The sequence below is a fragment of the Lysobacter korlensis genome, assembly GCF_042434515.1.
In genome coordinates, this window is record NZ_JBHLTG010000003.1 from 112,027 (window position 1) to 169,697 (window position 57,671).

Sequence of the window (57,671 nt, forward strand, 5' to 3'; positions counted from 1 at the left end):
CCGCGGCTTCGTCGACGGCGTTCTCGCCGAGCTCGGCCGGCGCGCAGACGATCGTGACGCGCGAGGAGATCGAGGTGCTGCCCTCGGTGCGCCGCTCGCTCGAGGACTACGTCCGCCTCGACCCGCGCATCGTGCAGGTCGACAAGGAGCGCGGCGGCATCGCCGCGGCCGGCCAGAACAGCCGTTACAACAACATCCGCATCGACGGCGTGCCGACGAATGACAACTTCGGTCTCAACGACTCCGGTGTCCCGGCGCTGAACCAGCCGATCGTCATCGACTGGATCCAGGAGTTCAATATCGGCGTCTCGAACTACGACGTCACCCAGGGTGACTTCGTCGGCGCAAACATCAACGCGGTGACCAAGTCGGGCACGAATGAGTTCCACGGCTCGGTCTATGGGATCTACCGCGACGACGACATGATTGGCGAGTGGGTCGGCGACGGCAAGCGCGTTGCGCCGTTCTCGCAGGAGACCACGTGGGGCGCCTATCTCGGCGGCCCGTTGATCCGCGACCGCCTGTTCTTCTTCGCGGGTTACGAGAAGTTCGAGCGCGAAGCCCCAGCGTCCGACACCGGCATCCTCGGTTCCGGTGCAGCAAACGAGCTGCGCATCACGCAAGCTCAGATCGATCAGGTCGCGGCGACGGCGCGCAACTTCGGCGCTACCGACATCGGTTCGTTCGATCCGGTGAGCATTTTCACGAACCAAGATGAAAAGTGGATCGCGAAGATCGACTGGAACATCACCGACACCCATCGCGCCGCCTTCCGCTACAACAAAACCGAAGGCTCCGTGCTACGCCTGAACAACAGCCTCACTACGTTGCAGGCGAGCAGCAATTGGTTCACGGACAACATCAGCTTCGAGAACTGGGCGGCAATGCTGTACAGCGACTGGAGCGAGAACTTCTCGACCGAGGCGAACGTCTCGTACTCCGAATACCGCTCGCTCCCGCAGTCATTCTCCGACATCCCGCAGGTCTCCATCACCGCGCGCGGCCTGTCGGCGACCGGCAGCGACGCGACGATCCTGTTCGGTGAAGAGCGTTCGCGCCAGTCGAACCAGCTCGAGGTGGACACCTGGACCGCTTTCGTCGCCGGTACGTTCTATGCAGGTGACCACGAGCTCAAGTTCGGGCTCGACCACGAGACATCGGACGTGTTCAACCTGTTCCTTCAGGACACGGCCGGCAGCTACGAGTTCCGCAATATCGGAACGGGCGCGACGCAGACGTCGGGCCTGACCAACTTCACTGACGGCCGGTATACGCGTTACCTCTTTCAGCGCGCTCGTTCGGGCAACAACCTCGATGCCGCTGCGCAGTTCGACGTGGGCAACGTCGGTCTGTTCGTGCAGGACACCTGGACCGTCACCGATCAGCTGACGCTGATGTTCGGCCTGCGCGCCGACGAGACTTCGGTGGGCGGCGTCCCAGCTGAAAACGCCCGCTTCCGCGCCGACTATGGCTTCGACAACCGTGTCACGCCGGACGGTGAATGGACGATCCAGCCGCGCGTCGGCTTCAACTTCACCTCCGGCGACGAGCTGCGCACCCAGGTCCGCGGTGGCGTTGGTCTGTTCCTCGGTTCCGCCCCGGGTGTCTGGCTGTCGAACAGCTTCTCGAACCCGGGCGTGCTCGTGAATTCGTATGACATCCGTGCGAACAACGGCCTGCTTCTGGCCCCGGGCGCCCTCGCGCCAGGTGCGCCACTCGTGCCGGCTGCGGCAGTTCCCTCGCAGCTCGTCAACGCAATGGATGGTGACTTCCAACAGCCGACGATCTGGAAGGGCAACCTCGCGATCGAGCAGGAGCTGCCGTGGTGGAACCTCGTTGCAGGCGCTGAGCTGCTGCTCTCGCAGACAGACCGCGGCGTCCACTATGTGAACTATGCGGTCGGCAACCCGGTCGGTGTCCTGCCGGACGGTCGTATCCATTACTGGTCCACCACGGCAAACACGAACGGTCGCATCCGCGCGAATTGCCTCCTCGTGAATCCGGCGGTCCCGTTCAATCCGGCCAGCAACCCGTGCCGTTACACGAATGCGATCGTGTTGACGAACACGAGCAAGGGCAGCGCGCAGAACTTCACCGTCTCGCTTGAAAAGCCGTGGAGCAATGGCTGGTACGCCAAGCTCGCCTATACGCAGGGCCATTCCGAAGAGGTTAGCCCGGGCACGTCGTCGGTAGCACTCTCGAATTGGCAGAACCGTCCGGTGTTCAACCAGAACGAAGACGAGGCCAACCGCTCGAACTATGAGATCGCGGACCGCATAACGCTCGCGCTGAGCAAGCGCTGGAACCTCTTCAGTGAGAAAGCTCCATTCCGCGCGTCGATGTTCTACGAGGGTCGCTACGGTCGTCCGTTCAGCTACGTGTTCGGTAACGACGCGAACGGCGACGGCAGCTTCGGTAACGACGTGTTCTATGTTCCGGCCAGCCCGGGCAACGTTGCGTTCACGGCCAACTCGACCGGGGCTGACCGGGAGGCGTTCTTCAACTACCTCGCCAGCAACCCGGATCTGGTGTCGCGCCGCGGGACCGCGACCTCGCGTAACCAGGGTACGAGCTCGTGGCGCAATGTCGTGGACGTGCGCTTTACCCAGGATATTCCGCTCGGGTTTGGGGAGGCGAGGGCGCAGGTGTTCCTCGACATCGAGAACTTCGGCAACCTGCTCAACCGCGAGTGGGGCCAGGTGCAGGAAGCAGGCTTCCCGTACACGCTGTCGGTGGCCGACTATGCAGGCGTGACGGCGGATGGCCGCTACGTCTTCGACGTCAGCCGCTATGTGAACGAGACGACGGGCGCGGTCAGCCTGCCGTCGCTGCCGTACCGCAACTTCGAGTCGCGTTGGGCGGCCCAGATCGGCGTCCGTATCGACTTCTAATTGCTTGGCATCATGCGTCTATTGAACGGCCGGGGCGAAAGCCTCGGCCGTTTTCTTTTGTGCACACGGCTGCGCTAGAGTCGGAAGACTCAGACGAACAAGCCAGTACGAGAATGACCGCAACGATTGAATCCCGACTCCCCACCGTCAACGCCCGCATCTATCCGCGTGGCGGACTGGACGTGCTCTCGCGCACTGAGGTCGCGCGCCTGCGCGATGCGTCAGCCGGCGGTATGCACGAACTCCTGCGACGCTGCGCGCTCGCGGTGCTGACCAGCGGCAGCGCATCGGACGACCCGCGCGCGGCGCGTGAGCTCTATCCCAATTTCGACATTCAGGTGCTGCAACATGACCGCGGGCTGCTGATCGACCTGGTCGAAGCGCCGGCAATGGCGTTCGTTGATGGCGAGATCATCCGTGGTGTCGCCGAGCTGCTGTTCGCGGTGGTCCGCGATCTCGCGTACACGGCGATCGAGGTGGTCGACGAGACCTGCCTGCCGGACCTTGAGCCGAGCGCTGCGATTACCGACGCCGTCTTCGGCCTGCTGCGCAACGCGCGCATCCTTCAGCCGAGCGAGCCGAATCTCGTTGTCTGCTGGGGCGGGCACTCGATCAACCGCGACGAGTACATGTACACGAAGGAGGTCGGCTATGAGCTCGGCCTGCGTGGGCTGGACATCTGCACCGGCTGCGGCCCGGGTGCGATGAAGGGCCCGATGAAGGGCGCGACGATCGCACATGCGAAGCAGCGCAAGCGCAGCATGCGCTACATCGGCATCACCGAGCCGGGCATCATCGCCGCCGAATCGCCGAACCCGATCGTCAACCATCTCGTGATCATGCCGGACATCGAAAAGCGCCTTGAGGCGTTTGTCCGCATCAGCCACGGCATCATCGTGTTTCCGGGCGGCGTCGGCACCGCCGAGGAAATCCTGTACCTGCTGGGCCTGCTGCTGCAGGAAGAGAACAAGGATCTGCCGTTCCCGCTGATCCTGACCGGTCCGACCGCATCGGCACCGTACTTCGAGCAGATCGACCGGTTCCTGCGCCTGACGCTGGGCGAAGCCGCGACGTCGCGCTACGAGATCATCGTGGGCGACCCGGCCGCCGTGGCGCGCCGCATGACTGCCGGCATCCGCAAGGTGCGCGAGCACCGGATCGTCCAGAAGGATTCGTTCTACTTCAACTGGTCGGTGAAGATCCCGCTGGCGTTCCAACAGCCCTTCATTCCGACCCACGAGGCGATGGCGGCCCTCGATCTGCATCACGGGCGCCCGCCGCATGAACTGGCGGCCGACCTGCGCCGTGCGTTCTCGGGCATCGTCGCGGGCAACGTCAAGGAAGACGGCATCCGCCGTATCGAGGAGTTCGGCCCGTTCCTGATCCATGGCGATCCGGACATGATGGAGTCACTAGATGCGCTGCTGCGCGCGTTCGTCGAGCAGCACCGCATGAAGATCGCGGGCGACTACCGGCCCTGCTATCGCGTCGTTACCGATCGCACGCTAGACGCGGCGGCGCCGGTCGCTTGACACCAGATCGCGTGGCAGCCGCACCGTTGCCACCCAATGTTCCCCCTGACGACCGGTCTGGACGCTACCGCGTCCGCCGGTCAGTGCCTCGATGCGGGCCTGCGAGGCGTTCAAGCCGACCTGGTGACTGACGGGCTGCTTCTGGTCCGACAACACCAGCGGGTTGCTGATTCGGACGACCACGTGCTCCGCCGTGGTTGTCAGCGTGATCTCGACGCGACCGCCATGAGACACGCGCTCAACACCGTGCCGGATCGCGTTCTCGACCAGCGGCTGGATCGAGAGAGACGGCACCTGCACATTCGGAATCGTCGCCGGCAGTTGCCATTCCACGCGCAGCCGCTCGCCGAAGCGCAGCGATTCGATTTCGAGGTACCGGCGCACGAGTGACAATTCCTCCTCCAGCGAAATCTCGCGCGGGCCGGCGAGTGCGGCGCGGAAGAGGTCTGCGAGGTCGAGCAGCAGGCGCTCCGCTTCTTCCGGCCGCTGGTGAACCAACGCCGCCCCCGTGTTGAGCGTGTTGAATAGGAAGTGCGGCCGAATACGCGCTTGGAGCGACTCTAGTTCGGCTTGCTTCGCGCGCACGGCGAGTTGGCGGGCTGTCCAATGGTTTCGGAACGCCGCAATGCCGAGGACACTAACGGCCGCAGCGATGCCGAGAAGGCGAAGTAAAACCGGTAGCAGTCTTTCGTTCGCGACCGGCCAGATACCCTGCATCAGTAGCCATGCCATCGTTCCGACTAGCCCGGTCGAGATGAACAGCAAAAACACCGCAAGGTATGCAACCTGGTGCGCCGGACGCACCGCGAGAACTCTACGGCCTAGGTACAGCCCGCCCAACGTTAGGCCGGCAATCCATTGAATGACCAGTAGCGAGAGCCCGAAGTAGATGAACCGGTTCGCGTTGATGCCGGGAGCCAGAGCTAACGCCGCCGCAATGGCGCAGCCAGTCACGGCAATCCACATGATCGCGGTCGGCCGCCATAGCGCGTCCAAGGGATACGCAGGCGAGGGACTATCACGTCGCACGCGACGGAGCCTTCGCGTCACAGTCCTAGCCCCGTGAGCGGGCCACACCGCGACCGCTGTAACGACCTGCGACAAGGCTTGCAAAAGCTCGGCCCGGAAACGCGGCGGTCGATCCAGTTCCGGTTGGCACGTCCGAATGGAGTCAGTTGCAGGACGCCGTAGCCCAGGACGGCTTGCCGGCCGCCTTGGTTAGAGTGAGGACGCCGCACCGATCGCCAGCTTGCGCAGAGCCTGTTCGCGGAGTCGCCGTAATCACGTAGTTGGTTGCCGTCGCCGTCGCCGCTGGAACGTCCAGCTGGTAAAACGGCGAAGCAGCCGCTGAGGGCGCGGCGGGATACACCCCAGAACCGCAGGGCGCCGGGGCGCACGGAGCATAGGACGGGTTCTCCGCGCGCCAACGCTCCAAGCCGAGCTGCATTTCTCCCACGAAGCGTGCTGCCTCGGAGCGCCTCCCCTTCCTGACGTACTCGTTATATGACGGAAGGGCGATGGCCGCCAAGATCGCAATGACGGCTACTGTGATCATGAGCTCAATAAGGGTGAAGCCGCGCTGCTTCTTCATGTCGGTCCCAGGAATCGACTGTGGCAAGGATGGTAGCACCAGCTTCCGGGCGTTCTAGTCGGGCTTCGCGGCGCTTGTCGCCTGAAAGCGGCCGCCCGTCCGTAATCCGTTGTCTAGACCTGGCAGTAAACCTAAAGTCCGCGCATTACAGGAGCGGGGCATCGCGTGAACACCTCTCTACGACCCGGCGCGACCGGTTTCACTCTGATCGAGCTTATGGTCACGATTTCTGTGCTCGCAATTCTCGCCGCCATCGCGGGGCCCTCGTTCAGGGATTTTTTCGACAGGTATCGATTGCGCGGAGCAGCAAACGAAGTGATCAGCATGGTGTCGCTAGCGCGCGCCGAGGCCGTTAAAAGTGGTCGTAGTGTTCGTGTTGACTTCGGCGGCACTACCTCTGCGTGGTGCGTAGCCGCGTCGCCCGCGGTCGCGCCGAGTGCTGGCGCCCCCATCGGCGCCGCCGCCGACTGCGACTGTGCGAGCAACACCTGCAATGCGATGGGCGACGGCCAGGTGCTGGCGGTCGCGGCGAGCGGCCATCCGGGCGTGACTGCGACAGCAACGACGGTAGCGGCAAACTTCAGTTTCGACAGCCGTCTGGGGCTGGTCGTCCCGCTCGCGAATCACGCGGCGACCTTCAACTCGCCTACCGGGAAATACGCGCTTCAGGTGGCGGTAAACCCGCTTGGCCAAGCGAGCCTGTGCACGCCCAGCAATAAGCCGCAGATCCCGGGAGTCGTGTCTTGCTGAGCCACAGGAGCAACGGCATGCGCCGCAACGCGGGCTTCACGCTCATCGAAATGATGGTTGCGATGGCTATCGGACTGATTGTCATCGGCGCGGTCACAGGCCTCGTGCTGTCGATCATCCGCTCCAACAATGAGACCATCCAAGCGACTCGGCTCACGCAGGAATTGCGAGCCACCGCAGCGGTCATAATGGGTGACATCAAGCGCGCCGGCGGAGTAGTCGACCCGCTGACAGCGGCGACGGCGAACGCCGGTAAACCGCTGAATCCCTTCGCGACGATTTCGTCAACCGCAGGTTGCCTTCGATACGCGTACGCAAACGGCGCGGGGGGTGAATTCCACGCGATAAGCGTGCGGGACGGAGCCGTATTCCTGGATGCCGCCCCAACAGCTGCGGACGCAACCTGTGACGGCGGTACGCGCTTGAGTTCGTCCTTTGTCACGATTAACACGCTGACGTTTGCGCGCACCGGTCGTCGGATCGAAGTTGTGATGCAAGGCTCGCTCACAAGCCATCCGACGATTCGTAGGACCTTTTCCCAAATGGTCTTCGTCCGCTCTGTGGCTGGAAGCTAACGAACCGAGATATGTACACAATGACCATAAGTCCGAAAGCCGCGACGCAGCGTGGCGCAGCGCTGCTCGTGGGTGTGCTGCTGTTACTTCTCGCCAGTGTGATCACACTTCTTGCCCTGCGGGTTGGCGCGTTCGAAGCACGAAGCACTGGCAACGACATCCGAGCCAAACTCGTTAACGAGGTGGCGGAAGCAGGGCTTGCGCAGGGTTTCGAGTACCTCATGCGTCAACAGCCGGCGTTGATGGAGGACGATACCGCGTGGGTCGCTTGCGGCGCGACGGAGGTCGCGTTTCCATGCGGCGCAGTGACAGCGCAAACGTATGACCACGACGCCGATCCGGCGACCCCAGCGGTGTCGCGGCGCTCGACGATGTACCGCTTGGCCAACTCAGGGCACGCCGATGCGAATTTTCCCGATGAAATGAACGGGGCGATGCTCACACTGCCAAACAAGCTCACAGTCGCAGGCGCGGTCGGGTTTCCAGTGGCGTACGGCGTGGCTCCCGTTCTTTGTTACGTCGCCAACCGCAAGCTTGGAGAAAGCGCCAGCAGTCCGATCCGGTGCACCACGGGACCGGACGTCGCATCGTCCCGCCGAATCGCCACATTCGTGAGCGTCGCGCAAATGCCGGGTGAATCGGCTCGAACAACGCTGACGCAGACCGTCGGGCGATTCGCGCTTGTCGACAATCCGATCGGCAAACCACCGATTATTTCGTCGGGCTCGGTCAACGTCACGGGCGGGCTGCAGGTAGTTACGAACCCGAACGGCGGAGGCAATGGCGTTCCGGTTTCGGTGTGGACGCGAAAGAACGTCGACAAAACAGGCACACCTAACACTTGCTACGCGGACGAGTTCTTCCGCTATGGCGCGAAAAACAATGCGCCTCCGACGCTGCTCGGCAATACGATCGTGTGCGACACCTGCCAGTGCACAAACGACAGGACACTCTCATTCGATAAGTCCGGTAATGCCATTGATGAGGGCATGGACATTCTTGATGTCGAGGGTACTTCTGCCGACCGGGGGGTCGGGACGAACTACAACGTGCGGAGCGATGCGTTGTCATACCCGGTCTGCGAGTTTCCGCCCGACGTTTTCGCCCATATTTTTGGAGTTGCCGCCTGGGAAGATATGGATGCGGACTGCTTTGCAGAAAAGAAGGTCATGGCCCAGTTCATCAACCCCAACACGGGTGTTGAGGTGACGATTGGCGCAGATGAAGCATTTCTATACGCGAACGCCGCTGCCATCGTTAACCCAACCGCGGCAGGACTGCCTCTGCGCGCCCCAGAGCAAGTTCCATCGGCTGCGTATCCTTCATCCACGCTCTCCGGGCTGATCTGGTGCCAGTCGAATTGCGATATCGGATCCAATACCCAACTGGGCACGCCGACACAGCCCGTGATCGTCGTTATTGACGGCACGGCTCGAATTCAGGGGCGCGTGTTCGGTATGGTCTTTATCCGTAGCCTGACCGGCGGAACGCTGACGCCGGCGGCGGGCTACACGATGACGTCGGCAGAGGTAGCCACCGGCGGCGGCGCGACACTCGACATGAACGCGGGTGCAGTTGTGTACGGGGCGCTGGTGGTGCATGGAAAGGTAGACAAGGCCAACGGCACAGCCGCCGTCGTGTTCGACGGGAAGGTCCTCGGTGCTCTTGGCGACAACCCCAACAACAATCGCTACGCCACGCTCCCCGGGGCGTGGAATGACAGCGTCTCGTACTGAGCCGGAGATTGGCGATGAAACGTAGTATCCGTTCGCGCAGGTCTTCTTCGGGCTTCGGCCTGATCGAGGTGATGATTGCCGTCGTTGTGCTGGCAACTGGCCTGCTCGCGCTCGCTGCCCTTCAGGGCAGTCTCGCGCGAGCCTCCGGTGAGGCAAAGACGCGCGGGCGGGTTGCGGCGCTGCTCACGACGCGGATGGAGCAGCTGCGGGCCAATCAGTACGCGAGTGCGGCCACCATTGCGGCGGACGGCTGCGGTACGGATCTCGGTGCGGGCGTGGACTGGGTGCCGGCGAGTTTCTGCACCGAGGCTGGGTTAGGATCGGTCACGACGACTCAGCAGGTCACACTTTTCTCCAGCGCGCTGGGTGCCTCCTCGTTCACGGCGAATCGCGTCCCGGTAATTGCGGGTGAGCCCGAATTCAAGCGCGTGACGTTGACCGCGACATGGACTGACGCTTCGGGGGAGTCGCACACGCTCGCAATGACCTCCGAATTGAGTGCGCTTGCACTCCGCGACGCGTTGCTGCCGCCGCCACCCAGCTCGGGAACGCCGACTGGCAAGGCTCTAGTGCGCACCGACAGCCCGGTCACCGCTGGCGTGGTTCCCATTGCGACAGGTGGGGACAACGCGACTGCGGCGTCCAATCCACGCCCCGAGATCATCGGTGCCAGGAACAATCAGGCGGTCGTCGGCACGAAGTTTGAGGTAATCACGTATCAGGGGCTTACGGGCGCGGCCGTTATCCAGCGGCGCGTCGAGACGCAGGCGATCAAGTGCTCGTGCAAGTATGGCGCAGGGGGCTCGAATCTGCCTGCGATCTACCAGACCGCGCAATGGCCGGCGATCTGGACCGGCGAGCGCTACGACGTCTTTGCGCCTCGGACGCCTGCGGATGCGCCGGGCGAGTCGCTTGCCTCGGGTCCGGTCGCCAATGCCGAGCAGAGCGACCTGTGCCAGGAATGCTGCCGCGATCACCATGACACTGCGGCGACGGACGTTCCCAAGTTCGATCCCGAGCGTGCTCGAATTGGTCAGGCACACAGCCACTACAGTGTCGGTAATCAGGGTGCGCTGGTTGTGGTTCCCAATACGCAGACGTCGGAGTACGTCGAAGCTTGCCGGCTAATTCGCGTCGACGGCTTCTGGCGTACGGCTGCGGATATGTATTCACGCCACACGGGCTTGCTCGCCACCGAGACGGTGGGTGGAACACCTGCCAAGACGGGTGTGCCCAGCGCGACCTCGGCGTCTGCCTATCAGGTATTCGTAAAGGATTACCTGTCGGGTTATAACGGCACGGTAGCGACCGCTCCGGGCAATGCTGATGCCCTTTTTGCCGAGGCGGCGCGACAGCTGAACGAGCCAGCGTCGATCTCCATCGCACGGCCGAGTCCGAAAGATGAGCGATACCTGCACGCGCGGGGCCTCTATGTCGACTATCTGGAAAAGGCGGCACGAGCCAAGATCGCGGCAGCACGGAGCAAGTGTCCGGAGGGGACACCGGTGACGGAGTGCGTGCTTCCCTTCCTGCCTTTCACGACAATCAACGTAACCGAGCTTGGATCCTGGGAGCCGCAAGCAGCTGACACGACAGTGTCCAGTGACTCGATCGAGGTGTCGTCCGGTAGCAGTCTGATATTCGTTCCCGAGCAGCCGACGCGCGGCCGGACGAATGCAGTCGCAAGTGCCGTTAATGGCGCCGTAGGATTCGCGGCTATTGAAATCAGCCCATCCAACGCAGGCATTGCGGTTTACTCCGGCGTAGACCCGGACGACGAAGTGGTCAGTTCCGACCGTCAGGAATTCGTTGTAAGCGCTCCGGCGACGCCCGTTGTCGGCAAGCCCTTCACGGTTCAGTTGAACGGCACCACCACGGCTCTGTTGCAGATCACGGACGACAACACAACAAATGATCCAGCCGTCGGCTGGTCCGTGCCTTCGGCGCCGGCGCCTAGTGCCGGTAACTGCGGCGCGACGATCAAGACGACGAACCCCCGCAAGGATACGAACCCCAACCCCTATGTATGTAACACGACGTCACCGCTGGGAGTTGCGGGAACCGTGCTTGTCAGCAATTACGGGCGTGAGTACACGGTCTCAACAACATTGTCTTCGTCAATCTGTACGTTCAATGGCGTAGCCCAGCCCGCGACCGGCACTGTCGCTGTGCCGACATTCGCCAACCTCAGGGTCAGTAGCGCGACCGTCAATGGGGTCGCCGGGTCGTTCCCGGCAGCAGGCACTCCTTCTGCCAAGCGGTCGGAGTCGACCGAGGTTAGCTTTGCGTCGATACCGGCTAATGCGCAGGTGGTGATCGGGTTCACCCTGGAGAGCACGCTCTCTGCCCAGATCGCCGCGTGTACAACGAACAACGCGGGTAATGCGATCACGGTGACGGCGTGGACCAAGCCATGGGACGCGCCCTGACGAAGCAGTGGGTGGTTGACGGTTTCGAGGCGGGGCCGCATCATATGCGGCGCCGCCCGAATAGCTCAGCCGGTTAGAGCACTTGACTGTTAATCAGGGGGTCGTTGGTTCGAGTCCAACTTCGGGCGCCAGTTTTGACAGAAGGCCTGCCATTCGGCAGGCCTTCTTGTTTAGGCCCCGCTTCGCGCTGAGGAGCCCGGTGCCGGGTGCTGGTTCGGCGCCGTCGAAGTGGCTGGTCTAGCGCCAAAATCGGTGCGCGGTTACTCAGGCCCTCGGTCGCCCCGAAATGGCTCGCGGAGCCGGTTTGCCTGTAGCAGACTAGGCCTCGCAAGCGGCCGCGGATAATGCGGTCGCGGGCGCCGCCCGGATTCGCCCTGCGTTGGACATGACCAGAGCAGTCGCTTCGATCGCGCGGTCGGCATGGCAGAATGTGAACGTGACGTTCGAGCCAGCGTTGCCGCCGTTCGGCTGGAAAACGATGCGGCGCCGGCCCGATGTCGAGCGCAGTCTGATTCCACCTTCAAGTGCCGCTTCGCTGTGAACGACTTTCTCGGTTGTCTCACGAGTGCGATTGCCGTCCGTGTCGACGAACGCGATCCACCCCGACGTCCAGTCCCACGTGTCGGCGCATCCTCCGGTCGGGCTGGAAGGGCAGGCCACGACCTCCACGCCGGCGAGAGCCGAGTATCTGACGCTGTCCAGCACCGTCGAAGTCAGTGCAGCCCGGGCGGCGCTGGCTCGACCCTTGGCCATTGCGGCGTTCCAGGCGGGAAGCGCGATCGTTAGCAGCACTGCGCTCACTGCAAGCACCGCCAGCAGTTCGAGCAGCGTGAAACCCTTTTGTGAGTTCATGTAGTGCCCCGTTCCAGAAGGCGCTAATGCTCGACTGAGCGCTCGCTAATCGGCATCGGCCCGGCCGCCATCGCCGGGTAGGAAAATGCCGCATGCGACCCTATGTTGGACGCAGGCAATGATCCGGACCCGCCCATGGCGCCTCCCACACCAACACCAGCCCCGTCGCCCGGTCGGGAGCTTCCGGCCTCGGGAGCGGCCGGTCGTTTCCACCTCGTCTCCCCGTACTCGCCCGCCGGCGACCAGCCGCCGGCGATCGAGCGCCTGGTCAGCGGATTCGAGAACGGCCTGGCGCACCAGACGCTGCTGGGTGTCACCGGGTCGGGCAAGACCTACACGATCGCGAACGTGATCCAGCAGGTGCAGAAGCCCACGCTGGTGATGGCGCCGAACAAGACGCTCGCGGCGCAGCTCTACGGCGAGTTCAAGGGCTTCTTCCCGAACAATGCAGTCGAGTACTTCGTCAGCTACTACGACTACTACCAGCCCGAGGCGTACGTGCCGTCGAGCGACACGTTCATCGAGAAGGACAGCTCGGTGAACGATCACATCGAGCAGATGCGACTGTCGGCGACGAAGGCGCTGCTTGAGCGGCGCGACTGCATCATCGTCTGCACGGTATCGGCGATCTACGGCCTCGGTGATCCGAACGAATACCATCGCATGGTGATGCACATGGTGCGCGGCGAGCGCATCGACCAGCGCGAGCTGATCCGCCGGCTGACAGAGATGCAGTATTCGCGAAACGACACGGAACTGCGGCGGGGCACGTATCGCGTCCGCGGCGAAGTCATCGACGTGCATCCGGCCGAGAGCGACGCCGAGGCGCTGCGGATCGAGCTGTTCGATGGCGAGATCGAGCAGCTTTCGGCATTCGATCCCCTGACGGGCGAGGTGTTGCGCAAGCTGCCGCGCTATACGGTGTATCCGAAGTCGCATTACGTGAGCACGCGCCGCACGGTGCTCGAGGCGGTCGAGACCATCAAGGTCGAGCTGCGCGAGCGGCTGGAGCAGCTGTATGCGCAGAACAAGCTGGTCGAGGCGCAGCGGCTCCAGCAGCGCACGCAGTTCGACCTGGAGATGCTGGCCGAGGTGGGCTTCTGCAACGGTGTGGAGAACTACTCGCGTCACCTGACCGGGCAGATGCCCGGCGAGCCGCCGCCGTGCCTGTTCGATTACCTGCCGCCGGATGCGCTGCTGGTCTGCGACGAGTCGCACGTGACCGTTCCGCAGGTCGGCGCGATGTTCAAGGGCGACCGTTCCCGCAAGGAAACGCTGGTGGAGTTCGGTTTCCGCCTGCCGTCGGCGCTCGACAACCGGCCGCTGCGCTTCGAGGAATGGGAGGCCCGTTCGCCGCGTGCGATTTTCGTTTCCGCGACGCCAAGCAAGTACGAACTCGAAAAGTCGCAGGGCGAAGTCGTTGAACTCGTGGTCCGGCCGACGGGCCTGATCGATCCGGAGGTCGAGATTCGACCGGTCGCGACGCAGGTCGACGACGTGCTCGGCGAAATCAACCAGCGCGTCGCGATGGGCGACCGCGTGCTGATCACGACGCTGACCAAGCGCATGGCCGAGAACCTCACCGAATACCTCGGCGAGCACGGCATCAAGGTGCGTTACCTGCACTCGGACATCGACACGGTCGAGCGCGTGGAAATCATCCGCGACCTGCGGCTGGGCAAGTTCGACGTACTGGTCGGCATCAACCTGCTGCGCGAGGGCCTGGACATGCCGGAGGTGTCGCTGGTGGCGATCCTCGATGCGGACAAGGAGGGCTTCCTGCGCTCGACCGGCTCGCTGATCCAGACGATCGGACGCGCGGCGCGCAACGTGCGCGGCAAGGCGATCCTGTACGCGGATTCAGTGACGCGCTCGATGCAGGCTGCGCTGGATGAAACAGGCAGGCGCCGGCAGAAGCAGATCGAATACAACACCGAGCACGGCATCACGCCGGTCTCGACCGTGCGCAAGCTGGTCGATGTGTTCGAAGGCGCGCGCGCCGACCCCGAGGCGATGAAGGGGAAGGGGAAGGGCAAGGGACGCCGCGTGGCCGAGCCGGAGACCGACTACGCGTCGATGACGCCGGGGCAGGTGGCCGCGCAGATCAAGGCGCTCGAGCAGAAGATGTACCAGCACGCACGCGATCTGGAGTTCGAGAAGGCGGCGGCCGTTCGGGATCAGCTGCGCAAGCTCAAGGAGGCCGGGCTGGTCAGTTGAGTGTGATCGGGGCGGCTCATGCTGTCCGTTGGCCCAGCGGGGCGGGTCGCGGCGGCATTGCCGCTGTGGCCGCGTCGAGTTTGGTTTGCGGGTCCGCGGGCAGCAGTCCGACGAGATGCAAAACCAGTTGCCGCGACCGGATCGGCGGGCTACACTGCGCGCCCCTCGCCGGGGAGTTCAGCGGCGAATGGGCGGTTAGCTCAGCGGTAGAGCACTACCTTGACATGGTAGGGGTCACAGGTTCGAACCCTGTACCGCCCACCACTTTCTCGATCCGGCATGTCAGGCCTGTACCGGACCGAACAAAGCGACATGAAAGCCGCCTCAAGCGAGGCGGCTTTTTTTTGGCCGCGCTCCGGTGACGCCGTCGAGGTGTATCACGACGTGAGATTGCGATTTCCTAGAGTCGGGCCGCCGTTGCACCGGGGACGTTCCGCTAGCATCGAAGCCGTCGGCGCGGTCTCAGGTCGCCGTGATCGGGAAGGGTGTGTTGGAAGAGTCGAGTCCAGGGCTGGTGGTGTATCGGGCGAGCCGCCTGGAGGCGCTGCTCGATCCGCTCGCGCACCTGCTTGAAACCCAACGGCCCGAGCATCCGCTCGCACCGCAGACCGTCATCGCGGCCCATCCGGGCATGAAGCACTGGCTGGTCGGCGCGTTGGCGCGCCGCCGCGGGCTGGGCGGCATTGTTGCGAACCTCGACATCGTGCTGCCCAGTACGTGGCTGGACACGCTGGCGGCGCAGGTCCTCGGCGAGCGTGCCGTCGCACTCCAGCCGTACCGACGCGAGCACCTTCGCTGGCGCATCCATGAGCTGTTGGACGGCCTCGGCTCGGACGAGGTGGGCAACTACGTACGCGGGGACGACGCTGCGCGCCGCAAGTTCCAGCTCGCGGATCGTCTGGCCCTGTTGTACTCGCGCTACCTGGTCTACCGGCCCGACTGGCTGGACGCCTGGGCACGCGGCGCCGTGCCGGCGCGCGACCCGACGCTGCGCGCGGGGTTCATCGAAGCGCTATGGCGACGCCTGCGCCGGCAGATCGGCATGCCGCACCGTGGCGAAGTGCTTGAGCGACTCGTCGATGCGGTCGCCCAGCGGCCGGAGATGGTGCGTTCCGGCGAGCCGCTGCATGTGTTCGGTATCAGCCATCTCGCACCTGCCGAGCTTGCACTGCTGAGGGCCGTCTCGCGCCTGCGCACGCTGGTGCTGTACGTTCCTGACCCCTGTCGCGAACGCTGGGCGGGCCTCGCGAGCGACCGCCACCTGCTGCGCGAGCGCGTACGCGTGGACGCATTCGCCCCCGACACCGAGGCGCTGTTCCTGGAGCAGGAGCATCCGCTGCTCGCGCAATGGGGCCGCATGGGGCAGCACTTCATGCTCTCGCTGGAAGACAGCGAGTCCGACATCGTGCACGACGTGCGGCACTGGCAGGACGAAACGGGCGCGACCCACGAGGTGGACGGCGAGCCGGCGCCAATCGACAGCCGTCTGCATCGGGTGCAGGACAGTATCCGCCGGCTCGATCCGGAGCTGCTGGCAGCGGGCGAGGCGGGCGACCCGCGCGAGGACGCGTCGCTGCGCATGCACGCCTGCCACACGCGGCTGCGCGAGCTGGAGGTGCTGCGCGATGCACTGCTGAAGCACCTGCGCGACCTGCCGGGGCTGCGCCCGGCCGACATCATCGTGATGGCGCCCGACATCCGCGCCTATATGCCGCTGCTGCCTGCGGTGTTCGGAGCGCCCGGCCACGGGGACGGCCCGCTGCCGTACCACCTCGCCGACGTGTCGGTCGCGTTCTCGCATCCGCTGTTCCAGGCATTCCGGCGACTGCTCGACCTGCCGCAGTCGCGCATGTCGGCGCCCGAGGTCATTGATCTGCTGGCGGTGCCCGAGATCGCGCGTCGCTTCGGGCTGGGGGCGGACGACCTCGAGGTGGTCGAGCAGTGGCTGCGCAACGCGCGCGTCGCCTGGGCGCTGGACCCGGCGTTCCGCCACGAGCTGGGCCTGCCGCGCATCGCCGAGCACACGTTCGCGTGGGGTGTCGACCGCATGCTGGCCGGTTACCTGGTCGGAGATGGCGACGGCGCCGACGGCATCGACCTGCCCGACGGCAGCGAGCTCGCGCCCGTCGATGGCATCCACGGACCGCAGGCCGCGGCGCTCGGCGCGCTCGACAGCCTGCTGGTCGAACTTGCGGAGATCCATGCCGATCGGGAGCGCACGATGCGTGCCTCGGCCTGGTCGCAGCGGCTCGAGAGTCGGCTGGAATCGCTGTTCCGGATCGATCCCGACGACCGCATGGCGCAGGACGCCAAGTCGCTGCTGCTGGGCTTCGTGCGCGGCCTGGCAAGCGAGCCCGCGCAGAGCGGGCTGGATCCCGAGCTGCCTTTCAGCGTCGTGCGCGAGCTGCTGCTCGAGCGCCTCGACAGCGCGCCCGAGCGCCAGCAGTTCCTGATGGGCGGCGTAACCGTGTGCGGCATGGTGCCGCAGCGGTCAATCCCGTTCCGCGTCATCGCGGTGATCGGCCTCAACGAGGGCGAGTTTCCGCGCGGCGGGGGCGAAGGTGGTCTCGACCCGATGGCGCGGCATCGCCGCCTCGGCGATCGCGACCTGCGCAGCGACGACCGCTACCTGTTTCTCGAGACGCTGATGTCCGCGCGTGATGCGCTGCACCTGAGCTATATCGGCGAGGGCGTGCGCGACGGCAAACCGCGTAACCCGGCCGCACCACTGGGCGAATTGATGGCGGCGCTCGAACGCGCGGCCGGCTTCGCGCCCGACGAGAAGGAGGCCGACGACCCCTCGGGCCCGTGGCGCCGGCCGTGGCTGGTCCGTCATCCGCTGCAGCCGTTCGATGCGCGCTATTTCAACGGTGTCGACCCCGCGCTGTTCTCGTTCCGCCGTGACTTCGCGCGGATGATCGTGCGCCCCGTGCCGGGCACCGCGCCGGAGCCGTTTTACACGCCATCGAACACGCCAACCCCTGCCCCGGTCCCGGACGGCCCGATCGCGCTGCACGAGGTGCTGTCGTACTACCGCGATCCGGCGCGGCATCTGCTCGCGAACGGTCTCAGGCTGCGGCTGGATGCGCTCGATGACGGCCGGCTCGGCGATTGCGAACCGCTCGAGGCGCGGTTCGAGGCATTCGATGGGGTGGCCCGGCGATTGTTTCTCGAAGTGCTGGCGCGCAGCGACGGCGTGCTGCCCGAGTCGCCTCCCGCCTGGCTGCGGTTGACCGGCCTGCTGCCTCCGGGACGCGTCGGCGACGCCGCATGGCGCAGCGAGCGGGAAAAGGTGCAGGTCCTGCTCGACCAGTGCCGCGAGCACCCGTTGTTCCTTGCCGGTGCGCCTGCGCATGCGCCGGTGGCAGTCGATCTCGACGCCGGGCCGTTCCGCATCCGGGGCGAACTGTCGCGCTGCTACCAGGCCACGCAGGGTGGCTGGGTGTTCGACCTGTTCCCGGGACGGCGCGAGGATGCGCTCGATTTCCGCGCTCGCATCGGCCTGTTCGTCGAGTGGGCACTGCTGCGGCTCAGCGACGGGGACGGCCGGCAGCAGGCGCGCCTTTGCGCATTGACCGCCGCGGAGGACATCCCGTGGCAGCGGTCGATCAACGATTGGGATGCGGACTTCATCGCGTGCGCGCGAGCAGGCGACCGGGCGGCATGTGACCGCCTGCTGGCGTCGCTGCGCGAACGGCTCGGCCGGCTGCTGGAATTCTGGTTGCAGGCCCAGGCCTCGCCGGTTTGGTACTTCCCGAAGACGAGCTGGGCCGCCGCCACCAACCCGGCGCGGGCGAACGACGCCTGGTCAGGCGGCTGGAACCACGTCGGCGAGCGCGACTACGGGCCCGGCTATGCGCGGCTGCTCGCAGGCGAGCGTGAGTTCCGGGTCGATACGCCCGACCACGAACTGCTGGAGCGCACCGCGCGCCAGCTTTACCGGCTGATCCATCTGTCGCTCGAGCTCGACGAGGTGGAAGTGGCATGACGCGCCTGGAAGCCCCGCCGCTGCCGATGGAGCCACGGCTGGTCGACGACTGGCGCGAGCTGCCGCTGCATGCCGGTGGGCGCAGCCTGATCGAAGCCAGTGCGGGTACCGGGAAGACCTGGACGATTTCGGTGCTGTACCTGCGGCTGCTGCTCGAAGGCGACCAGCCGTTCGGCGCGGCCAGGATCGCGGTCACCACGTTTACCGAGGCCGCCGCGCAGGAACTGCAGGAGCGCCTCAGGCAGCGGCTTGCCTGGGCCGAGCAGCTCGCCTGCCGCGCGCTGGATGGCACGTTGCCGGCGTGCGGCGACGGGCGCACTGACGAAGCTTGGCTGCATGCGCGCTGGTCGTGCGCGGCGGGCATCGATGTCGGCCGCGTACGGACCGATCTCAACCGTCTGCGGCTCGCACAGGTCGAACTCGACCTTGCGCCGATCAGCACGCTGCACGGCTTCTGCCGGCGCGTGCTCTCCGACTTTCCGTTCGAGTGCGGCAGCGCGTTCCTGCCCGACGAAATGGCCTGTTCACGCACGCTGCATGCCGAGCTCGTCCAGGACCTCTGGCGTGAGCTTGTGCAGTCGTCCGAAGCGCTGGACCCCGGTGCGCAGGCATGGCTCGAGGCCGGTCGCGATGCACTTGCCCGCGCACTCGAACAGGCGATGGCGCCGGGCGTGGCGATCCGCGCACTCGATGAAGCGGTGCTGCACGAGGTGATGCAGGCCGCTCATGCAGCGCGATTGCGTGACTTCGTCGGCGACGGCTCGCGCTTCAAGAGCGCGCGCAGCGTGCTCATGCGTGGCCTGTCGGGTTTGGCGGACTACATCGACGCCGGCGATCCGGCGGCACCGTGGCCCGCCACGATGGACAAGGACCTGCGTGCCGATCCGCAGACGCAGTTCAAACCCGCGCAGCTGCAAGCCGCGCTCGACAGTTCCGAACTCGTTTTTGCCCAGCGTGCCCTTACGGTGCTCAAGCACGCGATGGCACCGGTGAAGGCCGAGGCCTTGCAGCGCTTCCGCGACCGGCTGCATGCCAAGCGCGAGAAACACCTGCGCGAGCGTGGCCTGATGACGTTCGACGCGCAGATCCAGCGTGTGCACGCGGCGTTGCACGGCGACGGCGCTGCAGCGTTCGCGGAGCGATTGCACGAAGCCTGGCCGGTGATGCTCGTCGACGAGTTTCAGGACACCGACACGCAGCAGTTCGCGATCGTCGACCGCATCTACCGGGACCACGCAGGCGCGCCGCGCGGCCGACTGGTGATGATCGGCGACCCCAAGCAGGCGATCTACCGGTTCCGCGGTGGCGACATCCACGCGTACCTGGCGGCCCGCGCGGGCGCCGATACCTTGCTCCACCTGCAGGTCAACCATCGTTCGTCGCGTGCGCTGGTCGGCGCACTCAACGAATGGCATGCACTCGCGGGCGCGGTGCTCGGGCAGCAGGGGCGGCTCGGCATCCGTGTCGAGCCCGTGGCCGCTGCCGGCCGCGCGGACCTCAGGCCGCTGGTTGAAGATGGCGAGCCGTGCCTGCGACCGCTGGTGATCCACCTGCAGCGCGAGTGCGGATCCGCGCGCGAAGAACGCCGCATGCTGGCGCTGCGCGCGTGTGCGAACCAGATCGCCGGCATGCTTGAATCGCGCCGGCATGTCATCGGCGACGCCGGCCTGCGGCCCGGTGACATCGCGGTGCTGCTGCCACGCCATGACGACATCGTGCGCCTGCGCGCGCTGCTGCTCGAGCGTCGCGTGCCCTGCGTCGGCGCCAGCCGCGACAGCGTGTTCGCAACACCGATCGCGCGCGACCTGTTGCTGTTCCTCTACGGCATCGAACACGCAGCGAACGACGCTGCGGTGCGCGCCGCACTGGCCACACGCCTCGGCGGCGCCACCTACGATTCACTTCGCGCCCTGCGCGATGATCCGCTGCAGTGGCAGCCGATCGCGCAGCGCTTCATGGGCTGGCGGGCGAGGTGGCATTCGGGCGGTGTGCTCGCGGCGATCCGCGATGTCATCGCCGAGTGCGGGCCGCGCCTCGTCGATACCGCCGATGGCGAGCGCGCGCTGACCGACCTTCGCCATCTGGGCGAGCTGCTGCAGGACGCCAGCACCCGCATCGACGGTGTGCAGGCGCTGCTGGCGTGGTTCGCGGCGCAACGCGATGCCGAGATCGAAAGCACCGAGGCAGCCGAGGAGCAGCAGCTGCGCATCGAATCCGACGCGCGCCGCGTGCGCCTGATGACGCTGCACGCGAGCAAGGGCCTTGAGTTTCCGGTCGTGTTCCTGCCGCTGATGTGGGACCACGCGGGCCGTGATCCGAAGCTGCCGGTCGTGCCCGATCCACTCAACGGTGGGCGCGTGCTCGACCTCGGCAGCGAGGCATTCGACGAGGCGATGGATCAGGCGCGCGTGGAGGACCAGGACGAGCGTTTTCGCGTGCTGTACGTGGCGCTGACGCGCGCGCAGTACGCATGCCATCTCTATGCGCTTCCGACTGATCGGCCTGACGGAAACAGCCGCTCGCCGCTGGCCGATCCGCAGCGTTCCGCACTCGACGCGATGCTGGCGCGGCTGCAGGCCCAGCTGCCCTCCGGGGAGCGGCTGGCAGACATCGCCCACCACATCGGCTGGTCGGAAGGCTGGTCGTGGCCGATGGTTCGCTACCGCGCCGATGTCGAGGCGCGCACGCCGCGGCCGCGCGTCCTGAGCGAGCCCGCTGCGTCGCGGATGCTGTCCAAGCACAGCTTCTCGACGCTCACGCGCTCGGCCCGCATCGATCTGGTCGAAGAAGCATCAGCCACCGACGAAGTGCCGGTGCCTGCTTCGATCGAAGAGCCTGCCCGCGCTGCCCATGGCGGCGAGGCGTCCGCAGACGAGGTCGCGCATCCGGAGCTCGAAGCACTCGCGGCGGTCAGAGGCGCCGACTTCGGCAACGCGCTGCATGCCATGTTCGAGCACCGGCGCATCGGCGAGCCGATGACCGCACAGCTCGACCTGATCCGCGCGAGCCTGCTCGAAGCCGGTGTGCGCTCACGAGAACTGACGGTCGATGAGCTCGTTCCACTGCTGGCTGCGCGGGTACAGGCAACGCTGGACGCGCCTTTGCTGAGCAGCGACGCAACACTGTGCCTCGGAGTGCTGCCCGCGCGCTCGATGCGTGCCGAGATGGAGTTCCATTTCGCGATCGACGATGTCGCTGTGCGTGCTCTGCGAGAGGCATGCGCCGCCAACGGCGAGCCGGACCTCGTGCCGATGCTTGCCGCGTCGCGTCTGAACGGGCTGATGACCGGCAAGATCGACCTCGTCTTCGAGCATGAGGGCCGCTTCCACGTCCTCGACTACAAGGGCAACTGGCTCGGGGATCGCCTGTCCGCTTATGCGCCCACTGCGCTGCGTGCTGCGATGGATGACCATCACTACCGGTTCCAGGCGCTGCTCTACACCGTCGCGGTCGATCGCTACCTGCGGCAACGACTGCCGCGCTACCGGCGAAGCGATCACCTCGGCGAAGCGATCTACGTATTCGTCCGTGCCGCCGGGCTTGCACCGGGCGCGGGCGTCTGGACGCAGCGGTTCGACGATGCGCTCATAGACGCAGTCGACCGCACGCTCGGCGTCGCGAAGGAGCCGGCATGACCTCGTTCGCGTTCCGGCGCGACTCAGGCGAATTCGGCTGCGACGCATGGCGCCCGCTCGACCGCGCCGTCTACCGCTGGGTCATCACCCATCAGGGCAGTGCAGTGCTCGCCCGGACTGCGGCATGGGCCAGCCTGGCCGACGGGCAGGGCGACAGTGCGCTGCCGCTGACGGCCGAGGGCCGGCATGGTATGCCACCGCTGACGGCGCCCGAGCTGGAGCAACTGCGAGCCGAGCCGATGGTCGCCCACCATGGCGAAGGTCGAAGGGTGCCGTTCGTGCTCGACGATGCCGGCCGGTTCTACCTGCATCGCAACCATGCGAACGAATGCCGCGTCGCCGCGCTACTGCAGGTCAGGCGTTCGGACGTGGAGGCGGCGTGGGTCGACGAAGTCGATCTCGACGTGCTGTTCGGGGGCGACCGCAGCGAAGCGGTGCAGCCGCAGCGCCTAGCCGTGCGCAACGTGGTCGGCCGGCGCCTGTTCGTCCTGACCGGCGGCCCCGGCAGCGGCAAGACGACGACCGTGCTGCGCATGCTGGCGATGCTGCAAAAGCACAGCGCGACGCCGCTCGCGATGGCCGCCGCAGCGCCAACCGGCAAGGCCGCGCAGCGACTGGTCGAAGCGCTGAGGCGCGGCCGCCAGCGCCTGCTCGATGGCGAAGGTGCGCCGTTGCCGGCGGAGTGGCGCGCGGTTATCGAGAGCCTCCAGGACAGTGACGCGCTGACCTTGCACCGGCTGCTGGGCTTCGACCCGCAGCGCAACGGTTTCCGCCGCAACGCTGCGCATCCCTTGGCTGAGGACGTCATCGTCGTCGACGAGGCGTCGATGGTCGACCTGTCGATGCTGCGCGCATTACTCGAAGCCGTGCGGCCGGAAGCAACACTGATCCTGGTCGGCGACGCCGACCAGCTGACCTCGGTCGCGACCGGCTCGGTGTTGATGGACCTGGTGGGTGTGTTCGAACGGGAGGCCGGTTACGACCTCGTGCGCCTGCGGCATAGCTTCCGTGCCGAGCAGGCATTGGTTGCGGTCAACGAAGCTGTCCGGGCCGGTGACGGCGCGCGGTTTGCTGCCTCGTGCACGGCCGCGGGCGCACAGGTGCTCCGACGCCGCATCGACGACCCCGCACAACTGGCCACGCAGGTGCGCGCGTGGAGCGAACGAATCGCCAACCTCGAAGGCCTGCGCCCGGTACTGCCGGACGATGCCGATGACGCTGCGGCGCGATCGCTCGGTCTGGCCGCACTCGACGTACTGGCAGCCCAGCAACTGCTGTGTGCGTTACGCGAAGACACGTTCGGTTCGCTCGCGCTCAATCGCATCGTCGAGCGCCACCTTCGGCGCGCGTGGCGGCATGCGGAGGGAACCGAGTGGTACCCCGGCCGCGCCGTCATCGTGACCCGCAACGACCACGCGGTGCGCCTGTTCAACGGCGACGTGGGCTTGTGCCTGGCCGACGCGGCGGGCCGGCTGCAGGTCTGGTTCGAAACTGTTGACGCGAATGGTGATCGCAGCGTCCGAGGTATCGCGCCGGGCGCGTTGCCCCCGCACGAGCCCGCGTTCGCGATCACGATCCACAAGAGCCAGGGCTCGGAGTACGCGCACGTGGCCGTGGTGCTGCCCCCCGACGCGGAAAGCCGCATCCTGTCGCGCCAGCTGCTCTACACGGGTCTGTCGCGCGCGCGCCGGACGCTCGAGTTGTGGAGCAGCGATGCCGCGCTCGAGGCTGCGCTCGCAAGGCCGGCCGACCGCAGCGGCGGGCTGGCCGACCGGCTCGCCGCCGGGCGGCCTCACGAGCCGCCCGAAGATCGCGTCCATGTGCCCGGTCCGCGCAGTAGCGAGCCCGCCGCGATCCCGGTGCAGGGCGAACTTGCGCTGTAGCCGGCCCGCCGGTTGACTTGCCCCGGGCGCTCCACAACTATTGGCGTCCACTGCGGCAGCGGCCGCGGCTTTGACCGAAGGTGGCCCGCGCCGACGCGCCGGCCGAGCGTGCGACATGAGCACTACCGCCTCCCATCGCTGACCTTCCTGCGCACCGCTGCGGTGCCGCCTGCCTGCATCAACCGACTTCGTGTCCGACCGCCACGGCCGGATCGCCCCATGAAACGCCCGCTTCGCCGGGCTGCACCGGTATCCCCATGATCGCCATCACGCTCCCCGACGGCAGCCGCCGCGAGTTCGAAAACCCCGTTACCGTCATGGACGTCGCCGCCTCGATCGGCGCCGGCCTTGCGAAGGCCACCGTGGCCGGCGAAGTCGACGGCAAGCTCGTCGACGCCTGCGACGTCATCGACCATGACGCGAAGCTGCGCATCATCACGCCGAAGGACCCCGAAGGCGTCGAGATCATCCGCCACTCCTGCGCGCACCTCGTCGGCCACGCGGTCAAGCAGCTCTACCCGAACGCGAAGATGGTCATCGGCCCGGTGATCGACGAGGGCTTCTACTACGACATCTGGAGCGAGCGCCCGTTCACGCCCGATGACCTGGCCGCGATCGAAAAGCGCATGGCCGAGCTGATCGACACCGAGTACAGCGTCATCAAGAAGATGACGCCGCGCGATGAGGTCATCGAGACGTTCAAGTCCCGCGGCGAGGACTACAAGCTGCGCCTGGTCGAGGACATGCCCGAAGAAACCCACATGGGCCTGTACCACCACGAGGAATACGTCGACATGTGCCGCGGTCCGCACGTGCCGAACACGCGCTTCCTCAAGGCGTTCAAGCTCACGCGCATCTCTGGCGCCTACTGGCGCGGCGACTCGAAGAACGAGCAGTTGCAGCGCATCTACGGCACCGCCTGGGCCGATGCGAAGCAGCTCAAGTCCTACATCCAGCGGATCGAGGAAGCCGAGAAGCGCGACCACCGCAAGATCGCCAAGCAACAGGACCTGTTCCACCTTCAGGAAGAGGGCCCCGGCCTGATCTTCTGGCATCCGAAGGGCTGGTCGATCTGGCAGGTCGTCGAGCAGTACATGCGCAAGGTCTACCGCGAATCCGGCTACCAGGAAGTGCGCTGCCCGCAGATCCTCGACGTGTCGCTGTGGCAAAAATCCGGCCACTGGGACAACTACAAGGACAACATGTTCTTCACCGAGTCCGAGAAGCGGACCTACGCACTGAAGCCCATGAACTGCCCGGGTCACGTGCAGGTGTTCAACCAGGGACTGCACAGCTACCGCGACCTGCCGATCCGCTACGGCGAGTTCGGTGCGTGTCATCGCAATGAACCGTCGGGCGCGCTGCACGGCATCCTTCGCGTGCGCGGCTTCACGCAGGACGACGGGCACGTGTTCTGCACCGAGGACCAGATCGAAGCCGAGGTCCGCGCGTTCCACCAGCAGGCGCTCGGGGTGTACGCCGATTTCGGCTTCACGGACATCCAGATCAAGATCGCGCTGCGCCCGGACAACCGCCTCGGCGATGACGCCACCTGGGACAAGGCCGAGGACGCCCTGCGCTCGGCCCTGCGCGCCGCTGGCGTGGAATGGGAAGAGCTGCCGGGCGAGGGCGCGTTCTACGGCCCGAAGATCGAATACCACCTGCGCGACGCAATCGGCCGCACCTGGCAGCTGGGCACGATGCAGGTCGACTTCATGATGCCGGGCCGGCTCGGCGCCGAGTACGTGGACGAGAGCAGTCAGCGCCGCCATCCGGTCATGCTGCACCGCGCCATCGTCGGCTCGATGGAGCGCTTCATCGGCATCCTGATCGAGCACCACGCCGGCCAGTTCCCGGCCTGGCTCGCGCCGGTCCAGGCGGTCGTCATGAACATCACCGACGCCCAGGCGGATTATGTCGCCGAGGTGCGGAAAACCCTTTCAAATCAAGGTTTCCGGGTCGACGCTGATTTGCGGAACGAAAAAATCGGCTATAAGATCCGCGAGCACACGCTGCAGCGCGTGCCGTATCTGCTCGTGGTCGGCGATCGCGAGCGTGAGAACGGCAGGGTTGCAGTCCGGACGCGAGGAGGGGAGGATTTGGGGACGATGTCCGTTTCCGAATTTGCTTCGCGTTTGCAGGACGAGGGCGGCCCACGCCCCGCAGTCTGACCATAGCCCGGCCGCACTATCGCGGCCGGCACGATCCACACTGGAGATTGCAACATCAGTACGCCCGAAAAGCCGAATCGAAAGAACAACGAAATCCGCGTCCCGCGCGTGCGCGTCATTGGCAGCGACGGCGAGATGATCGGAGTCCTGACCCGTGACGAAGCGCTGGGCAAGGCGCAGGACGAAGGTCTGGATCTCGTTGAAATCCAGCCGAACGCCGATCCGCCGGTCTGCAAGATCATGGACTTCGGCAAGTTCCGGTTCGAGCAACAGAAGAAGGCCAACGAGGCCAAGAAGAAGACCAAGCAGGTCGAGATCAAGGAACTCAAGTTCCGGCCGGTCACCGATGAGGGCGACTACCAGATCAAGCTGCGCAACATGCGCCGCTTCCTGGAGGAAGGTGACAAGGTCAAGGTCAACATCCGCTTCCGCGGCCGCGAGATGAGCCATCAGGAGCTCGGCCGCGCAATGGCCTCGCGCATCGAGCAGGACCTGGGCGAGGACATCGTCATCGAGTCGCGTCCGCGCCTCGAAGGCCGCCAGATGGTCATGATGATCGCGCCGAAGAAGAAGACCTGACGCCGCTCCGGCGGGGCCTGCGTCGATTAGTTTGTCGGGAAAGCCCGCAGCCCAGGCCGCGGGCTTTTCTTTTTGCTGCAGAGGCTCGAGATGGGGTAGCGTCTGGCCGCGGCCGGATACCGTGCGGATCTCAGGTCATCGCAAAGGCGGTTTGCCTCGCGAGGTCAACTGGCTGATTTGCAAGGGGTTCTGCAAGCCTGCATAATGCGCGGCCCGGTTCGCCGGGATTGCTGTACGTGGTACTCAGGACCTGTCCTTGATCTTTTGAAGAATCAACGACTTAAAGCCGGCCCGGCAGGACGGAAAGCGTGGCGCAGCCACCGCCCAGGCCAGTGACAAAACCTCCGAAAGGACATCGCAATGCCCAAGATCAAGACCAATCGGGCTGCAGCCAAGCGCTTCCGGAAGACCGCTTCCGGCAAGTACAAGTGCGGCCACGCCAACAAGAGCCACATCCTCACCAAGAAGGCGACCAAGCGGAAGCGCAACCTCCGGCAGACGAACCACGTCCGTCCGGAAGACGCAGGCCGTCTGGACCGCATGCTTCCGTATTTGTGAGGAGACTGAGCAATGGCACGAGTTAAACGTGGTGTACAGGCGCGTCGCCGCCACAAGAAAATCCTGAAGCAGGCCAAGGGCTACTACCACGCCCGCCGCAAAGTCTTCCGCGTCGCCAAGCAGGCGGTGACGAAGGCGCTGCAGTACGCCTACATCGGCCGCAAGCAGAAGAAGCGCAATTTCCGTTCGCTGTGGATCGCGCGTATCAACGCGGCGGCCCGCCAGAACGGCATGAGCTACAGCCGCTTCATCAACGGCCTGATGAAGGCCGGTATCACCCTCGACCGCAAGGTGCTGGCCGACATCGCCGTGCACGACGCGCAGGGCTTTAGCGCCCTGACCGAGAAGGCGAAGGGCGCGCTCGCGTAAGTTGTGGGTCTTCCCGCGGGTCCGGCTTTTGGTCGGATCCTGCCGGGCATAGGCAGACGAGCTTCACGCATGGGGGAGGGCGCAAGTCCTCCCCCATGTTCGTTTTTGGAATACGGATTTTGTTGCTGCCGATGCGGTGATGCGGTGATGCGACGGCGCGTTCGCGCAGGCACACCGCATCCGGTGCAGCGCGCCTCATGCGGCCGCTGGCGCTCTCGCGCAGGGATGAAATCCGGCTGATTCGCGGAGTCCAGAGACCATGAGTCAAATCGAATCGCTGACCGGACAGGCACTGGCGGACATCGCAGCGGCAGACTCGCCCGATGCGATCGAGGCGCTTCGCGTATCACTGCTCGGCAAGTCCGGCAGCGTCACCGCGCAGCTCAAGCAATTGGGTGCGTTGCCGGCTGACCAGCGCAAGACTGCAGGTGAGGCGATCAATCGCGCCCGCGACGTGCTCACCGACGCGCTTGCCGAACGTAAGGCCGCGCTCGATGCGCTCGTGCTCGAGGCACGGCTTGCAGCTGAAACCATCGACGTCACGCTGCCTGGCATCAACGGCACGCGCGGCGGCCTGCACCCGGTCAGCCGCACGCTCGAGCGCATCGCCGACATCTTCGGGCGACTCGGGTTCGAGCTGGCCGACGGTCCCGAGATCGAGGACGACTGGCACAACTTCGAAGCGCTGAACTTCCCGCCGCACCATCCGGCGCGCGCGATGCACGACACGTTCTATTTTGGCGATGGCCGCCTGTTGCGCACCCACACCTCGGGCGTGCAGGTGCGCTACATGCAGGGCCACAAGCCGCCGCTGCGCATGATCGCGGCGGGCAAGGTCTACCGCAGCGACTCCGACCAGACCCATACGCCGATGTTCCATCAGGTCGAAGGGCTGCTCGTCGACGAGCACGCCAGCTTCGCCGACCTGAAGGGCACGCTGGCCGAGTTCGTGCGTGCATTCTTCGAGCGCGACTTCGAAATGCGTTTCCGGCCGAGCTATTTCCCGTTTACCGAGCCGTCGGCCGAAGTCGACATCGCCTGGCAACAGCCCGACGGCAGCACGCGCTGGCTTGAGGTGCTCGGCTGCGGCATGGTCCATCCGAACGTGCTGCGCAACGTCGGCATCGATCCGGAGAAGTACACGGGCTATGCCTTCGGTCTGGGCGTCGAGCGCTTCACGATGCTGCGCTACGGCGTCGACGATTTGCGCAGCTTCTTCGAAAACGACGTGCGCTTTCTGCGCCAGTTCGCCTGAGCGTTGTCGATCGGCGACGTGCTGCGGCGCTGTAGCCCTGCTCGCCGGCGAAGCCTTCGGCCTGACTTCATCTTCCGGTTGATCCCATGAAATTCTCAGAGAACTGGCTGCGCCAGCACGTACCCACGGCCGCGACCCGCGAAGAGCTGGCGGCGACGCTGACTGCGATCGGCCTCGAGGTCGAGGACGTGACCGTGCTCGGCGAATCGCTCGGCGGTGTTGTGGTCGGCCGGATCGTGAGCGTCGAAAAGCACCCCGAGGCGGACCGCCTGCAGGTGTGCCAAGTCGATGTCGGCAACGGGGATCTCGTGCAGATCGTCTGCGGCGCGCCCAACGCGCGCGCCGGGCTGCGCGCGCCGTTGGCGACGGTGGGCGCGGTGCTGCCGGGCGGGCTTGCCATCAAGGCGGCGAAGCTGCGAGGCGTCGAGTCCGCCGGCATGCTGTGCTCGGCCAAGGAGCTGGGCATCGATGCCGATGCTTCCGGCCTGCTCGAACTGCCGGACGACGCGCCGGCGGGCGCGAAGCTCGCCGAATACCTCGCGCTCCCGGACGCCACGATCGAGATCAAGCTCACGCCGAACCGCGCCGACTGCTTCAGCGTGCGCGGCATCGCATTCGACGTCGCAGCGGCCACCGGCAGCGCGGTCGCGCCGTTACCGATCGAACCGGTCGCACCGCAGTCGGACGCAACGCTTGATATCGAACTCAACGCCGGTGCGGACGCGCCGCGTTACTGCGGCCGGGTCATCGAGAATGTCGACGCGACGGTGACCACGCCTGCCTGGATCGCCGAACGCCTGCGGCGCAGCGGCGTTCGGCCGGTCTCGCTGCTCGTGGACATCACCCAGTTCGTGATGCTCGAACTCGGCCAGCCGATGCACGCATTCGACCGCGACACGCTGCGCGGTCCGGTGGGGGTGCGGCGCGCTCGCGCCGGCGAGCAGGTCAAGCTGCTCGACTGCCGCAACGCCACGCTCGATGGCGAGTTCCTCGTCATTACCGACGCTGACCACGTGGTCGCGCTCGCAGGCGTGATGGGCGGTTTCGACACGCGCGTGGCCGATGCGACGCGCAGTGTATTCCTCGAGTCCGCGCACTTCGCGCCTGCGGCGATCATCGGCCGCGGCCGCAAGCTCGGCCTGCACACTGACGCGGCCCATCGTTTCGAGCGCGGTGTCGACCCGGAGCTGCCGCGCACGGCAATCGAATACGCGACCCGCCTGATCGTCGACGCGGCTGGCGGCGTGCCGGGCCCGGTCGTCGAAGCTGCACTGCTCGAACACCTTCCGGCTGCACAGCCCATCACGCTTCGCCGCACGCGACTGGCGCGGGTGCTCGGGCTGGAGATCGCCGACGTCGAAGTCGAGCGCATCCTGCGAGCGCTTGGGCTGACGGTCGAGGCGACCGCCGACGGTTGGCAGGTAATCCCGCCGAGCCGGAGGTTCGACCTCGCAATCGAGGAAGACCTCATCGAGGAAATCGCGCGCATCCACGGTTACGACGCGATCCCGACGACGCTGCCGGCCGGCGCGGCGCGGCTGGTTGCGCCGAGCGAGTCCCGTGTCGACGACGCCACCGCGCGGCGCCAGCTGGTGACGCGTGATTACCTCGAAACGATCAACTACGCATTCGTCGATGCCGGCCTGCTCGAGCAGTGGCAGGCGATGGATGGGGCGGTCCCGCTTGCCAATCCGCTCAGCACCGAGCTCGGCGTGATGCGCACGATGCTGCTGCCGGGCCTGGTATCGGCGCTGGTGCGCAACACCGCGCGACAGCAGGCGCGCGTGCGGCTGTTCGAGCTCGGCAATGTGTTCCGCAGCCAGACGTCGGGCACAGTGGACGCGTCTTCGCCGGCTCCGCGGGAAACCCGGCGGATCGCCGCGGTTGCAACCGGCAACGTCGCCGCGGAGCAGTGGGGCACAGCTTCGCGTCCGGTGGGCTTCCACGACATCAAAGGCGATCTCGAGAGCCTGGCCGCGCTGTCGGGCGCGACGCTCGCGTTTCGCGCCGCGCAGCCGTCGTGGGCGCACCCGGGGCGCGCTGCCGATGTCGTGCGTGTCGACGGCGACGCCGAGGTGCTGTTGGGCTGGGTCGGTCAGCTGCACCCGCGGCTGCAGCAGGCGCTAGGTCTGGACCACGAAGTCGTCGCGTTCGAGCTCGACCTCGAGCCGTTGGTGCGACGCGAGATTCCGCGTGCCCGCGCGGTTTCGAAGTTCCCGTCCGTCCGCCGCGATCTCGCGTTCGTCGTTCCGCAGGACACGCCGTGGAGCGCAATCGCGGATGCCGTGAAGCAGGCCGCGGGCCCGTCGCTGCGTGATCTGGTGCTGTTCGACCGCTACCAGGGCAAGGGGGTCGAAACCGGGTTCAAGAGTCTGGCTATGGGCTTGATTCTGCAGGATGAAACGCGCACGCTCACCGACCGCGACGTCGACGCTGCAGTTGCTGAGACGATCGCCGCACTGCAGCGCGAGCACGGTGCAGTCATCCGTTCATGACATCGTCTGCGGCACGCTCGCGGTTCATGTAGGGAACCCATTCGGCTCGTTTCAACAGGGGGAACGATGGCGTTGACCAAGGCTGAGATGGCAGAACGTCTGTTCGATGACGTTGGCCTCAACAAGCGCGAGGCGAAGGAGTTCGTCGACGCGTTCTTCGATGCGCTGCGTGAAGCGCTCGAGGGCGGCCGCCAGGTCAAGCTTTCGGGCTTTGGCAACTTCGACCTGCGCCGCAAGAACCAGCGCCCGGGACGCAACCCGAAGACGGGTGAGGAGATTCCGATCTCCGCGCGCACCGTGGTGACGTTCCGGCCGGGCCAGAAGCTGAAGGAGCGCGTCGAGGCGTACAGCGGAGGCGACCATGCTTGATCCCGGCAGTAACCGCGAGCTTCCGCCGATTCCGGCGAAGCGGTATTTCACGATCGGCGAAGTCAGCGAACTGTGCGACGTCAAACCGCACGTGCTGCGCTACTGGGAAACCGAATTCCCGACGCTCAATCCGGTCAAGCGTCGTGGCAACCGGCGGTACTACCAGCGCCACGAAGTGCTGATGGTTCGCCAGATCCGCGGGCTTCTGTACGAGCAGGGCTACACGATTGGCGGCGCGCGTCTGCGTCTTGAAGGCGAAGCGCAGAAGGATGAGTCCGCGCTGAGCTCGCAGATCATCAAGCAGGTGCGGATGGAACTCGAAGAGGTGTTGCAGCTGCTGCGTCGCTGAGCCTTCGCGCCTGCCGTTGCGTCGCAACTGGCGTTAGGGTCGCAGCGCTCCTTCGCTGCACCTGGCTGTCGTGTCGCCATGACCTTTCGCTCCACCTGCCACCACGTCCATGGATAACTCGAAAGTAGGCTGCCGCCGAAGCCACGAACGGCTATACTTGCCGCCCGCTCTCGCAAGCGGGCATCCAGGATGGATGCAATGAGGTACGTGTCGGGGCGTAGCGCAGCCTGGTAGCGCATCTGCCTGGGGGGCAGAGGGTCGTCGGTTCGAATCCGGCCGTCCCGACCAAATCGATGCAACGATCCCGCCCAAGTGGCGGGATCGTCGTTTCTGGCGGTCGGAACGCTAAAGCAGGCTTCGCGAATGCACGGGTGGTCCGCGGAGTGCAATGACGAAGCCGGCTGCCGGCAGTCGACCCGCCGGCCCGGCCTCACAGCACGTCAGGTACCGGCCGGCGTACGGCGCAGCAACGCCGTCATCTGTGCCGGCTGGACACCCTTGGGGTTGAGCGGGGTGAGGGTGTCTGAATTCTCGATGCGGAAATAGCGATCCTGTGAGCCGTCAGCGGGGTCAAGGAACAACACTTTCTCTTCTGCCAGCACCGACCAGGCGCCGCGGCCCTCGCCGGCCGGGCTTTCGGTGATTACGTAGCTGCCGTCGTTGTTTACGACCAGGCGGATACTGTCACTCCGGAACGTGCCCACGTAAGGGCCGCGCAGCTCGGGTGCAAGCGGTGCGGGCGCGACCCGCGGCGGCACGAAGTCGATCGCAGGCGCGGCAATCGGCGCTGCGTTTGGCGCGTTCGGGGCTGCCTCAACGACGTTGATCGCGCTTGCCTTCACCAGCACGACGCCGGGCTGGTCGCGCACGATCTGCTGCGCCTGAGCCTCAAGCCCTCCCTCGATCTTGGCGAACTCGTCGGTGTTGTAGTACGTGCCGCTGAAGCGCACCACTTGGCCATCACTGACGTTGACGGCCTGCTCCATGTGAGGTGACTGCTCCACGACCACGGCCATCCTGCGCCCACCCTCATTGACAATGAAGACGCGGTCAGTCGGGACGTCGACCACGTGCGCGGTGATGCTTACCGGCTGGCCGTTGACGACCGGAGCGTTGATCGGCTGCGTCGCGGGGGCAGCGACCGCGGCCGCCGGAGCGATTTCTGCCACCGGCACCGGGGCCACGACTTCATCGTCGTCGAACACTTCCCACAGCGCCCAGATCGCCAGCAGGATAAGCGCGACGATGACGAGCGCGATCCAGAGCGAGTTGTTGCGCTTTTTCTCGATATGGATTTCCGCCATGACCCGCCTCCTGAAGTATTTTGGAACATGAACGTAGCCCGTCCCCTGTTTCCACTTTGTGCAAGCGGCAGGTCGGGTCGGATTTCGCTTTAGTAGCTCGGTGATCGTCCGTAGCGACACGCGGCCGTTTAGCGGTCTCGACGCTCTAAGCTGCTCTGCAGGCGCCGCTCCCAAACGGAAACGGGCCGGCCCTTGCGGACCAGCCCGTTGCCTTGTTGCGCGTCGGTGGGCCGTTACTGAGTGCCGGCGGCCGCTGCGGCTTCGGCAACGTTGATCTGGCTCGCTTCCACCAGTACGACGCCCGCCTGGCGCTGCACGATGTCACGAGCCTGCGGCGCCAGCTCACCCTCGATTTGCGCGAGGTCGGCGGTGTTGTAGAAGGTGCCGGTAAACCGGACAAACTGCCCCGGGTTGACGTTGACGGCCTGCTCCATGTTCGGGGTCTGCTTGACGACGACGGCCAACGTGCGACTCCCCTCGGAAACGATGAACACACGGTCGGTCGGGACCTCGAGCACCGAGGCCTCGAGCGCGACCGGCTGGCCGCTGACGATCGGTGCGTTGATCGGCTGGGTTGCAGGGGCAGCTGGCGCCACCACTGCGGCCGGGGCCACGGGGGCTTCGACTTCTTCGCGGTCGAACATTTCCCACAGTGCCCAGATGGCCAGCAGGATGAGCGCGATGATGATCAGCCACTTCCAGGGTGATCCTTCTTTCTTGCGTTCGATATCGATTTGCGCCATTTCAGTGCTCCTAGCAGTGATCCAGCCCGGAACGTACCCGTGGGCTCGTGTTCATGCTGTGCATGCCCTGTTAAGCGGCCGTGCAGGTTGCTTGCGGTTCGTCGCGCCCTATAGATCTCCGGTGGCCGAGGCCATGCTGGGCCGGACGCCCCGGGGCACGTCAACGCAGCGCTCGCTCGCCGCCGTCCCACCCGGTGCTAGCCCGCGTGCACAGCCCGGCTGGCGAGTCGAAGCCACACGCCATTGAACTAATCGTGTGCGATGCGTGTCGGATGAGCCGGCCGCTTCAGCCGGCTACCAGATCCCGCAGGTGGTGCGGGCAAACCCATGGAGTACATCGGATGCACCCAGTCGTTCCTGCTCTGCTCGCGGTCGGATTCGCGACCCCGTTCATGGCCTTCGCCAGTTCTGCCGTGCTCGATGCGCCCCCGACTGCTGCGGCGCCCGCTGTCGCCGCAGCAACTGATGGCGGCCCGATCCGCGACATGGATGCGGTCGTCGTGTCCGGCGTGGTTTCCGGCCCGGGCATGTGGAAGGTGCGCAAGGGCGATCACACGCTGTGGGTGCTCGGAACGCTGTCGCCACTGCCCAAGAAGATCGAGTGGGTGTCGCGCGACGTCGATGCCGTGCTTCGGCAGGCGCAGGAAGTGATCTGGCAGCCGAGTCTCGTAATCGGCACGAACATTGGCATGTTCCGCGGGCTCATGCTCGCCCCGAAGGCGCTCGGCGCGCGCAAGAACCCGGACGGCGAGACCCTGCAGGACGTGGTGCCCGCGGAAATGTATGCGCGCTGGCTGCCGCTCAAGCAGAAATACGTCGGGCGCGACGGCGGCATCGAAAAGTGGCGCCCGATGTTCGCGGCGATGGAGTTGTTCGACGAGGCAATGGACGACGTCGGCCTCGTCAAGAGCGGAGTCGTCCAGCCGACGATCGAGCGTGCGGTCAAGCAGCACAAGATTCCGGTGACGAGCCCGAGCGTGAAGATCGCGATCGAAGATCCGAAGCAGATGCTCAACGAGTTCCGCAACACGAAGCTCGACGACCTCGACTGCTTCGGCAAGACGCTCGACCGCCTGGAGACCGACATCGACGCGATGCGCGATCGCGCGAACGCATGGGCGGTGGGCGACATCGAGGCCCTGCGCGCGCTGCCGTACAGCGATCAGAACGAGGCGTGCATGCAGGCCGCGATGCGCGCCGGCGTGATGCGCAAGCGCGTGGCGCGTGACATCGACGCCGAGGTGCGCGACGCATGGATGGCGGCAGCGGAGAAGGCGCTCGCGAAGAATCGAGTGACGTTCTCGACACTGCCGATGCGCGAGCTGCTCAAGCCCGACGGCTATCTCGCGCGGTTGCAGGCGAAGGGCTATACGGTCGAAGCGCCGCAGTAAGTTTGAAGGCCCTGCCGCATCGGCAGGGCTTTTTCAGCCTGCGGCCCGGTGGGGCGCAGGCTCTGCCAGGTGCGGCCAGCGGGTCAGCACCGCGTTTCGGATTCCGTCGACATCGAGCCCGGCTTCCGCGAGCAGTTGTTCGCGGCTGGCGTGGTGCTGGAATTCATCCGGCAGCCCCAGGTGCAGAATCGGCATCACGATGCCTTCGGCTGCGAGCAATTCGGCGGCGCCACTGCCCGCGCCGCCGGCGACCACGTTGTCCTCGAGGGTGACGAACGCATCGTGCGTGCGCGCAAGTTCGAGCACGAGTGCGCGGTCGAGCGGGCGCACGAAACGCATGTTGACGACAGTCAGTCCGAGCTCGGCACCGACCGACTCGGCGGCCGGGACAATCGCACCGAATGCGAGCAGCGCCACGCGCGAGCCACGCAGCCGCAGTTGCGCCTGGCCGATCGGCAGCGTGTCCAGCGTCGGCTGGACGGGCACACCGGGGCCGGTGCCGCGCGGATAACGCACCGCGGCCGGACCCGCGTAATGGTGGCCGGTGCTCAGCATCTGACGGCATTCGTTCTCGTCGGCCGGTGCCATGACCACCATGTTCGGCACGCAGCGCAGGTAGCTCAGATCGAGGTTGCCTGCATGCGTGGCGCCATCGGGGCCGACCACGCCACCGCGATCGATCGCGAACAACACATCCAGGTTCTGGATTGCGACATCGTGCACGAGCTGGTCGTAGCCGCGCTGCAGGAACGTCGAGTAGATCGCGCACACCGGCTTGGCGCCCTCGCAGGCCATGCCGGCCGCAAGCGTCACCGCGTGCTGCTCAGCGATCGCGACGTCGAAATAGCGGTCGGGGAACTCCCTGCTGAAACGGACCAGCCCCGAGCCTTCGCGCATCGCGGGCGTGATGCCGAACAGCCGCGGATCGCTCGCCGCCATGTCGCACAACCAGTCGCCGAAGACATCGGTGTAGGTCGGCTTCTTGACGCCGCCCTTGCTGACCATCCCGCGCGCGGGGTCGAACGGCGATACGGCGTGGTAGCCGATCTGGTCGCCCTCGGCCAGCCCGTAGCCCTTGCCCTTCGTCGTAATGACGTGCAGCAGCTGCGGACCCTTGAGGCCCTTGAGCGTCTTCATCGCGCCGAGCAACGCGGGCAGGTCGTGGCCATCGATCGGGCCGGTGTAGTGGAAGCCCAGCTCCTCGAACAACGTGGACGGCACGAACATGCCCTTCCAGTGCTCTTCCCAGCGGCGCACGAACTTTGCGGCCGGCTTGTTCTTGTCGCCGAGCAGCTTCTTGCCGCCTTCGCGGATCGCGTTGAGCGTGCGGCTGCCGGTGAGCCGACCGAGCATCTGCGTGAGCGCTCCGACGTTCTCGCTGATCGACATCTGGTTGTCGTTGAGGACCACGAGCAGGTTCGGCTCGGGTTCCATGCCGCCGCCGTGGTTCAGCGCTTCGAACGCCATGCCCGCGGTCATCGCGCCATCGCCGATCACCGCCACGACCTTGCGGTCGTCGCCCATGCGCTGCAGCGCGATCGCCATGCCGAGCGCGGCGGAGATCGAGGTGGACGAGTGGCCGACGCCGAACGTGTCGTACTCGGATTCCTCGCGCTTCGGAAACGGCGCGACGCCGCCGGCCTGCTTGACGGTATGGATGACGTCGCGACGACCGGTGAGGATCTTGTGCGGGTAGGTCTGGTGGCCGACGTCCCATACCAGGCGGTCGCGCGGCGTTTCGAACAGCCAGTGCAGCGCGACGGTGAGCTCGATCACGCCGAGCCCAGCACCGAAATGCCCGCCGGACTGCGCGACCTGTTCAATCAGGTACGCGCGCAGTTCGTCGGCGATCGCGGGCAGTTCCTCTTCAGGGAACTGGCGCAGGTCGGCCGGGACGGAAATGCGCGAAAGGCGCGGATAGCGCTGCGGATCGATCATCGAAGGGAGTGCGCCCGGCGCCGGATTCGTACGTAGGTTGTTGATTTTCTTTCAGCCGGGCGGTCAGGGCAAGCAAAGCGCGAGCGTATGGGCTGCGATCCATACCATCCGGGATGGATGGGCGAGCGGCGCCGCACGAAAACCGCATGCGCCCGCGCCTTGCGGGTTACCTCGGTGGCCGCGCGGTGGATGAGCGGATGGACGCGAAACGTCGGCGGCTCAGCGGCCCCGCAGGCGCCCGAACAGGCCCGAACCCTTCTGCGCGTCGCCGTCAGGGTTTGGGTCGCGGTAGAGCTCGGCAAATCCCGTGGCGAGGTTGGCGTTGACGAAGTCGGTGACGTCCTCGAGCGCGACGCCACTGGCGACGGCGAGCTCGGGCAGTGTCGTCGGCCCTTTCATCATCGCGGTGGCGATGCGAAAGTGCTTCGGGAATTCGCGCTCGGTCTGCGGCCACTTCAGCAACTGGTAGCGGCCGGCCGCGTCGTAGCCGGGTCCCAACTTGCCCTTGCCGGCCAGCAGCGCGCCGTACCACGCCAGTCGCACCAGCGGCTGGGCTTCGCCCAGGGCGGCGGTCTGCGCAGTCCACTCGCCGCCGTCGACCGGATTGAAATCGTCCAGCTCGGCCGGGCCGTCGAACAGCGGCGCCAGCGGCTTGAGGGCGCTGGGGCCGTGGTACTGCTGCTGGTCGGCGTTGATCAGCACCCGTGCGCCGCCGCGCTCGAAACGCAGGCGGCCGTGCAGCCGGCCCGAGCGGATCCAGTCGGCGAGGGTGCGCGTTGCTGTCGCCTCGGTCGGGACATGCGGCTGGATGCTCGGCGCGGCGGGCAGTACCTGGCCGACGGCGGTGCTGGGCGGCTCGAGATCGGGCGGCGTGGTGACGCCGGGGGTGGGCACGGACAGCGGTTCGGTCTCGAGCGGAGCCTCGCCGGCTGCGGGCAGCACCTGTTCCTCGGGCAGCTGGTCGAACGGTTGCGGCGCGGGCGTCATGCCGCCTGGGGCGGAGGCCGGTGCAGGCGCGGGGTCTGCTGCCTGCGCAGGGGCGGGCACGGGTGCGGTATCCCCGGCAGGCATGGGCCCGTCCAGTTCGCGCAGCAGCGCAGTAACGGCGTCGGCGTCGATCGGGCGTGCAAGCCGGAAGTCGGTCTGCGTGCGCGGCGAGCTGGTCAGCCCGATCACGCGTCGGCCGTTGCCGTGCAGGCGCAGCCAGCTCATCGGCCCGTACATGCTGTCCATGTCGACAATCACGAACTCGGCGTCGCCCTCAGGCACCAGACGCCAGCCACCGCCGACCTGTGCGTTCGCGACCGCAAACGCGGTCTGCAGCGTCGATTCGGTGGCTGAATCCATGCCGGTGAAGCCGAGGGTGTGGGGCATCGTTGGCGGTCGCTTCGACAGGGTGGTTCGAGTGTTGCGGAGCCGACCGCAGCCGTCAACGCGTATCGGTCGTGCCGCTAGAGCGTGCGCGGCTTGCTGCGCATCGTTGGGGTCGCCCTGCTCGGGAAGATTCGCACGCGCGTCGCACGACCGTCAGGGCGATAACCGCGTGTTCTTCGGCAGCTGGCTCTTCAGGAACGCCATCTGGTCGGCGAGGATGTTGCGGTTGCTGAGGATGAGGTGCTCGATCCAGCTCGGCCGGTACGGCACTGCAAGCAACGGCATGCCCGCCTGCTGCGGCGTGCGGTTGCCTTTACGCGAATTGCAGGGGAAACAGGCGGCAACCACGTTTTCCCAGATGTCGCGGCCACGCTTCGACAGCGGCAGTACATGGTCGCGTGTCAGCTGCGAGCGCGGGAATTCCCGGCCGCAGTACAGGCACAGGGACGAATCACGCGCGAACAGTGCGGCGTTTGTGAGCGTCGGTGTCGGATCAAGCGCGTGGAATCGCGCCTGACTGCGCGCGGCGACGATCGGATGCAGTTCGATCGTGCTCTGCAGGCCCGTGGCGCGCGATACGCCGCCGTGCACCTCGAGGCAGGGCTCGCCCAGTGTCCAGGCCACGGCGCCACGCACGTAGAGGCATGCCGCGTCCTGCCAGTGCATCCAGTCCAGTGCACGGCCATGCGCGTCGAGGGAAAGAAGACGCACCGAGTTCAGCCGCTCCAGGCCGGTCGCAGGCAGCCCGTCCGGGCTGCGCAGCGTCTCGGCGCAGGTGCCGGTGCGGATCAGGCGAAGCGGGGCTCGACCGGTGTCCATCACAGGCCGAGCTTATACCCAAACGGGTGACGGTTTGGCTGCTGTGCGGTGAACGGCCGCCAGGGTCCGAATCCTGGCGGCGCCGGTCGCATACCGGCCTGTCCGGATCAGTTGTCAAACGCGTCGGCTTCGAGGGTCATCAGCGGGGCGGCGCCGCTTTCGATGGCCGAAGCGTGCACCAGCGTGCGCGGCAGCACACGCTCGAAATAGAACCGCGCGGTCTCGCGCTTGGCTACCTTGAAGGCGTCGTTGTGCGTCGATGCCTCGCTGGCCGCCACGCTGCGCAGCCACCAGTACCCGAGCGTTACGTAGCCCGAATACATCAGGTAGTCGTAGGCGGCCGCGCCGATCTCGTCGGCATTCGCAGCGGCCCGCCTGCCGATCTCGCGCGTGAGCTGCTGCCACTGCGACGCTTTCTCGCGCAGCATGGGAATGTATGGCGCCACCGCGTCGTTGGTTGCCTGCTCGCTGCACAACTGCTCGATCAGGCCCAGCATCACTTTCAGGCCTTCGCCCTGCTGCTGCATGACCTTGCGGCCGAGCAGGTCGAGCGCCTGGATGCCGGTCGTGCCTTCGTACAGTGTGGTGATCCGTGCGTCACGCGCGAGCTGCTCGACGCCGTGCTCGGCGATGTAGCCATGGCCGCCGTAGCACTGCAGCGCGTGGTACGTGCACTCCACACCCCATTCGGTCAGGCAGGCCTTCGCGATCGGCGTCATGAAGCCGAGCAGTGCATCGGCCTGCGCTCGCTCGCCGGCGTCGGGCGATGCATGGGCGATGTCGACCAGCAGCGCAGCGTGGTATCCCATCACGCGGCTGCCTTCGATCAGCGCCTTGCAGGTCAGCAGCATGCGACGCACGTCGGGATGGACGATGATCGGGTCGGCCGGCTTGTCGGGGTACTTCGCGCCCGACAGCGATCGCATCTGCAGCCGCTCGCGTGAGTAGCGCAGCGCGTTCTGGTAGGCGCGGTCGGAAAGCCCGAGGCCCTGCAGCCCGACTGCTAGGCGCGCGGTATTCATCATCGTAAACATCGCGGCGAGCCCGCGGTGCGGCTGGCCGACGAGCCAGCCCTGTGCACCATCGAAGTTCATCACGCAGGTGGCCGAGCCGTGGATGCCCATCTTGTGTTCGAGGCTGCCGCAGCGCACGCCGTTGCGCTCGCCGGTCGAGCCGTCGCGACCGACGCGCACCTTCGGCACCACGAACAGCGAGATCCCTTTGCTGCCCGCCGGGGCATCGGGCAATCGGGCGAGCACCAGATGGATGATGTTCTCCGTCATGTCGTGCTCGCCGGCGGTGATGAAGATCTTCGTGCCGGTGATCGAATAGCTGCCGTCCTCGCCCGGTTCGGCCCGCGTGCGCAGCAGGCCGAGGTCGGTGCCGCAGTGCGGCTCGGTCAGGCACATGGTCCCGGTCCAGCGGCCGTCGATCAGCGGCTTGAGGAACACGTCGCGCTGCCAGTCCTCACCGTGGTGCAGCAGCGCTTCGGTCGCGCCGTGCGAGAGCAGTGGGAAGTTGCCCCAGGCCAGGTTCGCGGCGTCGATCATTTCCTTGAGCGCGATGCCGGCTGCATGCGGAAGGCCCTGTCCGCCGAATTCGGGCGGCGACGTCAGGCCGCTCCAGCCGCCTTCGACGTACTGGGCGTAGGCCTCGCGGAAGCCCGGCGGGGTGGTGACGGCGCCCGTTGCGCGGTCCAGCGTGCAGCCGTCGCGGTCGCCGATGGCGTTGAGGGGTGCGAGCACGGTTTCGGTGAAACGCGCGCCTTCTTCGAGCACCGCATCGAGTACGTCACGCGTTGCTTCGGTAAAGCCCAGCTGTTCGAAGCGGCGGTCCGCGCCGAGCACGTCGAAGAGGGCGAAACGCATGTCGGCAAGAGGGGCCTGGTAGGTGCTCATGGGCACTCCTTTAAGCGATGGGAGGCGTGGACCGGAATGGACGTCGCGCAGCGCGCGCAGGCGCACGGCGAGTTCGCTTTGAGAGACCGCTCAACCGGTGTCAGCGAAGCACGCCCGGCAGGCCGGGCGCGGGGCTCAGCGCGCTGCTGCGCTTGATCTCGAAGCTGCGCTGGCGCTTTTCATCCGGCGTTGCCATGACGGTGCCCGCGAGTGAGTAGTCGAGGCTGCGGCCGCTGGCTAGCGCGTCGGCGGCCGCCAGCTTGGCGGCGACGCTCGGCGCGAATGTGGTCGAAACGACGTCGGCCGATTCGGGTCCGATCGTGATGGCCGGCTGCGCGGTCAGTCGACCGGCCGGCTCGCCGGCGACGGACAGTGCAACGTCGAGCGAATCGAAGCGCATCGGGATGCTGCTGAAGTTCTCGATCCGCAGCTGCGTCTGCCACGACCCGTCAGCCTGGACGGTGATCTGCTGGATGCGCGCGGATGGCTCGGACACGCGCCGCACCGGGCCGCCTGCGCAGCCGGCCACCGACGTGACCACGAATGCCAGTGCCAACCATCGACTCGCCTTCATGCAATCGCTCCGTACCGGGAAGGTATCGAGGATACATCGGCGTACGGACACGTCGCGGCAGCACGCGGCGGGTGCGCGCTGCGCCCTGAAAAGGAGAAGCCCGCCGGAGGAGGGCGGGCTTCGGGACACCACAGGGACGGCCGGGGGCGCGGACGGCCCTGCAGTGGCTTACGGGCCGTAGACGCCGAGCAGGCGGCTTGCGGCAGCGGCGTAGGCGCCGCGGGTGACCTTGGTGGACGGGTCGAAGTACGCCTTCAGCGTCGGCTGCAGGTCGAACGGGCCCTGCACGAGTGCGAAGCGTGCGTTGATCAGGCCCAGGTCGAGTGCGTACTGCACGTAACCGCGCAGGCTGGCCGGGATGGAGGCCGCGTCTTCGATCGGGATGCGCTTGGTCCCGTTGACCACCGTGAGCTCGCCGGTGAACGCGGACGCCTCGTTCTGCAGGCCCAGGCTCTGCACCAGCGAGTAGGCGAGGCTGACGCGGGTGACGGCGTCATCGGGACGGAACGCGCCGTTCACCGCACCCATCACGCCGGCCTGGCGGTGGCTGAGGTCGCGCTGCGCTGCGCCCGTCGCGATCGCCGCTTCGGCGAAGGCAAGTCCGCTGCCGAGCTTGTTCGCGTCGGTCAGCGACGACACGCCGAAGAGCGGCTGGAACTGACGGATGCCGCTGCCCATGACGAGGTAGTCGGCGAGTTCGCGACGGGTGAGGGCGCGGTCCGGATAGAACTTGCCTTCCGGCGTGCTGTCGACGAGGCGGTTCGACACGCCGAACTCGACGAAGCCCTGCGCCGGATGGCCCTGGATGTCGCTGAGGCCGGCATAGCCATCGGTACGCAGCTGCTTGACGTTGACCTTGACCGTGCCCGGGGCGGCATAGCCGTTCGTGACATCGGCGGGGTCGAGGTCGGTTCCGGAGAGCGAGCCGATGCCGCGCACGCTGAGTGTCCAGGTGCCCGGGACGCCCGGCGCGGATGCCGCGATGTTCTGGCCGAGGATCGGCAGCGCGATCGACGAGCCGTAGCGCTTGCCGTTCGGGTCGGTCAGTGAGATCGCGACGGTGTTCGTGCCTACGTTCGCGCGCGCCGCGACGAGCGCGGTGTCGGCGCCGACCTCGAACTTCACGTCGGCAGGCGCGCCGACCGGGCTGAAGTCGATCGAGTAATCCTTGACGCTGCCGGTCGAGATCTTGGCGTCTGCGTTGAACGTACGCGCGGCGTTGACGGTTGCACCGTAATTGCCGGCGTTCAGTGCAGCCTGCACGGCCGAGTGCGCGTTGATGTAGCCGGCGCCCGCTTCCCACGCCTCGTTACCCGGCATGTTGCTGGCGGTTTCCTGCAGCACGCGCTTCACGTCGCGCCAGTCGAACGCCGGGTTCGCCTCGAGCATCAGCGCGACGATGCCCGAGGTGTGCGGGGCGGCCATCGAGGTGCCGGACGAGAACGTGTAGTACGCGGCCTGTGCGGTGCCGAGCTTCTTGGCATCGCTCTCGAGCTTGGTCTTGTCGAGCGCACCGAGCGACGCGCGTGCGGAGGCGATATCGACGCCGGGCGCGGTGATCGTGGGGCGATCGACCCAGGTGAACGTTTCGCCGTCGACCGTCACGGTGCCGCCGCGTCCCTTTTCACCGCGCGAGGAGAAGCTCGCGAGCCGGCCCTGCTTGTCGCCCGCAGCCACGGTGACCACCCACGGCGCCTTCTTGAAGTTGCCGGTGATCGTGCCTTCGCCCGCACCGGAGTTGCCGGCCGAGAACACCACGACCACGCCGCGGTCGGCGAGCTTCTTCGTGGCGATGTTGGTCGGATGATCCGGGTCGAAGTCGGTGCCGGTGTCACTGGTCTGGCCGAACGAGTTGGACACCACACGGATGTTGTACTGCGCCTGGTGCGTCAACGCGTAATCGAAGCCACCAACGGTATCGAGGATGAACAGGCCTGCGCCCGAGCCGTAGCCGATAATGCCGGCACCCGGCGCCACGCCTTCCTGCTCGCCGCCCGAGGCCGCGCCGTTGCCGCCGATCGTGCCGGCCACGTGCGTGCCGTGACCGCCGCCGATGTCAGTATTCGCCACGCCTTCGACGAAGGTCACCGGCAGCAGGTCGTCGACCGCGTGCAGGTTGGTCTGCGCCAGCACGTTCTGCTTCACGTGCTCGGGGAACTTGAGATCCGGATGGGTGCCGTCGACGCCGGAGTCGTTGACGAGCACGCCGATGCCGCGGCCGGTGACCGGGAAGCCGCCGACGCGCAGGTTGCGGTCGGTGCGCAGGCGGTCGACGCCGGTCAGCGCGGTGGCTTCGCGGTTGTCGTAATCGAGCACATCGTTGAGCCAGACCGAGCGCACGTCGCTCATGCCGAGCAACGCGTTGACCTGCGCGGGCGTGGCGACGACGCCGGCGATCGGCAGCGATCGCATCGTCACACCCTTCAGCCCCAGCGAAGCGAGGCGCTGTTGCTGCTCGGCGGTCAGCGGGCCGTCACCGTTGAAGCTGACGATCACCTCCACGGTTTCGGTCGCGGCGAGGGAGGGCAGCAACAGTTCGAGGTTGCGGTCGAGGCGGCGTGCCTCGGCGAGCATCGGCGTGGTGAAGATCGCGGCGGCGAGCAGGCTGGCGTGCAGGCCAGCGCGGAAGCGGGACGAAGCGGGCATTGGCGGATCCTTCGGGAAGCGAAGCGGGGGAGTTCGCGTGCAGCTACGTCTTGCAGGGTTGCGCTGCCGGGCCTGCTGCACCATCCGGACTAATCCCCATGCCATGCAGGGGGAAACCCCTGTGCGCCGCGGTACGGTCGCGCTTGGACGGCGCCGCTGCGCGTGGCGCGACCGCAGGCCGCAGGCCGCAGGCCGCAGGTTGACGTTTAGCGGCGGCGTGGCGGTTTTCCCCGCGGCGTAGACGATGCGGTGGTTACCCTGCGGGCAAGCGGTCCGTTCGCACTCCGCAGGACCGGTCACCCGCCCACGGGAGGCATTGCCCGATGACCCGGATCGGCCTCATTTCCGACACGCACGCCCTGCTCAGGCCCGGGGCGCTCGAATTCCTGCACGGGTGCGATCACATCGTGCACGCCGGCGACATCGGTCCGGCTGCGATCCTCGACCGGCTACGTGAGGTCGCCCCGCTGACCGCCGTGCGCGGCAACAACGACACCGCGGAGTGGGCGAAGGCGCTGCCCGAGAGCTGCATGCTCGAACTCGCCGGCCATCGCATTCATGTGCTGCACGATCTGAAGCTGCTGGACGTCGATCCGGTGGCCGAAGGCGTCGACATCGTGATCAGCGGGCATACGCATCGCCCGCTGATACGCAGCGACCGTGGCGTGCTGTACATAAACCCGGGCAGCGCGGGTCCGCGCCGCTTCAGCCTGCCGATCGCGCTGGGCGAGTTGAGCCTGCGCGACGGGCGTCTGGAGCCGCGCATCGTCGAGCTGGATGCCACGCAGGCGGCCCCGCCACCGCGCAGCCGCGAGCGGCGCGCGCCTGCGTCCCGGCCGCCGGCCCCGTAGCCGCGGCTGCCCGGGCGCTGGCCGGACCATTCACGTCGGGCTTCGCCGCGAGCGGCGAGACTGCCTGACCTGGCCGGACGTCCGGCCCTGCCAGAGGAGCTTCATGCGCACGCTTGCCCAGTTCCTGCGCTCGCACCGTGAGCAGATCATGCGCGAGTGGGAGCACCGCACGCTCCAGCTGCCGTCATCGCGTGGGCTGCCGCGCGAAGGCCGACGCGATCACATCCCCCAGTTGCTCGATGCGATGGCCGACGCGATCGAGCGCGGCGACACCTCCGCCGTCTCGCTCGAGCAACTGCCGCTGCTGCATGCCGATCACCGGCTGGCGCAGGACTACGGTCTGCGCGAAGTCGTTGCCGAGTACCGCCTGCTGCGCCGAGTCGTGCTCGACGTCTACGCGGCGCACTCGCACGACATGCCCGAAGAGGCACTCTCACGGCTGCCGCCACTGATCATGTTCAACGAGAACATCGACCACGCCGTCACCGATGCGGTCGACCATTACATGATGCAGCGCGAGCGCATGCGCGAGTATTTCGTCGGGATGCTCAGCCACGACCTGCGCGACCCGCTCAACGCGATCGTACTGACGACGGAAATGATGCTGCTGCGCGACGGCCAGGACCCCGGGGACCGGCACGCGCTGGAGCGCATGCGCGCGAACGCGGGACGGATGGCCCGATTGATCGCGGACATGCTCGACGTGACACGCAGCCGCCTCGGTGGTGGCCTGCCGATTACGCCCGGGCCTGCGGACCTGGGCCGGATCGTCTGCGATACCGTTGATGAGCTGTCGAGCGGCCAGCCCGACCGACACCTCGAATGCCTGCTTCCGCCCGACCACGGTGACCTGACCGGTCAGTGGGACGCGATGCGGATCGGGCAGGCGGTGTCGAACCTCGTGGCGAACGCGCTCAAGCACGGCGAGGACCCGATCCGGGTCACGGCGGCCGATCATGGCGATCGCGTCGTGCTCGAAGTGGCGAGCCGCGGCGAGATCCCCGTCGAAATGCAGGCGCGGGTGTTCGAGCCGTTCCAGACGCGCGATGCGAATGCGGGATCAGGGCTGGGGCTCTTCATCGTTTCAGAAATTGCACGCGTCCACGGCGGGCAACTGCGGCTCCTGCCTGACACTCCGGGCGAAACGCACTTCCGGCTGGAGTTGCCGCGCTGCGCGCCGGAGCAGGCAGGTGGCATGCGGGATGCCGCAGTGGCTGCGTCCGCCGTCCGAAGCGCGGGGGCGTCTGCTGCGGGCAGCGCCTAGTCCAGCAGCCCCTTGCGCAGCGCGTAGCGCACGAGTTCGGCGGTGTTGCGCACGCCGATCTTCGCGAGCACGCGGGCGCGATGGTTCTCGGCGGTCTTCGTGCTGATGTCGAGCTGGCGCGCGATTTCCTTCGTGGTCAGCCCCTCGGCGATCAGATGGAACACCTCACGCTCACGTGCGGTCAGCTGACCGTACGGATCGCCGAGATCGCGTTCGGGGTGCTGCAGCTGCTCGGCGAGTGCCTTCGCAGCCTGCGGCCCGAAATAGCCGCGGCCCGCGCCGACGCAACGCACGGCCTCGAGCAGCTCCGATGCGGCGCTGTCCTTGACCATGTATCCGGCCGCACCGACACGCACGGCCTGCAGCACGTACTCGTCCTCCTGGTGCATCGTCAGCACCAGCACACGCGTGTCGGGCAGCGCCTCGTGGAGGCGGCGCACCACCTCGATGCCGTTCAGGCGCGGCATCGCGATGTCGGTGACCACCACGTCGGGCCGCGTTGCAACGGCTTTCTCGATGGTCTCCAGCCCGTCGGACGCCTGCGCGACGACCTGCACGTCGCCGTCGCGCTGCAGCAGGCTGACCAGGCTTTCGCGGACCAGCGTGTGGTCGTCGGCGATCAGAACGCGAACGGTGTTATTGCTCATCCAGCAAAACTGCGCGCCCGGCGCGGTCGCGTCAAGTTCGAGCTGCCGGCACCGGGACCGGTGTCGCGCCGCGCGGCGCCAATGGCACGAGTGCGCGCACGCGCGTGCCTTCGCCCGGAGCCGAGTGAAGCTCCAGCCGGCCGTCGTAGAGGCGCAGGCGCTCGCGCATGCCGCCCAGACCGCTGCCGCCCGACTGCAGTGCGCGCGCCGGCTCGCAGCCGCGGCCGTCATCGGCCACCTGCAACTGCAGCATCCCTTCGCGGGCAACCAGCCGCACGATCACGGTCTGCGCCGCTGCATGCTTGACCGCATTGTTCAGCGCTTCCTGCGCGACGCGGAACAGCAGGGTCTGCAGTTCGCCATCGAGTGGGGGCAGGGGCTGCAGGTCCAGCGTGATGTCCAGGCCGCTCGCCTCGCCAAGGCTGCGCGCCAGCCAGCGCAGCGCGGCCTCGAGGCCAAGGTCGTCGAGGATCGGCGGGCGCAGCAGGCGTGACAGGTTGCGGGTGTCGTCCAGCGTGTCGCTGCACAGCGACATCGCCGCTTCGAGGTGCGCGCGCGCCGGGCCTTCTGCGGGCAGGGCATCGTCGAGTTGCGACAGCCGGTGCTTGAGCGCGGTGAGGTTCTGGCCGACGCCGTCGTGCAGCTCGCGCGCCAGCCGGCGCCGCTCGTCTTCCTGCACGCGCCAGACGGCGCGCCCGAGTCGGCGGAACTCGCGCTCGTTGCGCTGCAGGCGCTCGAGCAGGTCGAAGTATTGCTGGCGCAGGGTGCGCAGTTCGTCCATGGGTCTAGCTTCCTGGGGTAGCCACGGCGGGCTTTGCCGTGGTCGCGTTGGTGGCGTTTGCGCGCGGCAGGTGGCGGCGCAACGTCGCCCTCGCGCGTGCAGCGTGTTCGCGCGCGACGGCCGCACCGTGCGTATCGCCGCTCGCTTCCAGCGCGCGTGCGCCGATGTCGTGCAGTTCGGCCGCGTGCAGGTAGTCGCCCCGCCGCAGGCGCGTGAGCGCATCGCGGTACAGCTCCACCGCGGCCTCGGCCTCGCCGGCTGCAAGCGCCTCACGCATTGCCGCTTCGCTCCAGCGCAGCCGCAGCGCCATGTGGCCCAGCGATGCGAGCGCCGATTCAAGTTCGGCATCTCGCACCCGCGCGGCCCGCTCCAGCGCGACCTGCAACTGCAGATGGCGAACACCCGAGGCCTGCGCAAGCCGTGCGGCCTGCGCGAGTTCGCGGGCCTGCCGGGTCGGATCTCCGGCCTGCGAAGCGAGCCGGGACTGGATCAGCGAGGCAATCGCGCGCTGCTCGGGCGGTGCGTCTTCGAGCAGCGGCGAGAGCTGCGCGAGCAGATCGCGTGCCTGCACGGTGGATCCGGCTGCCAGCAGCGCCTGCACGCGCAGCAGTGCCGCGTCGACCCGGCCGCGTGCATCGCCGCGCTGCTCGAACAGTGCCTCGGCACGCGCGGCGTTGCGCAGCGACACGTCGAGGTGACCCTGCAGCAGTTCGAGTTCGGCGAGGTTGCGCAGGCTTACCGCGGCTTCCTCGTACATCTGGTTGCGCTCGGCCGATTCTAGCGACGCCTGCAACTGGCGCCGCGCTTCGTCCCACTGGCCGCGTGCGATCGCCAGCTGGCCGAGGTTCTGCTGGGTCCGGATCTGGCCCGTGCGGTCGCCGATTGCCTCGTACGCGTTCGTCGACTGCACGAGGTAGGCCTGCGCGTCGTCGTAGGCGCCCAGCTGGTACTGCACGAAGCCGATGTCGTTGAGCGCCTTCGCGATGCCCGCCTTGTGGCCGATCTGCTGCCACAGCTTCAGTGCACGCCTGAACGCGGTCAGCGCGCCGGCGTAGTCGCCGCGCTCTTCGGCCAGCAGACCGAGTTCGTTCTCCACCGCGGCGAGGCCTTCCTGGTCGCCCAGCTCGGCATGCAGCGCGCGCGCCTGCTCGAAGCGCTGGGCCGCCTCGTCGAAGCGCCCGCTCAGCGCCAGCACGTTGCCGAGGTTGCGCAGGCTGGTCGCCAGCCCACGGCGATTGCCGAGCGCCTCGCGCAGCTCGACCGCCTTGCGGAACTGCTCCTCGGCATCGTCGACCTGGCCAAGCCGGTTGTAGCCGATCCCGAGCGCATTGACGGTCTCGGCCTCGCCGAAGCGGTTGCCGCTGCGCTTGTACAGCACCAGCGCGCGAACCAGATGATCGTCGACCGCGCGCTGCGCCTCGCCGTGCAGGATCGAGAACTTGCCGAGTTCGAACCAGGCGCGTGGGTCATTCGGGTCGCGTTCGACGAGCTTCTGCAGGGCCGCGATCGCAGCGGGAAAATCCCCGCCGCCGCCGAGCGCGCGTGCGAGGTTCAGCTCGGCGAACGTGTCGTCGGGCGTCGCCTGCAGTTGTTGCCGCCACTGCGCGGCAGCCGTGGGCGCGTCACCTTCCAGCATCGCGAGTTCGGCCTGCAGCCGGCGTTGCAGCGCGGGTGGCGTATCGGCCGCGCGCAGCCCGCGTTCGAGCGCGTCGAATGCGGCGTCCTGCTCACCGATGGCCGATGCGGCCTCGGCCTGGGCGAGCCAGCCGTATCCGAACTCCGGCGCGGCCGTCGTGGCAGCTGCGAAGCGCTGCAGCGCGTCTGCGGGCCGGTCCTCGCGTCGGGCCTGCAGCCCGGCGCCATAGGCGGTGAGCGCCTCCGCCGACTCCGGGGCCGATAGCGGCGGCAGCGACTCCGTGCCCAGTGCGCGTACCAGCGCCGGCTGCGCAAGCAGGTTGCGCAGCGCGGCAGCCGGGTCTGCGCCTGTTGCCGTCACGGACGCGGGCGCCAGTCCGGTGCGTTGCAACACGGCGGTCGCCACCATGCCGTCAGGCCCCGGCGCCAGGGATACGCGCAAGGCGCGGTCGGCGCCGACGATGCGCTGCAGCGCATCGGGATCGACCTGCGTCGATCCGGTCGGATCGAGCTGCCGCAGCGCCTGGTAGGTGCGGTCCTGATCGACCACCGCGAGCCCCGGCGCTGCGCCCAGTGCTTCGCGCAGCTGCGCCCCGAGCGCGACGCGTTGCGGCGGGTCCAGCAGTTCGGCCGGCGCTTCGAGCGGCAACACGAGCAGCCGGTGCAGCGGTGCGATCGTCGCAACGCCCGGCGCGACTTCGCGCTGGTCGACGATGTACCAGGTACCTGCGCCGAGCAGCGCGATCAGAAGCGCGACCGCTGCCACGATCCAGCCGCGTCGCTGCGGCCGCCACTCCCGCGGCACCTCCCGTCGGTCGATCGCGCGGATCACATCGCCTGCGCTCTGCAGCCGGTGCGCGGGCTGCGGGCGCAGCAGTCGGTCGACAAGTCGGGCGACCCAGGTCGGCGTCTGCGGCTGCAGCTGCGTCACCGGCGGTGGCGTTCGCAGCATGCGCTGGGCCAGGATCTCGGGCACGGTCCCGCCCGCGAACGGCATCGCCCCGGTCAGCATCTCGTAGAGGATCAGCCCGAGCGCGTACAGGTCGCTGCGTGCATCGACCTGCTCGCCGCGGGCCTGCTCGGGAGACAGGTAATCGGGCGTACCGACCACGGCGCCGGACTGCGTCAGGCCGCCAGTTGCGAGCGAACGGGCGACGCCGAAATCGGTGATGTAGGCGCGGCCCTCGCGATCGATCAGCACGTTCGCCGGCTTGAGGTCGCGATGGACCACGCCACGCGCATGCGCCGCCGCAAGGCCTTCGGCGAGTTGGCGCGCGATCGCGATCGCATCGTCGGGCGGCAACGGGCCGTCGCGGTCGATGCGCCGGTCCAGGCCTTCGCCCTCGATCAGGTCCATCGTGATGAACCACTGCCCCTGGTCCTGCGCCAGGTCGTGGATGCGCACCACATGCGGGCTCGACACCTGCCGCGCGGTCAGCAGCTCCTGGCGGAAGCGATCGAACGCGTCGGCACGGCTAGCCAGCTCGGGGCGCAGCAGCTTGAGCGCCACCGGCACGTCGAGCGCGACGTCGCTGGCGCGGTAGACCACGCCCATGCCGCCGATGCCGAGCACCGACTCGATGCGGAAGCGGCCGGCGAGGACGGTGCCTGCGGCGAGCCGCTGCTGGGAGTACAGACCGGTGGCCGTCGCCCCCGGGTCGATCACGCGTCGTCCCCGCCTGCAGGCGCCCGGGCGCGCACGAGCGTGCTCCAGCGTGGGGCGTCGTTGAGCGAGTCGAGCGCACGGCCCGCCAGCAGCCACAGCGTTGCCGTCTCCGCGAATGCCTGCAGCAGTTCAAGGTCGACCGCGGTGATCGGCTCGCCACGGCCCTTGCGGTCGGCATAGACCGCGCCGAGCACCTTGTCGCGGTCCAGCAGTGGCAGGCACACGAGCGATTGCAGCCCGCTTTCGATGATCGACACGCGGTTCGCAAGCCAGGCTTCGGTGCGCACCTGGTTGACCACGACCGGGCGGCGCTCGGCCAGGGTGCGTTCGACCGCACCCACGCTGCCGCGGAACTCTCCACGGCCCAGCGCATCGTCGTCGGTGCCCAGGCTTGCCTTGACGACGTAATCGCCGCCCTGCGCGAGCAGCAGGAAGCCGCGCGTGCATCCCGACAGCTCGAGCACGCCCTGCAGCACATCGTCGAGCATCGAGTCGTATCGGCCGCCCATTGCGACCTGCTGGGTCAGGATCGCCGACCGGGCGCGGCGCTCGTGCTCGCGGCCTCGCAGGGCTTCGGCCTGGCGCGCGTCGAACTGGGCGAATTCGCAGTGCACGTCGCCGAAGCGCAGCCAGCAGTTCGCGGGCAGCTGGAGCTCGCGCACCTGCATGCCGTCGACATGCACCCCGTTCTTGCTGCCCAGATCGCGCAGGCGCCAAGCGCCGTCTTCGAAGGAGAGCTCGGCGTGGGATCGCGAAACCGACGCGTCGTCGAGCACCAGGTCGCAGTCCGCACCGCGCCCGACCCGCAGCCGATCGCCCGCGGACAGCCAGCGCGGCACAGCCGCGGCGTCAGTGGGATAGGCGATCAGTCTGGCTTGCATCGGCCCCATCTTAGTGCGGTCGGGGTTGTTGCGCAGAGAGCGATCTCACGGTCCTCGCCACGTGTCCGGATCACCAGAGCAACGGTAGCGCTATGCGCATCAGGCCAGCTCGATGGTGTTTGCATCGCCATAAACGACACAGCGCCCCGGAGGGCGCTGTGTAGGGCGGGTTCGCGCCGGTGAGCGCGATGCCGGACCGATTACTGGCCGAAGTCGCGCAGGTAGGCCACGCTGAAGCGCAGCGATGCGGCATTGGCGGCGATCTCGCCGGCGTGATTGGTCACGTCGCGGGTGGCGCGCCACTCGTTCGCGATGAAGGCACCACCGCGTTCGTTCGCACGCGTGCGGATCGCATCCGTGTTCGCAATCGCCGTAGCGTAGTCGCCGCTGGCGACGGCCGCCTCGGCACTGTCGAGCAGGTTGGCGAAACCGGCGCGCTCGGCTTCCGGCAGGGCCGCTACGTTCGTCCGCAGGCGGCTGAACTTCTCGCGGATCACGTCACCGGTTGCACGCACGTCGGTCACGATCAGGAACTGCGAGAAACCGCCGTACGAGCTGCGTGCACGCACGCTGCCCTGGGCGATCTCGTCGGTCACGTCGCGGAACGAGCCGTTGAGCGGCGCCTTGAAGACGCGGAACGAGCTGCCGACGGTGTAGGGCAGGGCATGGGTGTGGATCTCCATGCGGCCGGTGTTGCGGAAGCTCAGGCCGCTCTGGGCCGGCGGCTCGATCGTGATGAGCACCGGCAGCCCGGTGGCCGGCTGGGTCAGCAGGCCGGCAGGAAGCCGTGCGAGCAGCGTGGGGTCGGCGAGGTTCACCTTCTCGGCGCTGATGCCGATGCTGGCGGCATTGAGGTTGCTGGCGTCCTGGAACGCGAGCGTGACCTCCGCAAGCGGGGTCGAGCCGGTGCCGATGCGGGCATGGGCGACGTTGCCCGAGGCTTCGACGGAAACCGGCAGCAATTCGGCCGACGCGGTGCCGGCTCCTGCGAGCAGCCCCACGGTGAGCATCAAGGTGGAGATCCAGCGCAGCTTGGTCATGCCGATTTGCCCCTGTAGTCGGTCCGGATGGATCTGGATGTTGGACCCTCCGAGGGTAACGGCCGCGTCAAGGCGCGTCAGCAGGGGAAAACACCCAGCCGCGCTCGTGTTAAGCCCGTGGCCGGGTGCGTGTGGGGGGAATCACCCAGCGCGGGTGAAGGGAAATCACGATGGTGCCGGGCGGGGCGACGGGAGGACCCTCGTCCTATCCCCCTGCTGCGCCTGTTGGAGATGCCCGAATGACCCCACGCCCCGCTTCCCGGAAGACCTTCCGCGTCTGCGCCATTGCTGCCGGCCTGCTCGCCAGCGGCGTCGCGCTGGCCGATGCGCAACTCGACCCGCAACTCGTCGAACGCATGAATGCCGCAACGGCCGCGGACGAGCTGGCGGTCGTGATCACCTACGGCCAGTCCACGCCGGTGAGCGGTGCCCAGGTGCAGGCGTTGAAGTCGATCGGCATCGAGAAGGGCGTGACGATGCGGACGCTCCCGATCGCCGGCGCGCTCGCCACTCCGGCCGAGATCCGCGCGCTGGCCAAGCGCGACGACGTCGTGTCGATCTTCTGGAACGCGCCGCTGCGCTACTTCAACAAGGAGCAGCGCGAGATCTCCGGCGCCGCGCGCGCCGTGCAGAACCCGGCCGACTACGGCCGCGCGATTCCATTCAGCGGGGCCGGTGTGGCAGTGATGGTCAACGACTCGGGCATCGACGCCACGCACGAGGACCTGAAGCTCGGCCGCAACGTGGTCGAGAACGTGCTCGCACCGCAGAACATCCTGGCCGAGATCGCGGCCGAGATTCAGCCGGGCATCGTCCCGATGACCTACCTCGAGGGACAGCCGAACACCGACCTGGGCTCCGGCCACGGCACGCACTGCGCCGGCACGGTCGGCGGCACCGGCCAGCGGTCGGGCGGCCTGTACCGCGGCGCCGCACCCGGCGCGAAGCTCGTCGGCTACGGCTCAGGCGGCGTGCTGTTCATCCTGGATGCGGTCGGCGGCCTCGACTACGCGGCGACCAACCAGTTCAGCTACAGCGCACCGATCCGCGTGACCAGCAACTCCTGGGGCAGCAGCGGCAAGTTCGAACCGCTGAACCCGGTCAACGTCGCCACCTACGAGCTCTACAAGCGCGGCATCGTCAGCGTGTTCGCGGCCGGCAATGACGGTCCGGGCGAAGACACCCACAACCCGTATGCACAGGCCCCGTGGGTGATCTCGGTCGGTGCAGGCGAGAAGGACGGTGTGCTCACCGGTTTCTCCTCGCGCGGCAAGCGTGGTGAAACCGCGACGTTCACGATGCCGGACGGCCGCGCCTGGACCTACATCAACGAGCCGACCGTGGTCGCCACCGGTGTGGACATCGTGTCTACCCGCGCGAACACGGGCGCGCTGCCGCCGCTCGCGGCTGGTCAGGATGCCGAACTCGCGCCGGAGCACTTCCCGTTCTACACGCACTCCAGCGGCACCTCGATGGCGACGCCGCATGTCGCCGGCGTGATCGCGCTGATGCTCGAGGCCAACCCGAACCTCACCCCGGCACAGGTCAAGAGCATCATCGAGCGCACCTCGACCAACATGACCGGCCGCCTGCCCTGGGAAGCCGGCATGGGCCATCTGAACGCCTATGCCGCGGTTGCCGAAGCGGCCGGCGTGCGCACCGGCTTCGGTGCGACGGTCAACGGCCTGCGCGAATTCAGCGCCAATGCGCTGCTCGCGCCGGGCGCCGCTCCCGTGCCGTTCGAAATCTTCTTCAGCCCGGTCGGGACGGTCGAAACGAAGGAGTTCACGGTCGGTCCTGAAGTCGCCTGGGTCAGCGCCCGCGCAACGGTGGACGCGAACACGATCGCGGTCGTGCTGATCGATCCGGATGGCAACCGTTACGGCTCGTCGATCGCGCTGCCGCTGCTGGGCGACACGGTGGTCGCGGGTGCACCGGGCAAGGCCGGTACCTGGAAGGTGACCGTGCGCGGGATCGGCTCGGTGGCCGGTACCGATCTGGATCCGGGCGATGTCACCAACGGCTACGCAGCGCCGGGTTACGTCAACGGCGAAGTCAGCTTCATCAACTCCGGCGGCTACACCGGCATGGGTGACGTCGCGACGCACCCGGCACGCCAGGCGATCGAATTCGCGGTCGCGAACCGCCTCGTTGACGGCTACTCGGACAAGCAGTTCCGCCCCGATCAGAAGATCAAGCGCCGCGAACTCGCGGAGTACCTGCTGATGGGCGCCAGCGTGCGCCAGCACCTGCCGTTCAGTGGCCAATCGAGCTTCAGCGACTTCAAGCCGGGCGATGCCGGGTACGAGTTCGCCGAGTCGGCAGTCGCCCGCGGCGCGCCGCTTCGCGACCTGTCGCAGAGCCATGCCGGCGTGATGGGCACGGTCAACGGCGCATTCCGCCCGGATGACGCGGTCACCCGCGTAAGCCTCGCGTATTCGCTCGTGCAGGCGCTGGCGCTGCAGGACCAGGCCCGCGCATTCGATGGTCAGCTGACCGCGTTCTACGACGGCAAGCGCATCCCGGTCGAGGACGCCGCATCGATCCCCGCCAGCCTGCGCGGCTATGTGCAGCTGGCGCTCGATCACGGCCTGATCAACGCGCGCTTCGCGGTGGTGCAGGGGCCCTATGACCTGCAGCCGACGCTGAAGGCCTACTTCGACCCGGGCAAGGCCGTCACACGCGCAGCCTATGCAGTCGCCGCCGGCCGCTACCAGACGTTCTATCAGACCGCCGAGGACTGACGGCGAGGAACACGGATGTAGGTGGTTCTTGGGAAGCCCGGGTCATGCCCGGGCTTTTTTTTGAGCCCAAGGCGATCACGCAACCGGCGCACACGGAGCGCTGATCGATACCGAGTTGGGCGGGCTGCGGGTTGCAGCCGCTCGCTGCGGCCGTACCAGACGCGCAAAAAGAAAAAGGCCGCGAGCATTCGCGGCCTTTTCTTCTTCATCACACGGTGCCATTAGAAATGGTGGCCGGGGAGGGAATCGAACCCCCGACACGGGGATTTTCAATCCCCTGCTCTACCAACTGAGCTACCCGGCCGCATCACGGCGTGCCGTGTGAGGTGCGCGATGATACGGGCGGCTGCGGCCGGTGGCAAGCTTGAGTCGTGCTTATCGCGCGTGCATCGCTCCAGCTGGACGTTTGCCGCGTCATCGGCCATTCGAGGACCTACGCATGAAAACCCTGACCGCTGCGCTCGCCGTTGTGCTGCTGGCTTCCGGCTGTGCCAGCGACGCCCGCCTTCGCGCTGCTGACCGCCTTACGCTGTACCGCCAGCACGCGGGCGAGCCGGTCCAGAGCTTCCGTTATGTCGGCTCGATCAACGGTTGGACCCCGCTCGGCGATTCGGCGCTCGCGGTCTGGACGCGGCCGAGCCAGGCGTACCTGCTGACGCTCAACGGAAGTTGCCCGGACCTGGAGTTCGCAACCGCGATCTCAGTGACGAGCCAGTTCCGCACGGTCTACGCGCGGTTCGATCGGGTGATTCCGCAATCGTCGGTGGGGTTCACGATCCCGTGCCCGATCCACGAGATCAGGCCGCTGGACATGGCGGCGATCCGCGAGGCCCAGCGCGAAATGAGGTCGGAAGTGCGCGAAGCGCCGCGGGAATGACGCGGCCGGCGCAGCGTGCGCGCTGCACCGCCTGCAGTTATTCGGCCGGCGGAACGTAACCGGCCGGCTTCTCGGTACCGCCGCCGAACAGGAACTTCTCCATCTCCTGCTCGAGGAATGCGCGGTGCTTCGGGTCCATCGGCGAGAGCCGATTTTCGTTGATCAGCATGGTCTGGTGCGCCAGCCATGCGGCCCAGGCGTTCTTGCCGATGCCGGCATAGACCCGCTTGCCCAGTTCGCCCGGCCATGGCACGAAGTCCAGACCGTCGGTTTGCTGTTTCTCGTATTCGCAGTGAACGGTGCGGGGCATGGCGGGCCTCTAGGCAGTCAGGATTCGAGCAGTCTGCGCACGGGGGCGGGGATGCCGAGGTCGG

Annotated in this window: 40 protein-coding genes, 4 tRNA genes and 1 pseudogene (2 of these 45 only partly in view); 26 read left to right on the forward strand and 19 right to left on the reverse strand. The window is 67.0% G+C overall.

Features of this window, described 5'->3' with window-relative positions:
- Both ACFFGH_RS13700 and ppnN read left to right on the forward strand, forming a co-directional pair.
- Positions 1-2,891 carry the 3' portion of a TonB-dependent receptor gene (locus ACFFGH_RS13700; protein WP_386669156.1) on the forward strand. Its footprint begins 397 nt before the window's first position, so the window shows 2,891 of its 3,288 coding nt (coding positions 398-3,288); its start codon lies beyond the left edge, outside the window; it ends in the stop codon at positions 2,889-2,891.
- A 113-nt stretch (positions 2,892-3,004) separates the two neighbouring features.
- A complete protein-coding gene (gene ppnN, locus ACFFGH_RS13705) occupies positions 3,005-4,423 on the forward strand; it encodes a nucleotide 5'-monophosphate nucleosidase PpnN (RefSeq protein WP_386669158.1) in 1,419 nt (472 codons plus the stop codon).
- Here the strand turns inward: ppnN and ACFFGH_RS13710 are convergent.
- On the reverse strand, positions 4,397-5,389 hold the full coding sequence (locus ACFFGH_RS13710) for a sensor histidine kinase (protein WP_386669160.1): 993 nt from the start codon (positions 5,387-5,389) through the stop codon (positions 4,397-4,399). The genes ppnN and ACFFGH_RS13710 overlap by 27 nt on opposite strands.
- Before the next feature lie 205 nt (positions 5,390-5,594).
- A complete protein-coding gene (locus ACFFGH_RS13715) occupies positions 5,595-6,014 on the reverse strand; it encodes a type IV pilin protein (RefSeq protein ID WP_386669162.1) in 420 nt (139 codons plus the stop codon).
- 165 nt (positions 6,015-6,179) lie between these two features.
- Here ACFFGH_RS13715 and ACFFGH_RS13720 point away from each other — a divergent pair, with 165 nt between their 5' ends.
- The 5 genes from ACFFGH_RS13720 to ACFFGH_RS13740 all read left to right on the forward strand — a co-directional run bounded on the left by ACFFGH_RS13720 (position 6,180) and on the right by ACFFGH_RS13740 (position 11,635).
- Positions 6,180-6,764: a GspH/FimT family pseudopilin gene (locus ACFFGH_RS13720; RefSeq protein ID WP_386669164.1), complete on the forward strand. Its 585-nt coding sequence runs from the start codon at positions 6,180-6,182 to the stop codon at positions 6,762-6,764.
- Between the two features lie 17 nt (positions 6,765-6,781).
- The gene (locus ACFFGH_RS13725) at positions 6,782-7,339 is read left to right on the forward strand and encodes a PilW family protein (protein ID WP_386669166.1); all 558 of its coding nucleotides are present in this window, start codon (positions 6,782-6,784) and stop codon (positions 7,337-7,339) included.
- A gap of 11 nt (positions 7,340-7,350) precedes the next feature.
- Positions 7,351-9,075 carry a hypothetical protein gene (locus ACFFGH_RS13730; protein WP_386669167.1) on the forward strand — a complete coding sequence of 575 codons (1,725 nt, stop codon included), beginning with the start codon at positions 7,351-7,353 and terminating at the stop codon, positions 9,073-9,075.
- A 14-nt stretch (positions 9,076-9,089) separates the two neighbouring features.
- On the forward strand, positions 9,090-11,504 hold the full coding sequence (locus ACFFGH_RS13735; RefSeq protein WP_386669169.1) for a type IV pilus modification PilV family protein: 2,415 nt from the start codon (positions 9,090-9,092) through the stop codon (positions 11,502-11,504).
- 54 nt (positions 11,505-11,558) lie between these two features.
- A tRNA-Asn gene (locus ACFFGH_RS13740) sits at positions 11,559-11,635 on the forward strand.
- A 187-nt stretch (positions 11,636-11,822) separates the two neighbouring features.
- Here ACFFGH_RS13740 and ACFFGH_RS13745 read toward each other — a convergent pair.
- Positions 11,823-12,356 (reverse strand): GspH/FimT family protein, encoded by a 534-nt coding sequence (locus tag ACFFGH_RS13745; protein ID WP_386669171.1) that lies wholly within the window; start codon positions 12,354-12,356, stop codon positions 11,823-11,825.
- 135 nt (positions 12,357-12,491) lie between these two features.
- On the opposite strand from ACFFGH_RS13745, the gene uvrB reads away from it, so the two are divergent.
- From uvrB to ACFFGH_RS13815, 14 genes are all read left to right on the forward strand, one after another.
- Positions 12,492-14,573 carry an excinuclease ABC subunit UvrB gene (gene uvrB / locus ACFFGH_RS13750; protein ID WP_386669173.1) on the forward strand — a complete coding sequence of 694 codons (2,082 nt, stop codon included), beginning with the start codon at positions 12,492-12,494 and terminating at the stop codon, positions 14,571-14,573.
- A 189-nt stretch (positions 14,574-14,762) separates the two neighbouring features.
- Positions 14,763-14,837, forward strand: a tRNA-Val gene (locus tag ACFFGH_RS13755).
- Positions 14,838-15,063: 226 nt separating this feature from the next.
- Complete coding sequence (gene recC / locus ACFFGH_RS13760; protein ID WP_386669175.1) at positions 15,064-18,561, forward strand: exodeoxyribonuclease V subunit gamma; 3,498 nt, start codon at positions 15,064-15,066, stop codon at positions 18,559-18,561.
- Complete coding sequence (locus ACFFGH_RS13765) at positions 18,558-22,196, forward strand: UvrD-helicase domain-containing protein (RefSeq protein ID WP_386669176.1); 3,639 nt, start codon at positions 18,558-18,560, stop codon at positions 22,194-22,196. The genes recC and ACFFGH_RS13765 overlap by 4 nt, the downstream gene beginning before the upstream one ends.
- Positions 22,193-24,079 (forward strand): exodeoxyribonuclease V subunit alpha, encoded by a 1,887-nt coding sequence (gene recD / locus ACFFGH_RS13770; RefSeq protein WP_386669178.1) that lies wholly within the window; start codon positions 22,193-22,195, stop codon positions 24,077-24,079. The genes ACFFGH_RS13765 and recD overlap by 4 nt, the downstream gene beginning before the upstream one ends.
- Before the next feature lie 257 nt (positions 24,080-24,336).
- A complete protein-coding gene (gene thrS, locus ACFFGH_RS13775; RefSeq protein WP_386669179.1) occupies positions 24,337-26,250 on the forward strand; it encodes a threonine--tRNA ligase in 1,914 nt (637 codons plus the stop codon).
- Positions 26,251-26,304: 54 nt separating this feature from the next.
- Entirely contained in the window at positions 26,305-26,829 is a 525-nt protein-coding gene (gene infC / locus ACFFGH_RS13780; RefSeq protein WP_386670208.1) for a translation initiation factor IF-3, read from the forward strand.
- A 360-nt stretch (positions 26,830-27,189) separates the two neighbouring features.
- Positions 27,190-27,387, forward strand: coding sequence for a 50S ribosomal protein L35 (gene rpmI, locus ACFFGH_RS13785; protein ID WP_072756407.1), 198 nt, complete (start codon positions 27,190-27,192; stop codon positions 27,385-27,387).
- 12 nt (positions 27,388-27,399) lie between these two features.
- Positions 27,400-27,756, forward strand: coding sequence for a 50S ribosomal protein L20 (rplT, locus tag ACFFGH_RS13790; RefSeq protein ID WP_386669182.1), 357 nt, complete (start codon positions 27,400-27,402; stop codon positions 27,754-27,756).
- Positions 27,757-28,015: 259 nt separating this feature from the next.
- Positions 28,016-29,011 (forward strand): phenylalanine--tRNA ligase subunit alpha, encoded by a 996-nt coding sequence (gene pheS / locus ACFFGH_RS13795; RefSeq protein WP_386669184.1) that lies wholly within the window; start codon positions 28,016-28,018, stop codon positions 29,009-29,011.
- Positions 29,012-29,097: 86 nt separating this feature from the next.
- Complete coding sequence (gene pheT, locus ACFFGH_RS13800) at positions 29,098-31,506, forward strand: phenylalanine--tRNA ligase subunit beta (protein ID WP_386669186.1); 2,409 nt, start codon at positions 29,098-29,100, stop codon at positions 31,504-31,506.
- Positions 31,507-31,572: 66 nt separating this feature from the next.
- On the forward strand, positions 31,573-31,875 hold the full coding sequence (locus tag ACFFGH_RS13805) for an integration host factor subunit alpha (RefSeq protein ID WP_386669188.1): 303 nt from the start codon (positions 31,573-31,575) through the stop codon (positions 31,873-31,875).
- A complete protein-coding gene (locus ACFFGH_RS13810; RefSeq protein ID WP_386669190.1) occupies positions 31,868-32,224 on the forward strand; it encodes a MerR family transcriptional regulator in 357 nt (118 codons plus the stop codon). The genes ACFFGH_RS13805 and ACFFGH_RS13810 overlap by 8 nt, the downstream gene beginning before the upstream one ends.
- A 211-nt stretch (positions 32,225-32,435) precedes the next feature.
- Positions 32,436-32,512, forward strand: a tRNA-Pro gene (locus tag ACFFGH_RS13815).
- Between the two features lie 152 nt (positions 32,513-32,664).
- Here ACFFGH_RS13815 and ACFFGH_RS13820 read toward each other — a convergent pair.
- On the reverse strand, positions 32,665-33,528 hold the full coding sequence (locus ACFFGH_RS13820) for a hypothetical protein (RefSeq protein WP_386669192.1): 864 nt from the start codon (positions 33,526-33,528) through the stop codon (positions 32,665-32,667).
- A 233-nt stretch (positions 33,529-33,761) separates the two neighbouring features.
- A complete protein-coding gene (locus ACFFGH_RS13825) occupies positions 33,762-34,271 on the reverse strand; it encodes a hypothetical protein (RefSeq protein ID WP_386669193.1) in 510 nt (169 codons plus the stop codon).
- Positions 34,272-34,612: 341 nt separating this feature from the next.
- Between ACFFGH_RS13825 and ACFFGH_RS13830 the strand changes: the two genes are divergently transcribed.
- Positions 34,613-35,662: a TraB/GumN family protein gene (locus ACFFGH_RS13830; RefSeq protein ID WP_386669195.1), complete on the forward strand. Its 1,050-nt coding sequence runs from the start codon at positions 34,613-34,615 to the stop codon at positions 35,660-35,662.
- A 33-nt stretch (positions 35,663-35,695) separates the two neighbouring features.
- Here ACFFGH_RS13830 and dxs read toward each other — a convergent pair whose 3' ends face one another.
- The 6 genes from dxs to ACFFGH_RS13860 all read right to left on the reverse strand — a co-directional run bounded on the left by dxs (position 35,696) and on the right by ACFFGH_RS13860 (position 44,911).
- A complete protein-coding gene (gene dxs, locus ACFFGH_RS13835) occupies positions 35,696-37,600 on the reverse strand; it encodes a 1-deoxy-D-xylulose-5-phosphate synthase (protein WP_386669196.1) in 1,905 nt (634 codons plus the stop codon).
- A 219-nt stretch (positions 37,601-37,819) separates the two neighbouring features.
- Positions 37,820-38,974 (reverse strand): hypothetical protein, encoded by a 1,155-nt coding sequence (locus ACFFGH_RS13840; protein ID WP_386669198.1) that lies wholly within the window; start codon positions 38,972-38,974, stop codon positions 37,820-37,822.
- A gap of 153 nt (positions 38,975-39,127) precedes the next feature.
- The gene (locus tag ACFFGH_RS13845; protein WP_386669200.1) at positions 39,128-39,793 is read right to left on the reverse strand and encodes an HNH endonuclease; all 666 of its coding nucleotides are present in this window, start codon (positions 39,791-39,793) and stop codon (positions 39,128-39,130) included.
- 107 nt (positions 39,794-39,900) lie between these two features.
- The gene (locus tag ACFFGH_RS13850) at positions 39,901-41,691 is read right to left on the reverse strand and encodes an acyl-CoA dehydrogenase C-terminal domain-containing protein (RefSeq protein ID WP_386669201.1); all 1,791 of its coding nucleotides are present in this window, start codon (positions 41,689-41,691) and stop codon (positions 39,901-39,903) included.
- 100 nt (positions 41,692-41,791) lie between these two features.
- The gene (locus ACFFGH_RS13855) at positions 41,792-42,265 is read right to left on the reverse strand and encodes an LEA/WHy family protein (RefSeq protein ID WP_386669203.1); all 474 of its coding nucleotides are present in this window, start codon (positions 42,263-42,265) and stop codon (positions 41,792-41,794) included.
- A gap of 168 nt (positions 42,266-42,433) precedes the next feature.
- Complete coding sequence (locus tag ACFFGH_RS13860; protein ID WP_386669205.1) at positions 42,434-44,911, reverse strand: S8 family serine peptidase; 2,478 nt, start codon at positions 44,909-44,911, stop codon at positions 42,434-42,436.
- Positions 44,912-45,234: 323 nt separating this feature from the next.
- Between ACFFGH_RS13860 and ACFFGH_RS13865 the strand changes: the two are divergent.
- Positions 45,235-45,687 (forward strand): annotated as a pseudogene (locus ACFFGH_RS13865) (metallophosphoesterase family protein); the annotation flags it as partial.
- A 178-nt stretch (positions 45,688-45,865) separates the two neighbouring features.
- The gene (locus tag ACFFGH_RS13870) at positions 45,866-47,026 is read left to right on the forward strand and encodes an ATP-binding protein (protein WP_386669207.1); all 1,161 of its coding nucleotides are present in this window, start codon (positions 45,866-45,868) and stop codon (positions 47,024-47,026) included.
- On the opposite strand, the gene ACFFGH_RS13875 is transcribed toward ACFFGH_RS13870, so the two are convergent.
- The 5 genes from ACFFGH_RS13875 to ACFFGH_RS13895 all read right to left on the reverse strand — a co-directional run bounded on the left by ACFFGH_RS13875 (position 47,023) and on the right by ACFFGH_RS13895 (position 53,676).
- Positions 47,023-47,673: a response regulator gene (locus ACFFGH_RS13875; protein ID WP_386669208.1), complete on the reverse strand. Its 651-nt coding sequence runs from the start codon at positions 47,671-47,673 to the stop codon at positions 47,023-47,025. The two genes, ACFFGH_RS13870 and ACFFGH_RS13875, sit on opposite strands and share 4 nt — an antisense overlap.
- A gap of 31 nt (positions 47,674-47,704) precedes the next feature.
- Entirely contained in the window at positions 47,705-48,454 is a 750-nt protein-coding gene (locus ACFFGH_RS13880; RefSeq protein WP_386669210.1) for a sensor histidine kinase, read from the reverse strand.
- Between the two features lie 4 nt (positions 48,455-48,458).
- Positions 48,459-51,755, reverse strand: a complete 3,297-nt coding sequence (locus tag ACFFGH_RS13885) for a protein kinase domain-containing protein (RefSeq protein ID WP_386669212.1) — start codon at positions 51,753-51,755, stop codon at positions 48,459-48,461.
- Positions 51,752-52,636 (reverse strand): FHA domain-containing protein, encoded by an 885-nt coding sequence (locus ACFFGH_RS13890; protein WP_386669214.1) that lies wholly within the window; start codon positions 52,634-52,636, stop codon positions 51,752-51,754. The genes ACFFGH_RS13885 and ACFFGH_RS13890 overlap by 4 nt, the downstream gene beginning before the upstream one ends.
- A gap of 200 nt (positions 52,637-52,836) precedes the next feature.
- The gene (locus tag ACFFGH_RS13895) at positions 52,837-53,676 is read right to left on the reverse strand and encodes a DUF6689 family protein (RefSeq protein WP_386669215.1); all 840 of its coding nucleotides are present in this window, start codon (positions 53,674-53,676) and stop codon (positions 52,837-52,839) included.
- Positions 53,677-53,915: 239 nt separating this feature from the next.
- Between ACFFGH_RS13895 and ACFFGH_RS13900 the strand changes: the two genes are divergently transcribed.
- The gene (locus ACFFGH_RS13900; RefSeq protein WP_386669216.1) at positions 53,916-56,420 is read left to right on the forward strand and encodes a S8 family peptidase; all 2,505 of its coding nucleotides are present in this window, start codon (positions 53,916-53,918) and stop codon (positions 56,418-56,420) included.
- 228 nt (positions 56,421-56,648) lie between these two features.
- Here the strand turns inward: ACFFGH_RS13900 and ACFFGH_RS13905 are convergent.
- A tRNA-Phe gene (locus ACFFGH_RS13905) sits at positions 56,649-56,724 on the reverse strand.
- Positions 56,725-56,859: 135 nt separating this feature from the next.
- On the opposite strand from ACFFGH_RS13905, the gene ACFFGH_RS13910 reads away from it, so the two are divergent.
- Entirely contained in the window at positions 56,860-57,297 is a 438-nt protein-coding gene (locus ACFFGH_RS13910; protein ID WP_386669218.1) for a DUF6491 family protein, read from the forward strand.
- A 37-nt stretch (positions 57,298-57,334) separates the two neighbouring features.
- Here ACFFGH_RS13910 and ACFFGH_RS13915 read toward each other — a convergent pair whose 3' ends face one another.
- Both ACFFGH_RS13915 and mutY read right to left on the reverse strand, forming a co-directional pair.
- Entirely contained in the window at positions 57,335-57,607 is a 273-nt protein-coding gene (locus ACFFGH_RS13915) for an oxidative damage protection protein (RefSeq protein ID WP_386669220.1), read from the reverse strand.
- 17 nt (positions 57,608-57,624) lie between these two features.
- Positions 57,625-57,671, reverse strand: partial view of an A/G-specific adenine glycosylase gene (mutY, locus tag ACFFGH_RS13920; RefSeq protein WP_386669221.1) — the 3' end only. It continues 1,060 nt past the right edge of the window; 47 of the gene's 1,107 nt are visible here — the last part of the coding sequence; the start codon falls outside the window, past its right edge — the gene reads right to left on this strand; its stop codon occupies positions 57,625-57,627.

Coding starts and splice junctions, on each gene's coding strand:
- ppnN (WP_386669158.1), top strand. CDS start 3,005: ATGACCGCAACGATTGAATCCCGACTCCCCACCGTCAACGCCCGCATC.
- ACFFGH_RS13710 (WP_386669160.1), bottom strand. CDS start 5,389: ATGTGGATTGCCGTGACTGGCTGCGCCATTGCGGCGGCGTTAGCTCTG.
- ACFFGH_RS13715 (WP_386669162.1), bottom strand. CDS start 6,014: ATGAAGAAGCAGCGCGGCTTCACCCTTATTGAGCTCATGATCACAGTA.
- ACFFGH_RS13725 (WP_386669166.1), top strand. CDS start 6,782: ATGCGCCGCAACGCGGGCTTCACGCTCATCGAAATGATGGTTGCGATG.
- ACFFGH_RS13730 (WP_386669167.1), top strand. CDS start 7,351: ATGTACACAATGACCATAAGTCCGAAAGCCGCGACGCAGCGTGGCGCA.
- ACFFGH_RS13735 (WP_386669169.1), top strand. CDS start 9,090: ATGAAACGTAGTATCCGTTCGCGCAGGTCTTCTTCGGGCTTCGGCCTG.
- ACFFGH_RS13745 (WP_386669171.1), bottom strand. CDS start 12,356: ATGAACTCACAAAAGGGTTTCACGCTGCTCGAACTGCTGGCGGTGCTT.
- uvrB (WP_386669173.1), top strand. CDS start 12,492: ATGGCGCCTCCCACACCAACACCAGCCCCGTCGCCCGGTCGGGAGCTT.
- ACFFGH_RS13765 (WP_386669176.1), top strand. CDS start 18,558: ATGACGCGCCTGGAAGCCCCGCCGCTGCCGATGGAGCCACGGCTGGTC.
- recD (WP_386669178.1), top strand. CDS start 22,193: ATGACCTCGTTCGCGTTCCGGCGCGACTCAGGCGAATTCGGCTGCGAC.
- thrS (WP_386669179.1), top strand. CDS start 24,337: ATGATCGCCATCACGCTCCCCGACGGCAGCCGCCGCGAGTTCGAAAAC.
- rpmI (WP_072756407.1), top strand. CDS start 27,190: ATGCCCAAGATCAAGACCAATCGGGCTGCAGCCAAGCGCTTCCGGAAG.
- rplT (WP_386669182.1), top strand. CDS start 27,400: ATGGCACGAGTTAAACGTGGTGTACAGGCGCGTCGCCGCCACAAGAAA.
- pheS (WP_386669184.1), top strand. CDS start 28,016: ATGAGTCAAATCGAATCGCTGACCGGACAGGCACTGGCGGACATCGCA.
- pheT (WP_386669186.1), top strand. CDS start 29,098: ATGAAATTCTCAGAGAACTGGCTGCGCCAGCACGTACCCACGGCCGCG.
- ACFFGH_RS13805 (WP_386669188.1), top strand. CDS start 31,573: ATGGCGTTGACCAAGGCTGAGATGGCAGAACGTCTGTTCGATGACGTT.
- ACFFGH_RS13810 (WP_386669190.1), top strand. CDS start 31,868: ATGCTTGATCCCGGCAGTAACCGCGAGCTTCCGCCGATTCCGGCGAAG.
- ACFFGH_RS13820 (WP_386669192.1), bottom strand. CDS start 33,528: ATGGCGGAAATCCATATCGAGAAAAAGCGCAACAACTCGCTCTGGATC.
- ACFFGH_RS13825 (WP_386669193.1), bottom strand. CDS start 34,271: ATGGCGCAAATCGATATCGAACGCAAGAAAGAAGGATCACCCTGGAAG.
- ACFFGH_RS13830 (WP_386669195.1), top strand. CDS start 34,613: ATGCACCCAGTCGTTCCTGCTCTGCTCGCGGTCGGATTCGCGACCCCG.
- dxs (WP_386669196.1), bottom strand. CDS start 37,600: ATGATCGATCCGCAGCGCTATCCGCGCCTTTCGCGCATTTCCGTCCCG.
- ACFFGH_RS13840 (WP_386669198.1), bottom strand. CDS start 38,974: ATGCCCCACACCCTCGGCTTCACCGGCATGGATTCAGCCACCGAATCG.
- ACFFGH_RS13845 (WP_386669200.1), bottom strand. CDS start 39,793: ATGGACACCGGTCGAGCCCCGCTTCGCCTGATCCGCACCGGCACCTGC.
- ACFFGH_RS13850 (WP_386669201.1), bottom strand. CDS start 41,691: ATGAGCACCTACCAGGCCCCTCTTGCCGACATGCGTTTCGCCCTCTTC.
- ACFFGH_RS13855 (WP_386669203.1), bottom strand. CDS start 42,265: ATGAAGGCGAGTCGATGGTTGGCACTGGCATTCGTGGTCACGTCGGTG.
- ACFFGH_RS13860 (WP_386669205.1), bottom strand. CDS start 44,911: ATGCCCGCTTCGTCCCGCTTCCGCGCTGGCCTGCACGCCAGCCTGCTC.
- ACFFGH_RS13870 (WP_386669207.1), top strand. CDS start 45,866: ATGCGCACGCTTGCCCAGTTCCTGCGCTCGCACCGTGAGCAGATCATG.
- ACFFGH_RS13875 (WP_386669208.1), bottom strand. CDS start 47,673: ATGAGCAATAACACCGTTCGCGTTCTGATCGCCGACGACCACACGCTG.
- ACFFGH_RS13880 (WP_386669210.1), bottom strand. CDS start 48,454: ATGGACGAACTGCGCACCCTGCGCCAGCAATACTTCGACCTGCTCGAG.
- ACFFGH_RS13890 (WP_386669214.1), bottom strand. CDS start 52,636: ATGCAAGCCAGACTGATCGCCTATCCCACTGACGCCGCGGCTGTGCCG.
- ACFFGH_RS13895 (WP_386669215.1), bottom strand. CDS start 53,676: ATGACCAAGCTGCGCTGGATCTCCACCTTGATGCTCACCGTGGGGCTG.
- ACFFGH_RS13900 (WP_386669216.1), top strand. CDS start 53,916: ATGACCCCACGCCCCGCTTCCCGGAAGACCTTCCGCGTCTGCGCCATT.
- ACFFGH_RS13910 (WP_386669218.1), top strand. CDS start 56,860: ATGAAAACCCTGACCGCTGCGCTCGCCGTTGTGCTGCTGGCTTCCGGC.
- ACFFGH_RS13915 (WP_386669220.1), bottom strand. CDS start 57,607: ATGCCCCGCACCGTTCACTGCGAATACGAGAAACAGCAAACCGACGGT.